We start from the raw sequence: 57671 nt of genomic DNA, 5'->3' as shown, positions 1-57671 counted from the left end.
AGCTTCGTCCGTCATGTGGAATTCCCAGCCTAGCTCACCCGCATATGACATACGGAAGGCCCAGACCTTGTGCCCGGCGACAGTGATTTCCTGCGCCGACAACCACCGGAAACCGGCATTGGACAGGTCGGCGTCTGTGCATTTGGCCAGCACCTCGCGGGATTTTGGCCCGTTCAGGGACAAAGCCGACCAATCTTCGGAGAGCGTTTTGACGGAGACGGTCTCTCCCGCGAGGTTCTGGTTCAGGTGATCCACAAGGCGTTGCTCGAAGAACGCGGCGCAGACCAGATAGTAGCGATCTTCGGCCATGCGCACGATCGTGGTCTCAAGCTCGATCCGCCCTCTGCGGTTCAAGAAATGAGTCAGCGTGATCGAACCGTCTTTCTGAGGCATCTTGTTCGCGGTCAGGCGATCCAGCAGCGCATAGGCATCCGGCCCCGAGACCTCAACCTTGGTGAAGGCGGTCACGTCCATGATCCCCACGCGCTCACGCACGGCCTGACATTCCAGCGCAACCATGTCGAAGACCTCGTTGCGGCGGAACGAGTAGTGGTCGCGCTGTTCCACGCCATTACGGGCAAACCAACGGGGGCGTTCGTGGCCGAAGACCTCCTCATAAACCGCGCCTTTTTCCTTGAGGATCTCATATAGCGGAGACGGTTTGATCGGGCGCCCCTCAAGACGGTTGAAATGCGGAAAGGGGATCTCGTGGCGCAGCTTATAGTCTTCATGCGCCTTGACGACCTGCCAGTCTTTCTTGGCGTAGCTGCCAAAGCGGCGCGGGTCATAGTCGCGCATGTTGATATCGGCGGCCCCGTGAACCATCCATTTCGCCAGTTCGCGGGTCAAACCCGGACCCCAGCCAATGCCGATCTGCGTGCCGCAGCAGCACCAGTAATTCTTAACGCCCGGTGCAGGACCAACCATCGGGTTGCCATCGGGCGGATGGCTGATCGCGCCATGCACCTCACGAGTGATACCCAGTTCGGCAAAGATCGGCATCCGTTCCAGCGAGTTCTCCAGCCACGGCATCACGCGGTCATAGTCGGCCTCAAACAGCCAGTTCTCGTACTCCCAAGGACATTCATCATGCCAGACAGAATTCGAGTTTTCTTTCTCATAAATCCCGATCAGGCCCTTTTTCTGCTCCATCCGGATATAGCCCGACACCATCTTGTCATCGCGGATCACCGGCAGTTCTGTTTCCAGATCCTGAAATTCGGGCACATTCTCGGTGACAAAATAGTGGTGTGTCATCGAGGTCATGGGCAGCTGCAGATCGGACCATTCGCCCATCTGCCGCGCATAGGTTCCGCCTGCGTTGACCACATGTTCGCAGGTGATCGAGCCCTGTTCGGTCTCGACCACCCATTCGCCTGTATCGTTCTGCGTGATGTTGGTCGCGCGGCAATGGCGGAAGATCTTCACGCCTTTCTGCCGCGCACCCGCCGCCATGGCCATGGTCACGTTCGAAGGGTCAACATGGCCATCATCGGGCGTGTACAGCGCGCCTAAGACACCGTCGAGATTGTAGAACGGGTGCTTTTCGGCAATGAACTCGGGGCCCACCAGCTCGATATTGAAGCCAAGGGCGCGACCGACGGACAGCGTGTGGCGCAGCCAGTCCATCTCATCCTCGGTATAGGCCAGCCGGAACGAGCCGCAACCGTGCCACGTGACGGCCTGACCGGTCTCTTCTTCCAGCATTTTCGAATAGAGGCCGATATTGTAGTCGACCATCTTGCCCAGCCCATAAGAGCTTGTGGAATGAGTGATCTGGCCCGCTGCGTGCCAGGTCGAGCCGCTGGTCAGCTCGGCCTTTTCCAGTAGGATGGTCTCCTCTCCCCATCCTTCGTGGCCAAGGTGGTAGGCCAGGCCACAGCCCATGACCCCGCCGCCAACAATGACGACCTTTGCGCGTTCGGGCAGTTCTTTCTTGGACATCGCAGGATTCCTGTTCCAGAGTCGCAGATTTCTGTGGATTTGATAATCAAACAAATGTACCACGGTCAACACATAACGACACAAATGAACGCTACCCAAGGCAAGCCCCTCGGTTTCCAAGTTGAGGATCCATCATGACCAAGCCGCTCACCCACTCGCTTGAGGCCCGCTACTACACCGATCCCGCCATCTTCGAAGATGAGATGAACGGGCTGCTGGCGCGGACGTGGCAATTCGCAGGACACGCGGCTGATATCCCGAATGTAGGCGACTATTTTGCCTTTCAGATTGCCGGGCAGAACCTGTTTGCCATTCGCGGCAGGGATGAGGTGGTGCGCACCTTCTACAACGTGTGCCAACACCGCGCGCATGAGATGGTGACCGGAACCGGCAACACTCGCGTTGTGGTTTGCCCCTATCATCAATGGACGTATGAGCTGACGGGCGGGCTGCGCGCAGGGCCCAACATAAAATCGGTCCCGGGCTTTGAACGGGAAAAAATCTGCCTGACCGAAGTTCGGACCGAGATTTTTCTGGGGTTCATCTTCGTCAATCTCGACAAAAATGCCGCCTCGATGGACGACTGGTACCCTGGCGTGCGCGAAGAGATTGCCGAATTCGTACCCCATATAGATGACCTCGCGCCGCTGGAATGGGTCGAGATTCCGGAGGATTGCAACTGGAAGGTCTCGGTCGAGAACTATTCGGAATGCTATCACTGCCCATCGAACCATCCGACCTTTGCCGAGGGCGTGGTGAAGCCGGAAACCTATGACATCCGGCCTGACGAACAAGGGGGCTACGTGCTGCGCCACACGACCGAGTGTCAAGCGCTGGACAAGATGACCTATCCGATCGACCTGTCGGTGCCCCATGCTGGCGACTATCAATCGTGGTTCCTGTGGCCCATGTTCTCATTCCAGTGCTATCCGGGGAATGTGCTAAACACCTATCACTGGCGGGCCGAAACCGTCGACACATGTACCGTCTGGCGGGGCTGGTATACGGAAGGCGGCCATGAAAGCGATGTGATCCGCGGGCTGGCCGTTCAGGATCGCGAGACCACCGTGGCCGAGGATATTCGCTTGGTCGAATCCGTGTATCGCGGCCTCAAGTCCAAGGGTTATGTGCCCGGCCCACTGGTTCTGGACCCCAAATGCGGCGTGATGAGCGAACATTCCATCGCCCGGCTGCAACAGTGGATGCGGGACGGCGTAGACACACCCGCCTGACCTGAAACGCTTTTGGATTCCGTACGGTAGAACCTGCCAATGCGCTGGTTGACCTGCGACTCATTGCTTTTGAATTTGGATATAAAGGCAAGTCCCATCTGGCAGGAGACCCGTCTGCCAGATTGGCTGACCAATAGTCAACGGGTCGCAAAATCACGAGGAAGACCTATGGATGACACCCTGTTCGAAACCGGGCTAAAGCAACGCAAATCGACCCTGGGCGCAGAATATGTGGAAAAGAACCTTGCGGCGGCGGATGACTTTACCCGCCCGTTTCAGGAGGCCATGACCGCCTGGTGCTGGGGCTTTGGTTGGGGCGATGACACAATTGACGCCAAGACGCGCTCGATGATGAACCTCGCCATGCTGGGTGCGTTGGGCAAGATGCATGAATGGGAGATCCACTGTAACGGAGCGCTAAACAACGGCGTCACCAAGGAGGAAATCCAGTCGATCATTCACGTGGTCGGCATCTATTGCGGTGTTCCCCAATCGCTGGAGTGTTTCCGTGTGGCGCGCAAGGTGTTGGAGGAACGGGATCTACTATGACGCCCGCTTTCGAACAGCGTTCAGAGATGTCGATTCCGGCGACAGGCACCAGCGCAATCCCGCTTGGCCAGACGTCTTTGACTCAACTGTGCTTGGGGACGGTTCAACATGAGACCATGTTGAAAACGAACAGCAATTCCCGGCAGAGCCGCCAAATGGATTTTGCGCGCCTTCGCGCCCAATTTCGCAGCTCTGCCCCCGGTTTATACAGCGCCGCAGCACAATTTGTTTCGCTGTTTCACCATCTTGGGTCTATTGTCTCAGGTATCGGTCAGACAAAAAGTCGGGCCATATAAAAAAATGATCATCACAACAGGGAGAACATAAACCAATGATCAAAAAGTATCTGCTCTCAACGGCCTGCGCCGGTCTTGCCGCCTTCTCGGCATCACAAGCAACGGCTGCGGATGAAATCACCGTTGCCTATTTCCTCGAATGGCCGATGCCGTTCCAATACGCCAAAGCCAATGGCACCTATGAAGAAGAGATGGGCGTCAAGATCAACTGGGTGTCCTTCGACACCGGGACTGCGATGTCGGCTGCTATGGCATCCGGCGACGTTCAGATCGCTGTAAGCCAAGGCGTTCCGCCGTTCGTTGTGGCCACATCAGCTGGTCAGGACCTGCAGGCCGTCGATGTTGCGGTTAGCTATTCGGACAATGACAACTGCGTCGTGGCCGAAGCGCTGGAAATCGACAAAACCAACGCCGGAGAGTTGAACGGCAAGAAAGTCGGTGTGCCGATCGGCACGGCCGCGCACTATGGGTTCCTGTCGCAGATGGCCCATTTCGGTGTGGATACCAGCTCGCTCGAGATCGTCGACATGGCACCCGCCGACGGCGCGGCAGCCTTTGCTCAGGGTAATCTGGACATGGTCTGCGGCTGGGGTGGCGCTCTGCGTCGTATGACTGAACATGGCAACGTATTGCTGACCGGCGCTGAGAAGGAAGAGCTTGGCATTCTGGTGTTCGACGTCACAAGCGCACCAACCGCGTTCATCGAGGAAGAGCCGGAACTGCTGTCCAAGTTCCTCAAAGTGACTGCTGACGCAAACGCGCAGTGGAACGCGGGTGAGTCCAAGGACGAGATGCTGGCCGTGATCGCAAAGGATGCAGGTATGGACCTGGCCGATGCCGAGGCAACCATCGCGACCTTCACCTTCCCCTCCGCCGAAGAGCAGCTGTCTGAAAAATGGCTGGGTGGTGGCGCGCATGAGTTCATGGGCGGCGTCGCCAATGTCTTTGTGGATGCAGGCAGCATCGACTCGGCGCTGGACTCCTATGAGGGCGCTGTAAACAGCGCGCCGCTGGCGGCCGCGTCCAACTAATACAACATACATATTCCGGGGGCCGGTCATCCGACTGGCCTTCGGAAACAACAGCAGGAAGGAAACGGAATGCCTGAACTGGACATCATTGATTTGTCCATGCGCTTTGACTTGCCCAACGGCACCTCGGTACAGGCCCTTCAGGACGTCACGCTCAGCCTTAAAGAAGGTGAGTTGGTCTCGGTCCTCGGGCCCTCAGGATGCGGCAAGACAACGTTGCTGAACATCGTCGCGGGCTTCCTTGCGCCCACCTCGGGCCGGGTCGAGCTAAATGGCCACGTGGTCGAAGGGCCAGACGCGGAACGCGGCATGGTGTTTCAGAAAGGCGCCTTGTTCGAATGGATGAACGTGCGCGAAAACGTGGAATTCGGCCCGCGCATGAAGGGCATGCCCAAGGAAGAGCGCGATAAGATCTCGGACCATCTTCTTGAGGTCGTCGGCCTTCAGGACTTCAAGGAAAAGGCCGTCTATGAGCTGTCGGGCGGTATGCAGCAGCGCGTGGCCCTGGCACGGTGTCTGGCGAATGAGCCTGACGTCATCCTGATGGATGAACCTTTGGGCGCGTTGGACGCGCTAACCCGGGAAAAGATGCAGGGGCTGGTCCTGAAACTCTGGAAAGAGACCGGCAAGACCATCATCCTGATCACCCACTCGGTCGAGGAGGCCCTGTTGCTAGGCGAGCGCCTGATCGTGATGGCCCCGCGTCCGGGGCGAATTCACAAGGAATACAATCTGCCTTTCGCGGAACGCGGCGTGAACGCCGACCTTCGCGATGTCAAAAAATCCGAAGGTTTCGCCGAAACCCGAGATGAAATCCTGTCGATGATCTGGGAAATGGAAGAAGAAATCATGGGCCGGACGGAGCAAGCATCATGATCGTACTTCTGTTTTATATCGGCCTGTTCGGCGGCGCGTTTCTGATCGTTCACCTGTTGCGCAAGGGCCTGCAAAGCCGTCAGGACTTTACCAGCCTGAAAACCGTGACCTTTGGCGATGAAAGCGCTGTGCGCGCGGATCGCGCAGCCTCGATCATCTCGATTCTGGTAATCTTCGTGATCTGGGCGGCATTCACAGGATCAAAACTGATCCCCCTGCACGTTCCGGGGCCGTTTGTGGGGGAAACCCAATTTACTTACACCGTCGAGAATGCAGACGGCACGACTGATGACGCCACCGTCTTCATCCGCGTCCCACCCTTCGGAGAAGACGCCGAAGATTTCGAGGTTGATCCCGGTACGGGCTTCGCCAAAGACGATGCATTTGCTGCGCCAACCGGGCGGTCTTCGACCATCTTGTTTGACAAGAACGACGACGCCAAACGCGCAGATGGCGCAAAGATTATCGCGATCAATGGCAATCCGATCGGTTCTGACGCAAAAGTCAATGTTGGCGACGGCACTGTATCGCTGACCGGCAAGGGCGCTATCAGCTTTACCCCAGCACAGGGTTTGCAAATGAACCCGATCTGGCTTCCTGCACCGGAAACGGTCGTTGCGCGTTTCTTCGAGATCGCCAACGAAGGCTATCAGAACTTTTCGCTCTGGCAGCATTTGGGTTGGTCGTTGCTGCGGGTCATCGCAGGCTTCATCGCCGGGGCTATCGTAGGTATTCCGCTAGGCTATGCGATGGGCTTGTCGGGCTGGTTCCGCGGTTGGTTCGACCCGATTGTCGAGTTCATGCGACCTGTCCCTCCGCTGGCGCTGATCCCGCTGGTCATCATCTGGTTCGGGATCTGGGAGACTGGCAAGATCGTTCTGCTGTTCCTTGCCGCCCTTTGGATCATGACCATTGCCGCCCGTGCGGGAGTTTCGGGTGTGAATATCTCCAAGATCCACGCGGCCTATTCGCTGGGTGCATCCAAATGGCAGATCATGCGTCATGTGATCGTCCCGAACTCTCTGCCCGAGATCTTCACGGGTGCGCGGGTCGCGATGGGCGTCTGCTGGGGCACGGTTGTTGCGGCGGAACTGGTCGCGGCGCAAAAAGGGGCTGGTATGATGATCATCGCGGCCTCGAAATTCCAGCTGACCGACATCGTGATCATGGGCATCGTGCTGATTGGCATCATCGGCTACGGCATCGATATCCTGATGCGCAAGGCTGAGAACGTGCTGGTTCCATGGAAAGGTCGTAGCTGACCGAAGATACCAAAAAAACCGGCAGATTGACCCGCTCGTCAATCTGCCGGTTTTTCTGTCCAAGCGTTTCTCTCGCCAACTACACAAGTTAGCGCGCAGATTGAAACCAACTGGCAACTGACGGTTGCAGCCCCTAGACTTGACCTCGAACCTGACTGTCCGCATCGCAGCGCCAGTCACTGTAGGTCGCCGTGGAGCTTCAATGCGTGTCACCGTTGGGATCGCTGTGTCAATGCTCGTCGCTTTATCCATCGGCGTGTCGACCTTCATCGTGCATTCCCTGTGGTGGTCTACGGCGCGGGACAACAGTCAGATGCTGGCAGCCGAGATCAACAGCCAGATATCGAACACCGTCCGGATCGAGGTTGGCCTGACCCTCAGATCCGCCGAGGCTGCCTGGGCCGCTGTCCGGACGATCTTCATTCAAAACGTGATCGAGACACGTCAGGCCGACAAGCGGGAATTTGTGTTTCTGTCTCAGCTGCAATCTCAGCCAAATATCTCATGGATCACATTCGGCTGGCCCGATGGTAATTTCTTTGCAGCCCACCGGCTGGGGGATAGCGGGCTTGAAATGATCGAGATCGACGAGAACATTCACGACAGGAAGCTGCGCCGGGACCGCTATATCTTCATCCCCGGCGACATCCAGTTCGAAGAACGCAGCTTTTCCGAGACAGATTACGACCCACGCGAACACCCATGGTATGACAACTTCATCGACCGCGACACACCGGATTGGATCGAAGTGCGTGATCTGCCAAACAGCGACAAGACGGTGTTTGCCTATTCCGGCCCAATCGACGTTCGCCGCCAGCGGCAAGGCGTGCTGTCGGTTGCCATTGATACCGACCGCCTGTCCCGCTTTCTGGGATCCCTGCGCCCCGGCGAGTTCGGCGCGGCCTTTATCCTTAGCGCTGACGGCAAGGTCATTGCCGTGCCCGATCCCAACGCGGACGAAATCACCCCCGCCCGCATGGGCGAGGGAGAGCTGTACGAAGTGGCGAAACTCTCGGGCCAGAAACTGCTGGCCGAGGCAGACGAGGTCGTTGCGGGCACCCTAACAAAACGGGTCGTGTACGACGACGTGGCTTATGCAGTCGCTTTGACACCGCTGGGGTTCTATGGCTGGCGTGTGGCGACGGTCATCCCTGAATCGGCCTTTCTGTCAGGTATCGACCGGACGCTGATAAATCTGGTTTACATCCTTCTGGGTGTGGTGGCCTTGGCGACCATCGCCGCGATCTGGCTGGTGCGCCGGGTCGTCGCCAACCCGCTGTCACGCGTCGCCGAAGACCTCAGCCGGATTGAGCGGTTCGATGTCGAACAAGTCTCACGGCGTCCTTCGCGTTTGGTAGAACTTGAAAATCTATCGGCCGCGACGGCGAGCATGGCGGCAGGGCTTTCGGCCTTTCGGAAATATGTGCCGACCGATCTGGTGAAAATGCTGGTCGCCGCAGGTGTGAAATCGCAACCCGGTGGCGAGACCAAACAAATCTCGGTCCTGTTCTGCGACGTGTCTGGCTTCACCGGCCTGGCTGAGAAACACGGCCCAAAGGTCGTGGAACTGATGGAGCCGTTCTTTAACGCGGCCTCCTCAACGATTGAACGCCATGACGGGACGCTCGACAAGTTCATCGGCGACGCAGTGATGGCCTTCTGGGGTGCGCCAAGGCAGAATCCGAACCACGCGGAACACGCCTGCCGTGCCGCGTTGGAACTTGTTGAAGACATTGAAAACTCAGCCTTGCAAAGCCAGTCGGACGAGGCTCTACATGTTCGCATCGGGCTGAATAGCGGAGAAGCGCTTGTTGGCAATATCGGGTCCGAGCATCGCCTGAACTACACCGCCATTGGCGACGTTGTGAACGTGGCCAGCCGGTTGGAGGGAGTCAACAAAGCCTACGGCACCGCAATCCTGATCGGCCCCGAAACCCGGCGCGAAGCGGGCGACGCGATCATTGCCCGTGAATTGGACACGATGGAGATCGTGGGCCGCACCGAGGAATTGGTCGTGTTTGAACTGATCGCAATAGCCGGCGACACGCCTGAACCGCCTGCCTGGATCGCGACCTACGAATCTGGCCTGACGCATTTCCGGGCCGGGCGATTTTCCCAAGCCATCGACGCGTTCAGAACCGCCGACACCCTACGCGGTGGCGACCCGGCATCAGTGGTGATGATCGAACGGGCGCAGGCCGCGCTTTAAGAAACTGCATCACGAGGCCTGTCGTTTCAGATCCTGAATGACGAGCCCGCAGGATTGAATTAGCTTGTCCAACTCAGCGCTATAATTCTCGGCGCCGCTTCGCAAAAGCCCCTCGACCGATTGTGCCTTGGCGGCCAATTCCGTTTCACCAAAACTGGACACACTGCCATAGACCCGGTGAACGAGGAACTCGATCCGGTCCCTGTCGCCTTGGCCTTGGGCTTTCTTAAGCTCGACATAGCAGTCTTCGAGCGATTCTCGGAATGTCAGGAAAACCTGCTCCAACTCTTCATTGCTCAGGAATTTCCTCAGGCGTTCTTTGGTGTCATCGGTGTTTGGAATATAGGATATCTCGGACGACGGCAGCCCGAGTGAGGCCCGCATGGCACCATATAGCACCCGCTCATCCAGAGGTTTGGAGACCACCGCGTCAAAGCCAGCATTTGTGTATTCATCCAGATCTTCGGGCATCACGTTGGCCGTCACGGCGATGGTCGTGATCGATTTGTCTAGTCCCGCTTCCTTGGCAATCTGTTTCAGGTTACGTGCCAATTGAACGCCGGTCGTGTCGGGCAGGCGGATATCGGTCAGAATGCAATCTGTGTCATCTGGACGGAAGCGGGCAATCGCCTCTTTGCCGTTGGCCGCTGCTGTGACCGTGTGACCATCTCTCTCCAACAGGCTTTTGAGGATCTCCATGCTGGTCGGGTCGTCCTCGATGATCAGAACGTTTTGCTTCGTCCCGACCGTGGCTGCAAAACCCGCCATTTCGGATTGCGGGCTCGGGGCCGGGGCCGCGTGGAAAGGCACTTCGACCCGGAACACTGTCCCCTCGCCCAGATTGCTTTTGACTGACACCTGCCCATTCAGCGTTGAGACAAGCCCGCGCACAATCGAAAGTCCCAACCCGGTTCCGCCTGTTTTGCGCGAGTCGATGTTCGAGGCCTGCGTGAAGGGTTCAAAGATATCCTTGACTTGGTCCTCGGGCACACCGATCCCGGTATCGCTGACTGTAAAGGCCACCGACTGCTTTGATTGCTCAAATGACAACGTGACCGAGCCTTCATTGGTGAACTTCACCGCATTGCCCAGAAGGTTCAGCAGGATGTGCCTCAGGTGGCCACTGTTGCCACTGAGATAAACGCCATCGTCAAACTGCGGGATGATCAACTGTACGTTCTTCGACCGTGCCAGTGGGCGCAAGACGGCCTCGAGGTCTTGCAGAACCTCGGACAGGTTGAAGGTGCGGAACTCGCGATCTTCGGGCTTTTCCTCAAGACGCGCGATGTTGAGGACATCGTCGATGAGATTGCGCATCGCAAGGCTGGAGCGTTCAATCTCATCCAGTCTCTGGTCCAGAGACTCAGGGTCCTGCGGGGTCAATTTGATCAGGCGGATATTGCCGACGATGCCATTCAGCGGCGTGCGCAGCTCATGACTTGCGGTTGCCAGAAACTGGGATTTCGCCTCATTCGCCTTTTCCGCATCGTTGCGCGCCTTTTCCAGATAGACGCTCTGCACGAAATTGGCCCGCAGCGTGCGTTCGGAAAAAAACTTGGCATAAAGACCAATCAAAACAGTGGAAGCCAGAACGAAGGAGGGGCCGATCCAGGTGTCCATCCCGCTGCTCAGGCTCGTTTTGTCGAACACCAGATAGTATGAGACCGGCACGAACAGCAAAAGTTGCAACGCTGCCGAGTGGGAAAAGACAAAGGGCAGAAACACGGTGCCCGCAAGGCTGATCAGCGCAAAGCGATACAGAAAATCCTTGGATTCATGGTCCCCGGAAAAGGCGAAGGCGGCCCAGATGGCCAGATACATCATCGACCAGCCGGTCGAGATGATCACGGGCAAAGTACGCGCGGGAAGTTTGTGAGAGAAAAAGAACAGCCCAAAGATAAACGAGATGATGAACAGCCGCGCACCCCAAACGGCCAGATCCTGACCCGAGAAGCTGCGGGAATGGAGAACAAAAACTTCAAGAAAAGCAAAGACGACGTAGAAAGACGCTCCAAACAGCAGCGCAGTGCGGAATTGCCCACGTGTGGATTCGAAGTACCAATCGCGGTATTGGGCCTCAAACTTCTTGTCCAGAAAGTTCTGGGTGACCGCGTTGATCGGTTCATCATATATGAACGCCCGGGGTTTCACTGTCGCGTCACCCCGAGACGATAGCCGACCCCGTGAACCGTCACGATAATCTTGGGACCATCGCCGCCGTCCGACAGCTTCCTGCGGATTTTGGCAACCAGAGCGTCAATCGTGCGCTCTCCGGCGTCATGATCCGGCGACAGGGCGACCGCATCCAGCAACACCGACCGGGACAGCACCCGACCGTTCGCGTTTACGATAGCCATCAGCACGTCGAACTCGGCCCGTGTGACGGGTATGACCTCGTGCTGGGCATTCCAGACCTGTCGACTGTCCAGATCAATCTCGATCTCTCCCAGCCGGACTTTGCTATCCTGCCGGGGCATCTGAGCCTGGGGGTTTGTGCGTCTGAGCACTGCGTTGATCCGGGACAAAAGCTCATCCGGGTCAAAGGGCTTGGTCAGATAGTCGTCACCCCCGATGTCCAACCCGCTGATCTTATCACTCGCGCTATTGCGGGACGACACGAAGATGATCGGTGGATGCGCTGATTTCGCCCGCATCGATCGCGCCAGTACCAGACCGTCCTCATCCGGCAACCCGAGGTCCAGCAGGGCGATATCCACCGATTGAGACGCCAGCGTCGCACGCGCATCCGCAACATTGGACGCTTGAAGAACATTGTAATGCGGTCGAAGGAGCGCGGACGTCAGAGCAAGCAATGACGGATCGTCCTCTACCAACAATACGTTCAGCTTCTTCAACTCTGCGGTCCTACCTGTCTGTTTCTAAACACAGCTTGGCACGTGTGAGTGTTTTCGTCCAAACCATCCCCACACTCTTTTTGGAATATGTTCAGCCACGGACACAAGCCTAGCGTGCGTAAGAACCGGGCCTGTTAACATCTGGTTAACATCTGCATCGCGGTTTGGTGACAATTTGATTTTAATCTCTGTCTCAACGTCCCGATTTGTTGGTGCAGTTATGTTGAATACATCTTTTGAAATTATTGAACCCATCGACGATCCCGAACTGTCTGAACTTCCGGCGCCATGCAGCAAGCATAGCACTCTGGAAGTCGTTGATATGGAGAGCAACGAACCGGCGGTCGTGAAGACCTTTCCGGTTCGCCCGACGATCATCCACCCTCAGCCGAGCGCATTGATCGACCAAACGTTCGAGGACAATATCGCCGAATACGAGGCTGATGGTGAAAACAAAAGCCTGTTGGTCACAATCATGATGACCGATGTGGTAAACTCGACCGAGATCGTCGCGCGTCTAGGCGATGCCGAGTGGCGCGATATCATGGACACTCTGGATACGGCAGCGCTTGAGACTGTCGCAGAACACGAAGGCACACTTGTGAAACTGATGGGTGACGGCATGCTGGCGATCTTTCCTCGCCCCAGTGCCGCCATCGCTTGCGCCAAGGCCTTTCGGGCCACGGCAGACGCGCTCGGCCTAAAGCTTCGGGCCGGTATTCATTGTGGAGAGTGTCTGCGCACCACCAACGATGTGACCGGCATCGCGATCGCAATCGCGGCCCGTGTTCTTAGCCTGACACCGGGAGGGCAGACATGGGTTTCCAGCACCGTGCGCGATCTGGTTTTGGGTCTGGGACTGGAGTTTCAGGAAATTGGCCCCAAACAGCTGAAAGGCCTGCGTGACGATTGGGTTCTGTATCAACTGGAGGATGACGCCGAGACGTAGTCGTGCCTCCATAGAGTTTCTTGCCTCCCACCGGCTTGAGGGGGAACCGGGTCTCCGACCAGATCGGAACTGCGGTTCGCAGGTTAGGCACGAGGTAAAGAAAGTGATGCGCGGGTGAACGGTTTGTTAGGGTATTAGAGTGGTTTTTTATTGGTCCCGTTCACCCAGCGCAGCACAGTCCACAAAGGCCATGATCTTGCTTGCAGCGCCGATTTGAGCGGCGTGAACACGATCATCATGACAATGCCCAGCGAGAACAGACACCAGATCGCAGGCATTTCCGTAGGGCTATCGGTTGAGGCCAAGGCCAGCGTGGGCCCGATAAGCAGTTGAAACCCCGCGACTTTCCATGCGCCCAGAGCGGCGGGCAGCAGAAACATCACCGTAAAATAGACCGGGAAGTTCAGATCATATTGCTGCCCAAGAATCCTTGCAGGCAGGCTTTCACCCAGATCATTCAGTGGCAAATGCCACCCTATGTGCCAGCTTTCCGCCTTCACACACAGATGATCGCTGCACAAAAGACGACCCGGTCGGCACGGGCCTGCCCACTCGAACGGATAAATTTGCAGCAACAGATACGCTCCAGTAACTGCGCCAAGACCTAAGACCACGGGAGCTATCATACCGCGCACATCCTTTGGGATGAAATACAACGCGAGAATGCCGGTAAACAGCGGCTGAAAGGCGATATGTATATAGGCCAGCAACGCGGCGACCTGATTTTGGGGCAATGCGCATTGCCCTTCGACGGAATAGGAATAGCCCTGCAGCACCTCAATCGCGGTGAAATACACCAGCGGAGACCAGAGCAACGGGCTCTCGCCTTGTCGTATGGCCTTGACGGTAGCGATCACCCCGACGGCAGCGATGGTATAGGACGCTGGCCCGCTCCAACACATTGTTATATCAATCCTTCAAACCACTCGTCTTGGGATCAGTATGCATTCGGTCAGCCCTCAAGAAAGCCTTTTTTCGGTCGACGACATTCTTGAGGATTTCGCGCGGTTCGACTTTCCCCTGAAAGACATCTGGCTCAGCGCGGCACGGTTTCATTTCCAGAATCTCAACCCTGAAATCTGCGCACTACCACCCGGCGCGCGGGCGTTAGAGATCGGCTGCGGGGCAGGTATCCTACTAACCATGCTGCGCCAACGGAACCCAAACATCGCACTGGACGCCATCGAGCCTTTCGCCGAAGGCTTCGCACCGATGGAGCATGTTCTGGATCACGCCGCCAAACTGGGTGGAGATATCCAACGCAGCACCTATGAGGCCTACACGCCCTCGCAACCCTATGACCTGATCTACATGGTCAACGTGCTGGAGCATTTGCCGGATTGGCGGCATTTCCTGGATACTCTGCCGCGTTTTCTGGTCCCACAGGGCCGCTGCCTGATCCTGTGCCCCAATTACGGCTTCCCGTATGAGCCGCATTTCAACATCCCCGCGCTTCGCTCAAAGACCCTGACACGGCGATTGTTTCGAAAGCGGATCACATGGGTTGAGGACACCTACGAAGTTCATGGGTTGTGGAACAGCCTCAACTTCGTTCGTCTTGCCCAGATCAAACGCCACCTAAAAGGGTCAAGCCTGCGCCTGCGCGTGCGGTCTGAGATCACCGACCGCATGATCGACAGATTCAACGATGATCCGGTATTTCAGGAACATATTGGAGTGTTCAACACGATCGGGCGCGGGGCACAGAAACTGGGCCTGACGCAGGTGGTCCGCGTTTGGCCATTCGAGAACATACAGCCCTATATGTTTCTGGAGCTGTCCCGAACCGACGCCTGAGCCGGGAACCGCAACGCATTTGGCGGAAATCCAAAGCCGTGCTAACGATTGGGGACGCTAAGCGTTTTTATAGTCTCAATCATTTTCAGTGACGGTAATGAGTTCGATCAAGGTTCCGAGGGAATTCACAAAACCAGAAGACAGGATGGCCTTCAAAGCGCTGGCGATCAGCGCGGGCGTCGTCGCTGCAGGGCTTGCTATCCCTGCCCTTTTTCCCGGAGCATGGCTTTCCCTGACCTTAGGTTCGTTTCTGTTTGGAGCCGGTATACTTAGGCTCTACTCCATTCAGCATGATTGTGGGCACTACAGCTTTTTCACAAACCGCACGTGGAATGATCTCCTTGGGAACCTCCTGTGCCTCTTTTCCGGGATCGCGCATAGCGTTCTGAGGTATAATCACAACCTGCATCACCAACACTTGGGCAATCTGGATCACCGGGACGCCCACGAGGTCTATGTTATGACCCGGCGCGAGTACGAAGCCGCGCCCCTGTCCAAGAAACTGTTCTACCGCGCCTATCGGCACCCCATCACATTGTTCCTCATCGGCCCGGTCCTGATCTACTTCGTCCAATACCGCTGGCCCCGAAACACGCTGAAAGTCAGCGTCCGGGATGTACTGCTGCAGAATATCGCGATGTTCACCTTCTGGGGCCTGATCATTACATTTCTTGGCTGGTGGAGTTTTTACGCCCTGATCCTTGGGAGCCTTCTTGCAGGCAGTTTCGGAATATTTGTCGTCTATGTCGGGCACAACTTCGAAGAAACCTATTGGCGGCAGTCGGGCGACAAAACTGCCCATGCAGCCGCTCTGCTCGGTGCGAGTTCGCTCCGACTAGGACCGGTTGTGGATTTTGTTCTGCTGAATTTCGGTTTCCATGACCTGCATCACCTGAACGCCAAGATCCCCTGTTATCACCTCAAGACCTGCAACGCCTCAATCGCGCAGGACTGGAACAACGCGGCGATCGACATCCGAGGCGCGCTCAGTTGCCTGAAATGGAGGTTGTGGGACGAGGATACCAATCGGATGATCCCCTTCCCACATAGTCTGCGCCATGATCTCAATCTGGACTGGCGCGGCCCGGCACCTTCGGCGAAGCTTTAGACCTGGCGCTACTGTGACGGCAGGCCGGTGTCGGGCATGGTGAAATCGTCCGGCAGGATCACGATATCCTTGGGGTCGACTGACAGCCTCATGGACGTGGGCGAGGTCACCTCGACCACATTGTGGAAATGGGCGTCATAGTCATCAGGCAGAAGCATGCGATCGTCCCGGTCCCTCGGGTCCGCGCGCAGCCAGGTATCGAACCCGGTCAAATCGTCGAATTCATCTGCGAAATAGTCATGCAGGCGCCGGAAGAGCTTGGGCCAGATTGCCAGATCCTGATAATTCGCAGGGGTTACTTCGAAGTCTTGACCGGGGGCCGACGCATCATCGGGATACAGGCCATTTCCAGTCGCGCGGGCCTGATCCGCAATCCCTCCAAGATGCTGCGCAAGTGAGATCGGCAGCGTCAGGTAGAACAGCGGATAGGACTGACCCGCCTCCAGGCTGCGCGCGTTGAAGCTCTGATCCACGCGCTCTGGCATCAGTTTGAATACCTCACCGTCCGGTTCAGGTGCATCACCCGAGTAGACAAAGGCCACAATCCGGCCGTGGCCGTCCAGACCATTGGTCAGGATGTAACCGCGAACCGGGTTATTTTCGACTTGCTTCACCTTGTTGGGCTTGTCATCCCAGAACACCACGTCTCCGAACCCGGCCCAATCCAACAGAAAATCGCGCGACGCCTCCGCAAGGGGTTTGTTCTGATGCGCGCTGCGGAAATGGGTTTCGAGCGCATCCAGCCCTTCAAACCGCAGATTGATCATCCCACGCCCATTGAAGCCGGGCCGGGGCTGACCCGAACGCCAAAGGTCCTGAACAAGCGACGGGTCATCTGGCTTGAATTTCAGAGTATCTCCGTCAGGTTCCGGGCCCTGTTTTGGAATGTCTGGGTAAAAAATATGAAACTCGCCCTTAATCAGCTTATAGGCCATTGCGCCCTCCGTAATTCATCAATCAACAATGATCGGATGGTGACGGCTGAGCGTAACAGTTTCAAGTCAAAGCAACCCCAGAGCGTCGGTGCCTTAACGGCGCGGCAGGGCCATCACCTTGTCACGTGCCAGTGTACTCGCCTCGGCCCGATTCAGCGATAGCAACGTTTCTTCCGGTGTAAGACCTTTGGCCAGCGCTTTGACCCAAATCCTGCGCGCCGAGACGGGCGACCATGGCAGTGCCGCTTCAGACAACCACTGCCGCAACGGCGCGGGCAAGCTATCAAAGACGGCCATGGGATCGCCCGCGCGCTTCCTGCGCCGCAAGCTGCTTTGCCCCAGATTTCCGGTCATGCAGCCTCTTCCGGGTCGGTGATCGGATCCAATACCAGTACGAGCCGGGTCTCGCCGGTGCCTTCGATCGGAGGGGAACGGTGCAAAAGGCCCGACCGCGGTGTTTCCGGCCAGCGTGTCCCGCGCAACAGGATCGGAGACCCGGTTTGCACCGTAAAGACACGTTGAGGCTCAGCGCCATCACGCGAAATGCCGTATTGCGTGCCGGTACCGCGATAGGTGCAAACCAGTCGCGCCGCGATGGCATCGATATGGAACTTACGGCAGGCGTTGGTTGTGACAACATCCAGCCGCAACCGCAAATATCGGACCGAGACCAGATCTGAGAACACCTCTGCAAGCAAGGCGATGTCTGCCTCCAGCCAATCCCGCTCGGGGCATGCTGGCAAGCCGGACATGTCACAGAGATGGCCGACCGTTTCGGCCACCTTGCCCAACGGGAGGATCACCCGCCCCTTGGGCAGGTCCTCGGGGTCAAGATCATTTAGCCAGCTTTGAACATCCGGCGGAGTTTGACGCCGCCAAAGTGCTGCGGCGCAGCCTGGGTTGAGAAAGGCGCTCAGCGCCTCGGGCGTATCCGCAACGCCAACCCCAACGGCCGCACCGATCACGGTTTGGCGCACAACGCTCATGCTGCTGCCTCAGCCCGACGCCAGATCGGGAACGGGTCGGGATAGTCCGGCAAATTGTCGGGACCCAAACCCGCAACGGCGGGCACAAGACAGGCATCCAATCGCGCCCTGAGGGTCGGCCAGTCGATCCCTGCCCCGATGAACACGATCTCTTGCCGGCGGTCTCCCCATGGTTCTTGCCAATGGGCCTGCATATAGGCGCGGGCGCTGTCATGGGTCGGTCGGCGTTCTTCCGGAACCGAAGCCCACCAAGTGCCCAAAGGCTGCACGCTAGAGAGCGCCCCGGCTAGCGAAAACTCAGCCACCCAATCGGGACGCGTAGAAATCCAGAAATGCCCCTTGGCCCGGATCACACCCGGCAGATCGCCGTTCAGAACCTCAAGGATACGCTCGGGCACGAAGGGCAGACGCGCCCGGTAGACATAAGACGCAACACCATATTCTTCAGTCTCCGGCACGTGGTCGGCAAAGCCATACAACTCCTTGGCCCACATGGGATGCTCATGGGCTTTTTCGAAGTCAAACAGGCCAGTATCGAGGATTTTCTCAGCCGCCACGGCGGAGTGATTGACCTCGACGATCTCGGCATCCGCATTGAGGCTGCGGATGATCTTGCGGGCCGCGTCGACCTTTTCCGGCCCGGCATCGTCAACCTTGTTCAGGATCACGACATCGGCGAACTCGATCTGATCGGTCAGCAAATGGACGAGGGTGCGTTCGTCTTCCTCGCCCATGGTCTCACCGCGATCCTGCAGGAAGTCATGCGAGGAGAAATCCCCAAGCAGGTTTACCGCATCGACAACCGTCACCATCGTGTCCAGACGCGCCACATCGGACAGGCTTTCGCCATACTCATCGCGGAAATCAAAGGTCGCGGCCACCGGCAGAGGTTCGGAAATACCCGTTGATTCAATGAGCAGATAGTCAAAGCGCCCCTCGGCCGCCAGTCGGCGGACCTCATCCAAAAGGTCATCACGAAGGGTGCAGCAGATACAGCCATTAGACATTTCAACCAGCGTCTCGTCCGTGCGGCTCAGCTCGGTATCGGCGCGCACGAGGTCGGCGTCGATATTCACCTCGGACATATCGTTCACGATCACCGCGACACGGCGACCTTCGCGGTTGTTGAGAACCCGGTTCAGCAAAGTGGTCTTGCCAGCCCCAAGAAATCCGGAAAGCACCGTGACGGGAAGGCGCGTATCTGACATATGAGTCTCCATAGCTCTGGATGCGGTTTTTGTAACTTTCATAGTTACTAGATTAATGCAACAGCCAAAGTTACGTTACCAGCAGGTTAGGAGAACCCCGCCCTATGAAGCGCAATAGCCGCCTGTCACTTGCCCTGCATACGCTCAGCCACATGGCCGGAGAGCCGGACCGTGTGCGCACCTCAACCGAAATTGCGGACCATGCTGGAACCAACCCGGTTGTTGTGCGTCGCGTTTTGGGAAAATTGCGTGCCGCCGGTCTGCTGACGTCCGAGAAAGGTCATGCAGGCGGATGGCGTCTGGCCCGCGTGCCGAGCGAAATCACGCTGGCCGATGTATACCTTGCGCTGGACGAGCGCCTTGTCGCAAGCGGCAGTGAAGATGAGGCGCCAACCTGTTCCGTTGAACACGCCTTGCAAAAACGCGTGCGCGGCGTTTTGGAAGAGATTGAGCAAAGCCTGGTGGAAAGACTGTCAGAGACGTCGATCAAAGAGGTTTGAGACTGGCCTCTGCCGGGGAGTCAACCGAAGTTTACAGCCACCTACGGCAGCAGAACGGCACCTGTGTCGGGACCTCTCTCCCTCTTACTGCAAAATCGGGTGAGAGGCGGTGTGAAGAACACCAACATCCAACATGTCGCCGACGAACCCTTCGCGATTTCAGGCACCTCGGGCCGTATCAGCGTCAATGGGTACCGCGCGGGACAAAGAAGGGTTCGATCAGAAGGGTCTCACTGGCCTTAGCCGGTTCAGCCAGACGTTTTTCCAGCAAGGTGATCACGTGTTCGACCGACAGGTCGATCGGATTGTTGATCGTGCTGAGATTGAAAGCGGGCCACCCGGCCATTTCAATATCATCAAAGCCTACAATTGAGAGTGTTTCGGGCACGTCCACGCCCAACTCCCGTGCCGCGGTCAACGCTCCGATGGCGCTGGCATCGTTGGCACAGATCAGCGCATCGAGACTGTTTTCCCGCAGCAGTTTTTGCGCAGCGTCGTATCCAGCCCCAACCGTGAAATCTCCGACCTCTTCCGCGATCAGGGACAATCCTGCCGCCGCCAAAGTGTTGACCACACCGGCCCTGCGATCATCTGACGATCCGAACTCGGCAGCGCCTGCAATGAACCCAAACCGTGTGCGGCCCTTGTCCAACAGAACACGGGTCGCGAGCTCCATCCCATCAGCATTTTTACAGCACACATTGTCGATCCCCGCCGCATCCACGATGCGCCCGGATGAGATCATGGGGACCCCGAATTTGCTGCATTGCTCCACAAGCGCGCCGGGCATGCTACCCCCGCGCAGAATCAAAGCATCCAGCGGATAGCGCAAAACGTGATCCATGGCTGATTCCGCGCTCTCGCCGCTGCCATCAATCAGAATCGGCCACTTGTTCAGAGTGTTCAACTGCCCGACCAACCGGTTCACGAACTCCGAGTCGTAGGTGCTCCGCTTGTTGCCCACAAAGACCGCTACGAGGTGCGATCGCCCCCCCTTCAACCCCGCCGCCAACGCGTTGGGTTGATACCCCATACGATCGGCCATACGCATGATTTTTATACGTTTTTCTGCATCAAGATAGGCGCCGGGCGTAAACGCGCGGGACACGGCCGAGCGAGACACGCCGGCCGCATCGGCAACCGCCTGCGCCGTAACGCGGCGCGGTCTGTCCAGATGTTTTTTGCTGTCATCAACCACGCCTAAGCTGTCCATCTTTTTTGACGAATTTGTCAATATTGCTAGAAATCTTTCATCGAACTGTCATACGTTAACAGTATGTGGTCACGTGTGCAGTTTGCGGACGTGTTCCACTGATGCGGGTCGGAGGCTGCGCGCGAAAAACGCCGCAGGGGAGCCTGCATGAAAACTGGCACATAATGCCAACGGTCTTTTTGCTGCAAAGGGCCGACACCGAACCGGAGGATCGAAATGAACAATCTGAAGTTTTGCGCAACAGCTGCCGCGCTCGCATTGACCGCGACCGCAGCTTTTGCAGAAACCGAAATCACTTGGTGGCATGCCCATGGCGGGCAGCTGGGTGAAACCGTCAACAAGGTTGCCGAGAAATTCAACGCGTCGCAGGACGAATACACAATCACTCCGATCTACAAGGGCAGCTACGAAGAAACGCTGACCGCCGGGATCGCTGCCTTCCGCGCGGGCGAGCAGCCCAACATCATGCAGGTGTTTGACGCAGGTGCCGCCACCGTGATCGCGGCCAAAGGCGCGACCGTTCCGGTTCAGGACCTGCTGGCTGAAAACGGCGTCGAATTCGACATCAATGACTACATTGCCGGTGTGCGTTATTTCTATGCCGACAGCGATGGCAAGATGATCGGTATGCCGTTCAACTCGTCGACCCCGATCCTGTATTACAATGTCGACGCTCTGGAAGCTGCAGGCGTGACCCCGCCGAAGACATGGGAAGAGTTCCAGTCGACCACCGCTCCGGCGCTGAAAGAGGCAGGCTACATCCCGCTCAGCCAGTCACACCTGCCCTGGATCTTTACCGAGAACTTCATGTCGCGTCACAACCTGCCGTTTGCGACCAACAACAACGGCTATGACGGCATGGACACCGAGATCTTGGTCAACAACGACGCGATCAAGGCACACTTCACCGCCGTGACCGAGTGGAAAGACAACGGCATGTTCGAATGGTATGGCACCGGTTGGGGTGACAACGCAAAACCGTTCGAAGAAGGTAAAGTTGCGATGTGGCTGGGTTCGTCGGGTTCCTTCGGCGGGTTGCTGCAGAAAGACCTGGGCTTTGAATTCAGCGCGGTTGAGCTGCCCTATTGGGAAGCCGTCACAGCTGAACCGACCCAAACCTTCATCGGTGGCGCAGCGCTGTTCGCGATGTCGGGTAAATCGGACGAGGAAAACAAGGCAACTGCCGAGTTCTTCCGCTTCCTGACCGCGCCTGAGACCCAGTATTTCTGGCACCAGGAAACCGGTTATGTCCCGATCACCGAGGCCGCTTATGAAGCCGCCAAGGCAGACGGCCACTATGAGCGCTATCCTGCCGCCGAAGTTGGCGTAAACCAGCTGCAAGCCAAGGCCGGTGACAACACCAAGGGCTACCGCATGGGCTTCTACGTTCAGATCCGCGACATCATGAACCGCGAGTATGGCCGTATCCTGACCGGTGAGACCGACGTGGAAAGCGCGTTCCAGAACATCGAAGCCGAAGCCAACGAATTGCTGGCGCGCTTCGCAAAGACTCAGGGCTAAGGTTCTGGGATCACCCCCAAGATGGTCGCGCCTTTGGGCGCGGCCATCCCCCATTTTGCAACTGGACTAACAATGAAACGCGCGGGCTTCGACACTATCTGGCTTCCTGTGGCGCTGCTGCTGCCGCAGCTCATGATCATCGCCATCTTCTTCTACTGGCCCGCTGGATGGGCGCTGCAATCGTCGTTCTTTCTGCAGGACCCGTTCGGGTTCGGCTCGACCTTTGTGGGGGCGGACAACTACACCTCATTGCTGGGCAATGATCAGTACAAACGCATAGCGTGGTTTACGGTTGTCTTTTCCATTCTGGTCACCTTCTTTTCGCTGGCCATAGCGCTGTTGCTGGCCGTCAAGGCCGACAAGGTGATCCGAGGGGCGAGATCCTATCGCACCCTGCTGATGTGGGTCTACGCGATCGCACCCCCGGTAGCAGGCTTCCTTGGCATTTTGTTCTTTGATCAAAGTACCGGCCCCATGACCAAGTTCTTCGGACTGTTCGGCTGGGAGTTCAAGCTGGGCGTTGACTACAATGCCACCGCAACGGCAATGATCATCGTCGCGGTGTGGAAACAGATCCCGGTCAATTTCATATTCTTCCTGTCGGGCCTGCAATCCATCCCTCGTTCAGTCCGCGAGGCGGCCATGATCGACAACCGCTCATCCACGCGGCGGTTCTGGGACGTGACCTTTCCTCTGCTGGCCCCGACCGCGTTTTTCCTGCTGATCATCAACATCACCTATGCCCTGTTCGACACATTCGGCATCATCGACGCACTGATGAAGGGTGAGCCGGGCAACAACCCGATGACCCTTGTCTACAAGGTGTATCTGGATGGCTTCCGCGGCAACGACCTTGGCGGATCATCTGCGCAATCCGTTGTGTTGATGGCCCTTGTTCTGGTCCTGACCGTCTTCCAGTTCCGGCTGGTGGAACGCCGGATTCACTATACCTGAGGGAGGATATCATGGCCGACACCACACTCGACACACCCGCCGTGACCCGCAAACCCCGCAGAATCCGCTGGGAAACGATCGGAGATCACTTTGTCCTCATCCTTGGGTCCTTGCTGATGATCCTGCCGCCTCTGCTGGCGCTGACGACAGCCAGCCACGATGCGGTCACCATCCACCGCGAAGGCATCCAACTGGGCCTAGGCGACGACCTGGGCAAGAACTTCAACGCCGCCATGTTTGAAAAAGGCGGATTCACGCAGACCGTTGACGGCACCTTGATGCTAATGAACTCGTTCATTCTGGGCATAGGCTTTGCCGTGGGCAAGATCATCATCTCGATGATGGCCGCCTATGCTATCGTTTATTTCCGTCTGCGCTTTGCAACGCTGGCCTTCTGGGTGATCTTCACCACCTTGTTGCTGCCGCTCGAGGTGCGCATCCTGCCCTCCTACGAGGCGATCCAGAAACTGGGCCTGACCAACACCTATACCGGTCTGATCGTTCCCCTGATCGCATCTGCCACAGGCACGTTCTTCTTCCGGCAGTTCTTCATGTCCGTCCCCGAAGAACTGGCCGAGGCGGCCCGGATCGACGGCGCAGGGCCGTGGAAGTTCTTTATCGACATCCTCGTCCCGCTCAGCCGCACGATGATTGCCGCGATCTTCATCATCATGTTCGTCTTTGGCTGGAACCAGTACCTGTGGCCAACGCTGATCACGACGGATGAAAGCTTCTTCACGCTGGTCCGTGGGATCAAGCAGATCGTGCTGACCTACACCGACAGTCAGATCCCCGAGCATGGACAAGCGTTGGCGCTGGCCATTGTTGCGATGATCCCGCCGGTGGCGATCGTCATCTTCTTCCAGAATTGGTTCGTCAAGGGCCTCACAGAATCCGACAAATAAGGAATACGCGCATGGCTCAGGTATCATTAGAGGGCATCCGCAAGGTCTATCCTAACGGCTTCAAGGCCGTTCAGACCACCAGCTTCACCATTCAGGACGGCGAGTTTGTCGTTCTGGTTGGCCCTTCGGGCTGCGGCAAATCCACGTTGCTGCGCATGATCGCGGGGCTCGAGGATATCACCGAAGGCACGCTGAAAATCGGCGATCGGGTGGTCAACGATGTGGACCCTGCGGATCGGGACATTGCAATGGTGTTCCAGAACTACGCGCTCTACCCGCATATGACGGTGCGCAAGAACATCGGGTATGGCCTGAAGAACCGCGGCACGCCCGCGACCGAGATCGCAGCCAAGGTCGAAGACGCGGCCAAAATGCTGAACCTGACTGAATATCTGGACCGCAAACCGGCGCAATTGTCTGGTGGTCAACGCCAGCGCGTCGCCATGGGGCGTGCCGTGGTGCGCGACCCTGCCTTGTTCCTCTTTGATGAACCCCTTTCAAACCTCGATGCGAAGCTGCGCAACCAGATGCGGATCGAGATCAAAGCCCTACAGCGTCGTCTTGGCACGACGGCAGTTTACGTAACCCATGACCAGGTCGAGGCGATGACGATGGCCGACAGGATCATCGTTTTGAACGCAGGCCGGATTGAGCAGATCGGTACCCCCTCCGAGATCTACCACAATCCGGCTTCTACCTTCGTCGCCTCGTTCATGGGTGCCCCACCCATGAACCTGATCGAGGCCGAAGCGTCAGACGGACAGGTCCGCCTCAACGGCTATGACGGGCTGATGCCCGCGCCACAGGCCGTCAGCGGCCCGGTGACCATGGGTGTACGTCCCGAGGATGTCGAACTGGATGAGAACGGATCCGTCTCGTTCCAGGTCGACATCCTCGAAGAACTTGGCGCGCATCGTTTGCTGCACGGAACGCTTGCGGACCAGCCCTTTACGGTCATGGTCGGCAAGGACCATAGCGTGCACACGGGCGAGACCCGCATCACCCTGAAACACGACGCCCTACGCCTGTTCGACGTGGAAACGGGAAAAGTCCTTTGATCACAAATACTGTCGCTACTTTGCCCGAGGTCACATCAGACCAACGGGCTGAAATCATGGCCGCCCCGCGCACAACGCAGGCGCATCGCTCGCTAATGGCGTCCTTGCCGGCGATGAACACGCTGCAATTGGGCGGCGAGGCCAAAACGGCCCAACTGCCGGCGCAGATCACCGTCGCCGCCTGGAATGTTGAACGCTGCCTGTTTCCCGAAGAAACCGCAGCGCATCTGGACCCGATTGCACCAGATATCGTTCTGCTCTCCGAGGTCGATTGCGGCATGGCCCGCACCGCGCAACGCCACACCACCGAAGAGGTTGCCCGCGTCCTGGGCATGACATACGCCTTTGGCGTCGAGTTTCACGAGCTTGACCTGGGCGGCCCGACCGAGCGCGCCTTTTGCACCGATGATCTCAACACGACCGGCTGGCACGGCAACGCCGTTCTATCCTCAGTCCCGTTTGAGCGCACGGCGTTGATCCGATTGGACGACCACGGCCATTGGTTCACCCCCGAAAGCGGGGCAGCAGACCCTGAACAACCCCGGGTCGGCGGGCGCATGGCTATTGCCGCCGTTGTGCCAACCGAAAGGGGGCCTATCTGCGTGGTCTCCACCCATCTGGAAAGCAATTCCGCCGCTGAACACCGGCAAGTTCAGTTCGAACTTCTGCTACGGGAGGTTGACGCCTTCGCCCCCGACATGCCCGTTCTGATCGGCGGAGATCTGAACACCGGCAACCACCTTCCTCCCGATTTCGACTGGCGCCGCGAAACCTTGTTCGCACTGGCCGAAGATCAGGGCTATTCGTGGGAGTTTACGGCCGAGGGCGACACGACCCGCCCCAGTCTGATCACGCCACACCCGGACCGAAAGATGAAACTGGATTGGCTGGCCGGGCGGGGTTTCACGCCCGCAGACAAAGGCGTGCTGAGTTCAATCTCGGCCACTGGCACACCGCTTTCTGACCATGACTGCGTGTGGACAAAGGCCGATATCTCCGCACGTTCTGACACATGATCCAATTCCGGTCGCAGTCTGGCGCGCGTCTAAGCGTTTTGAAGACATGAGGGGCGCTTAGCCCCTCAACCCTCTGCGCGAGCGATGGGTTTTGGCGGATGCCTTCAAATGGTTTGCGACAATTCAAGCTGCCACACTGTGCAGGCGTCATACAATTTGAAAAACCGGATTGACGTGGCGCGACGCTTGAGGGAAGCCAAGGGGGCCATGACACTGCCCGCCCAACACCTCTCTTCCCTGGAAACGCGCTCCGATGAGTTCCTGATGGACGTGGTGGCCATGGACATCGGGTCTGCGACAGCGACTGCTGTGATCGCGAGGTTTGATCAATCTCGTTTTGAAGATGGCCTTTTCACGACGTTGGACGTCGACCGCCCGGATCGTTTGGACAGGGCCGTTGAAAAGAGAAAGGCCGAGTATCTGGCAGGCCGTGCCGTAGCCATGGCCGCTTTGGCGTCAACGGGGCATGTGTCGACGCAGATCGCCACAGGTCCCAACCGTGAGCCGATCTGGCCCGCAGGTGTGGCAGGCTCGATCACGCATTCAAAGGGGCGTTGTGCGGCGATTGTCACCGATCAGCCCGGCACTTTAGCCGGCGTCGATATAGAGGACATCGCTGAAGGATTCTCACTGGATGCGATTTTCAAGGTCGCTTTGCAGCCCGAGGAAACCCGGCTGATCCGGGAAAGCGACGCGCAGGCGTTGAAGGCAACGCTTGTATTCTCGGCCAAAGAAACTCTCTACAAGGCCCTGTTCCCTGCGGTTCAACAGTTCTTTGGTTTTGACCATGCCGAACTCTACGGCGCGCCCAGTGAAACCGTCCTGAGGCTGCGGTTGACCAAATCGTTGAATAATACGGTCACGGCAGGGGCGGTCTTCGACGTTGGCTACCGACAACTGGACCGCAGCGTTATTACCTGGCTTATCACACCCACGCCTGCAGACTGAGCCTCGGCAGTCCGGCCAAGGCCTTGTCCTTCTAGTTCTTTGTCGCCGGATTGCACCTGCGACACACCCTCCGTTATTGGCCATGGCTCAAGCATATGCTGATCTCGACTGCGCAAAACCGACGGTCCTTACATTAAGCCGTAAACTCCAGCTTCAACCCCGGACGAGGCCATCTGGCCTTGTAGATTTTGCCCGTGCTGGAGGCGGTGATCCATATGTCCTGCATGTCCTCTCCGCCAAAACACATATTGGTCGTGAAGAGGTCGGGAATGGCGACATGTTCGGTCGACCCGTCAGGGCTGAACACTGTGATCCCGCCGTTGAAAATTGTCGCCACGCAGACCCGTCCGTCGGCCTCGACCTTGAGACTGTCGAGCCATTGATACCCCGGCAAGGTTTGCACCACCTGCCCCGGCATCCCCGGAATCGGACCGGGCTCGACTTGGCCCTTGCCGGTGATCTTCATTGCCCAAAGCCGCCCAAACACCGTGTCCGAGACATAGACGGTGCCGCCATCCGGCGACAGCCCGACCCCGTTGGGCATCGGAATCGTGGCAGCTTTGATCAGGGTCTTGCCGTCGATCGTGGCATAGTACAGCCCGCCATAACGCGTAGACTCTGCGTCCTCGATCCCGGTATCGGTGAACCAGAACCCGCCCTCCTGGTCGAAAACCAGATCGTCAGGCGCGATCAGCCGTTTCCCCTCATAGGAATCGAACAGCATCGTGACCTCTCCGGTCTCAAGATCGACCCGATGCACGGACCCACCCTTATAATGCGGGCGAATGGGGGCGGGAACAGTGATATCGTCGGGTCCGTAGGGCACGAAACTGTAGACACCGCCATTGTTGCAGACATAGGCAGCGCCATCCGGTCCAATTGCCACGCCATTCGGGCCGCCGGGGATTTCGGCCACCACACTGACGGTGCCATCGACGGTCAGGCGCACGAGGGTCTGCTCTTTGATATCCACGAACAGGACCGAGCCATCATTCATCGCAACCGGACCTTCTGGAAAGCCCAGCCCGCTGCACATCTCATGTAGTTCCAACGCCATAGCCTCAAACTCCCTGATTGCGCCGTGGCCCCGGTGGGGTCGGCCATTGCGGGCCAAGCCCGTCCTTTTCGCGGCGAACTGTGCTGACAAATACAGGTTTTCGCAAGGCTTTTTCCAATTTGCTATGCGGGATAAGCCTCAACGGGTCGCAAAACGGCTGGCTTTTCCCAGCCCAGTTATCCTAAAACCTCCTACAACTAAAAAGCGATGAGGCGCATCGAATGGCATTCAAACTTGTGTCCTGCGATGGCGGGGGGATCAGGGGCTACCTGACCTGCTTGATCCTGCAAAGCTTGCAGGAGGAGACCGGCGTTCTGGACAAGGCGGACGGGTTCGCCGGCACCTCGACCGGTGGGCTGATCGCCGTGGCGCTGGCGGATGGCCGGACGCAGGGCAAGGATATGGGCCGGCTGATCGGCGACCTTGCCGCGCATTACCGCGAAGATGCCGACAAGATCTTCCGCGAAAACGAACACAGCTTTCTGGACAAGGCGCTGGATGAGGTGCTGCGGCGGTTCAAACTAGGCGGCGGCCCGGGCATCACCGCCTCGCAATACAATGCGACCGGGCTCGAGGAGATCGGGCGCAGTCTAGTTGGAGACCGCAAAGTCAACTCTCTGTCCCCGGATCTGGTTCTCGCGGTCAACACCGTGTGCCTGCATCGCAGCGACAAGGTAGGGTGGTCCCCGTTCACCATCACCAACCAGACGCTGGGCTACGAGAAATGGTTGGATATGAGCGATGTCGGCCTGCTGGACGTCGCCATGGCAAGCTCGGCCGCGCCATCCTATTTCCCGCCGCATCAGATCATCTCGGACGGGGTGGACTATGGCTATTTCGCTGATGGCGGGGCCTTTGCCAACAACCCGGTGATGAACGGCATCAACGTGGCCATCGCGGCTGGTCGCGCCGAAGGGCTGGCGCATATCGAGGCTCTGTCGATCGGCACTGGCCAACAACCCACAGATATCTCGGAGGAAATGATCAAGAACCCCGACGATTGGGGCCTGTTGAAATGGTTTGGGATCACTTCGGGCGCACCTCGCGGGGCTTTGATCGAACTGCTGCTAACCACATCGGCTGAGAACCAGTATTGGATGGCCCATCTTGTGTTGAAAGAGCGGATGGTACGTCTGAACCCTCCGCTACCCAAGGTTGTGGGGTTGGCGACACACCGACCTGAATCCTATGATCTGATGGAGAAGGCATTCTACACCTGCCGGCAAAGTGAATACTGGACCCATGCCAAAGATATGCTGAACAAATGGTAGCCGACCTCAGTTTTGTGTGATCAAACAGTGGCTTCGCTGGGTTTAATGCATTCTTTCTGTTGCCTTTGCCCGACCAGTGTCTATGGTTAACGCCAAATTTTTGGGGTAACTTCAGTTAACAGGTGGTGAAGTCATGAGCGATCCCGGCCTTGCCGAGAAGCTGGTAGAAGTTCTGCATCGTCCTGATGGTGATCTGGCCCTGCGCCCCGTTCACACAATCGGGATCAGCGCGACCGGCTATTTCAAGCCCACGCCCATCGCCCGGAATTTCTGTACCGCGGATCACTTCACCACAGAAAAGACGGATGTGATTGTTCGGTTCTCGAACGGGTCCGGCTGCGCCGTGGTGCATGACGGCTGGTCCGATGTCCGGGGGCTGGCGGTTCGGTTTCACCTATCTGACGGGTCCGATACCGACCTGATCGCGATGAACCTGCCCGAGTTCTTCACCCCGACGCCCGAGACGTTTCTGGATTTCGCCGAGGCCGCCAAGCCCAAGCTCTACAACGGTCAGACCCCCTGGCAGAAAATCTGGAGCTACCTTCAACTGATGCTGCCTGAACGCGACCCCTATCCTGGCGAGACGATCAGCCCGGACGAAGGCGCCATCGGGTTTGCCGACCGGAACGCTTATTCTCAACTTGGTGTATTGCAGGCCGCCCAGATCGGCGCGCCAACAAGCTACGCGCGGGCGGCCTATCACGCCTGCCATACATTCATCGTAACCGGAGCAGAGGGCGTACGCCGCTGGGTGCGGTTTTCGTGGCAACCCATCGCAGGCGTGCTTAACACCGACCCGGATGAGACCCCCGTGGATGACTATCTGCAGGCTGAACTTAGGGAGCGTCTTGCTAAAGAACCTGCGCGGTTCTCTCTGATGATGACAATCGGTGAGGTCGGAGACGATTTCAACAACTCCTCGCGCCCCTGGCCACCTCATCGCAAACGGATCATGATGGGCGTTCTCACGCTAAACGCTGTGCCTGAGGACCAGATAGAACAGTCTGAGAAGCTCAGCTTCAATCCTGGTTTGCTGACCCCCGGGATTGAGGCCTCGGATGATCCTGTACTGAAAATGCGCATCGACTCGTACAAAATCTCAAGCGCTTGGCGCGGCGGGTCCCCCTGCCCGTTTTCGAAGGGGTAAGACCATGACTCGTCAGAACAGCTGGTTCAACCGCTACGTCAACACCCTGCCGGATCGGGGATGGTTCAAGTTCCTGTCACGCTACATCGTTGTGCCCTATTGGCACTGGCGCGACCCCAAGCCGAAACTGCCCGGCGGCCCGCGCCCCTCGCCACAACCCAGCGAGAACGTGCAGCGCATGATGAACCTGATCATGCCGCTGAAAGACCCCTCGCCCGCTGGACGTGCCCATGCCGCGCTGGCGATCGCGCAGAACGTCGAAGAGATCTTTGCAGGGCTCGACAATGTCGGAACGGTGCATTTCGCCCGGTTTCTGCTGATCGACGACAAGATCTGCATGATTTCGGTCTATGACGGCGATTTCAGCAACTACATTCGGGATTTCATCACCACCATCGGCAGTGTGTTCAACGACGTCATCTCACTTGTGGACGGGGCGGAACACCTGATCCCAACCGAGCACAACGTCGAAGAGTTCATCGACTGGGTCCATGAGCACGACCTGTTTCAGGCCCCCGATTTCCCGACCGACCTGTTCGGCCTTCAGGATGAGGCCAAAGGGCTGCCGCCGAACCAGCCGCCGCATCGGCTGGAAACCCTCCCGCGTGCGTTTGTTCTGCAACTCTACGCGAACCCTAACCTGTCGCTGGGGGGCGGTTATCGCGCCTATCCGGGCGTTTCCGCCGCGCAAGTGCGCCAAAAATTTGGACAAGGCTGGTGACTGCAAAACTCGATCTCGCCGACATTCAGGGCAACATCCTGCGCGGTTATCGCCGCGATCTGGTGCGCCATCTGTTTCTCGAAGTCACCGACCGCGCCGCGGCCCGTCAGTTTCTGGCAACCGCCGTCGATGGCGGCAGTGACGTAGTCCCCGAAATCACCCGAGGGGTGTTGTGGGATGTCAAGCCGCCCTTCTGTTTCAACATCGGCCTCACCTATGCCGGGCTGCGCGCGCTTGGCACCGCGTCCGAGGATCTGAAAACCTTCCCCAGCGAATTCGTGCAGGGCATGACGAAACGCGCGATGAAACTGGGCGATTTCGGCACCAGCGCACCGGATCACTGGCCGGCTCCGTTTGATCAACCTGACCGGGTTCACATCATGGCGTCGGTCTATTCCGACGTTCAGGATCACCTAGACCTGGTAGAGAAACAGGTTGGCGCGGCCTTCACCATTCTGGGTAAACGCGACGGCCGCAATCTGGCCGATAGCAAGGTGTTTTTCGGCTATGTCGATGGCATTTCCCAGCCCCGGTTCGAGCAGGTCTATGACCCCGAGCAAGCCGGTGTCGATGAACCGATTGACCCGCTGGGCACCGCCCTGCTGGGTTATCCCACACGCCAAGAGGGCGTGGTGTTCCGCGTCCCCTCGCCCAATGCGCTTGGTTTCAACGGGTCGTTCAATGCGTTCCGAGTTCTGGCGCAGGATGCGGCCGGTTTCGAGGCCTATCTGGACAAAGCCGCCGATTATCTGATGGATCACCCGGATCGCGACAAATTAGTCGATCCGAACAATCTGGATCGCATCGGAGAAGGCCTAGACATCCACGGCGCGCTGCGTGAGGTCGTCGCAGCACAGATGTGCGGGCGCTGGCGCAACGGCGTTCCTTATGAGTTGTCACCGGATGCGCAATGGCCCGAGCAAGAGGTCTCACTGACCAATTTCAACTACAACGCCCATTCCCGCTGTCCCGCCGGGTCACATCTGCGACGCGGCAACCCGCGCGGCGGTCGGATCGTGCAACGCATCGCCAACTACACGCGACGTTTGGTACGGCGCGGCATGTCCTATGGACCGGATTTCGACCCCCAAAACCCGGACACCGCCGAACGCGGCCTGCTAGGCAGCTTTATCGGCGCCAATATCGGCGCGCAGTTCGAAGCGGTGATGTGTGACTGGATCAACCTTGGCCTGCACGACCCGACGATCACGGGTGCCAATGATCCTCTGCTGGGGGCGAACACGCCGGAAACCAGCTGGTTCGACCTCAGCCTGCCCGATGGGGGCACGATCCGACTGCACGGCTTTCCCCGACTGATCCATACTCGCGGTGGCGCGTACACGTTCCTGCCGAGCCTGACGGCGATCAAGTACCTGTCCGGATTGACGAACTAGGCTAGGGCGAGCCGGAACCAGACAAAGCCGAACATCTCGACCAAAACCGCTATTGAGGCAGAGTCACAACCCTGCCTCCTGCGGCATCGGCATCGGCAATGTCATGGGTCACCAACAAAACTGGCAGCCGCGCCGCGCCGGCTCGGGTAAAGACGAGGTCCCGCATTCTGTCCCGGAGACCGACATCGAGACGCGAGAAAGGCTCATCCAAAAGCAAGGCATCGGGCTCCGCCAGAAGCATCCGCATCAGGGCCACTCGGGCGCGCTGGCCTCCGGAAAGGGTCTCGGGATCGCGGGCTTCAAACCCGTCCAGCCCGATCTCGGACAGGGCGGCCTGAATGCGCGCGGCCCGGTCCGGGGTACGGGGCGGCAGACCAAAGCCGACATTCTGACCAACAGACAGGTGTGGGAACAACAGGTGGTCCTGAAACAGGATCCCCACGCGCCGCTTCTGAGACGGCAGGGCATTCAGAACCCGCCCATTCAACGCTATGCGCCCTTCAAGACGAAAGGCGGGCGACAAAGTTCCGGTGATCGCTGCAAGAATGGTGGATTTCCCAACCCCGGACGGCCCCATCAGGCTCAGAACCTCTCCGGGCGCAATGTCAGCTGATAGCTGCACCAGTCCTCTGCCATCGGCATGAGAGATCGAAAGCTGATCCAGTGAGAGGCCCTGTTCAATCATGGCGTAGTCCGCTTTTGTTGCGATAGACAATTCTGGGGATCATCAAGGCCAGCAGAAACGGCAGCCATGCCGTGAACGCCAGCGCGATGGTCCAGACCCCTATCGCACGGCGATCACCGCCTGAAAACAGGGCCAGAGCCTCAGTCGTCAACGTGTTCAACCGCCCGCCCGAGGCCAGAAGAGTGGCCAAATATTGGCCGACTGACACCGCCATCCCCACCGCAAGAGCCGTCAAGATCGGAGCCAGCAACATTGGCAGCCGGATACGCCAAAGCACTCCGACCGGTCCCAGCCCCATAGCGGCCCCAATCGTAGCATAGCGGCGGTCGAGCGCGCGGTAGGGGCCTGCCAAGGCCAGAAATACGTAGGGCAGAACAAAGACCAAGTGGGTCAAGATCACGGGAAGGATGCCCTGCGCCGCTCCGATCTGGATCATCAGGATCTGCAGGCCCGGCAAGAAAGCGATCTGAGGCAGGATGAGCGGTAGGTACAGGATCACCATACCTGTCTTGTTCATTTTGCGCCGGGTGCGGAGTTCTGCGTTCAGGCAGCCGATCACCAGAACCAGAGCGATCAGTGCGGTGGAAAACGCCAATGCCAAGGTGAGCAGGGTGACCTCAACCGCGTCCAGGCCGTGGCGCTCCCAGGACATCAGGCTGAAGCTGCTCGGTAGCGCGTCGGGAAACCTCCAACGCCCGGCGAAGGACCAGATGAACTGACTGATCAAACCCCCGAAAACCGCGATGCCCGCCGTGAGTGACATTACGAGGCCAATGGTTCTGAGGGCGGTGTCGCGCAAGCCCGTGCCGCGCGTTCCGCTTTCAACACCCCGGTTGATCAGCGCGGCCACGGCCCTTTCTCCACCCCGCCAGACCATGATGGCTGCGGCCACCAGCCCCAACTGAACCAACGCAGCTGCCGCAGCGGGCGCGCGCAAGGCCAGATCGGGGTCCGTCATCCAGCGCAGGATGAACATGGACAGAGTCGGCGGGCGCGACGGTCCCAATACCATTGTGACATCCACATTCGACATCGCGTAAGCCAAGACCGCATAGATCGGCAGACGGATCTGCGTATACAGCGCGGGCATCACGGCCAGAAACCACCCTCGGACCCTGCCGTAGCCGAGCACCTGCGTCACACGCATCCGTTCGGCCGATTTGATCTGAGGCAGCGCGGCCAGCGACATCAGCAGCAGAAATGGCAGTTCTTTAATCATAAGTCCCGCAATCAAGGACCACCCGCCCGGGTCTTGTAGGATCAGCACGTCAGGAGGGCGGGTCCATCCCGTCAGACCGGGCGAGATGAGCCGCGCAATCCAGCCAGACGGCGCAATCAGGAACGCCAGCCCCAACGCGGCCGCCGCATGGGGTACGGACAAAAGGGGCGACAGCAGCGTCTCAATCCGCGAAAACGCGCGTGTGCCCTGCCAACCTGCGATCAGCAGAAAACACCCGATCAGCGCCCCAAGCGTCGAAAGGAAACCGGTTTTGAACGACAGCCAGAGGGCTTGGCCCACGCCGGGCTCGGCCCAGAGGCGCGTCCATGGATCAAATGAGAACCCGTTTTGCCCGTCCGGGCGCATGCCTCCGAAGGCCGGAAGGATCGTTCCCAAAAGCCCGGCAGCGATGGGACCCAGCAACAACGCTATGGTTAGCGTCGGTGCCAGCCCCCATGGTTTGCCGGGGCTTAGGTCAGTTGCCAACGCCGTAACGCTCAGCCCAATCCGCTTCGATCCGGGTCATCCAGCTGGGATGCGGTTCGGGCAGGGCTTGGCCAAGTTCGGCGGGCGAAAGCGTTGCCACGCCCAGCTCCAACGCGTCGAACCCAGCGCGGTCCTCCGCCGAAAGGGCGGCCATGTCCAGCACGGTGCTAAAGCCCAATACGTCCGGGTCTTGCGCGCGCAGTTGCGCCTCGGGGCTCATCAGGAAATCAGCAACGACCATGGCACCCACCTTGGCCGAGGCATTGTAGGGGATCGCCACAAAGCTGGCATTGCCCAGTGTTCCATCATCCAGAACGAAAGTCCGCGCGCTTTCCGGCAGCTGCTGGTTGGCAATGGCCGTTGTCGCCTCACCCGGAGAGAAACTGATCGCCATGTCGACCTCTCCATCATTGATCAGCTGCAGTTGGCTTGGCCCGGTTTGCGGATAGGCGCGACCTGCACGCCAGAGGTCCGGAGTTACATCCTGCAGCCAGTCCCACAATGGCGCCGTCACCTGCGCATAGTCGTCGCCGGCGGGCTGTTGCAGGACGGCCGGGTCCTCGACCAATTCGATTAGCATCTGTTTCAGGAAGGTCGTTCCCAGAAAGTCAGGGGGCTGAGGGAACGTGAACCGACCCGGGTTCGCCGCCGCCCATTCGCGAATTGCCTCGGCGGATTTGGGAGGCTCAGGCAGTACCTCGCTATCATAGATGAACACGACCTGCGCCATGGCCCAAGGGCTTTCAAACCCTTCGGTCGGGACGGTGAAATCTGTGGTTACGGTCTTGCCGTCCACATCTACGAACCGCCAATTGGGCAGAGCCTCAGCAAAGGGGCCGAACAAAAGATCGGCCTCTTTCATGGCACTGAAATTGGCTCCGTTGATCCAGATCAGATCAATCGCTCCGTCCGTGTCCTGACCGGCGGATTTCTCGGCAATCACCCGGCTGACCGCATCGGCCGTATCGGTGAGTTTCACATGCTCGACCTTGACGCCATGTTCCTCTTCGACGCGGGTTCCGACCCATTCGATGAAATCGTTGATCGTGGTCGAGCCACCCCATGCATTCCAATAGACGGTCTGGCCGTTGGCCTCATCCAGAACGTCCTGCCAGTTTGCGGGATCAGGTTCAGCCCATGCTGTTCCGGCCAGCGCCGCGCAGAGGGCAGCAAATAGATGTTTCATGGGTTTTCCTTGCGTTTATTCCGAGTGAGTGAAGACCTGCCGCGCCAACAGGATGCGCGAAATGGCGGTGACAAAGCAAACCGCGCCAAACGCCCATGCCATCGGGCTGAACCAGTTGGGCAGCAGGCAGATTGCGATGAAGAAGGCAATGGTTTCAGTGCCTTCCAGAAGACCGCCGGTAAAGTAGAGCGACTTGGCACCGTGTTTCTGCGACTCCAACCCGCGTTTTTCGGCGAGGATCGCATAGCCCAGGAAGGTCGCGCCGTTGAAGTAGAAGCTGACCAGCAACCACGCTCCGGCCAGGGCATTTGCCGACGGGTCCGCCCAGACAAACGCCATGGGGATCGCACCGTAGAACAAAAAGTCACAAGTGATATCGAGATAGCCGCCAAAGTCGGTCTTACGCCCAGCGCGCGCGATTGCCCCATCCAGACCATCCGCCAGACGCGACAACAGGATGAACAGGACGGCCAGAACCTGTAAACCTAGAACGATCGCGCCAGCCGCCATCAGGCCGAACCCCAGACCCACCAGAGTCACAAGATCAGCCGAGACACCACGCGCCGCCAACCCCCGCCCAATCGCGTTCAGCGGCGGATCGATCAGTGGGCGGATGCGGGCATCAAGCATGGTTGGCCTCCGCGCAGTCTACTGATGGCACAGAGACGCAGCTTTCACACGCCGTGGCATTGGGTAGAATTAAAAAGAGAAGGCCGTTTTCCAACCTGAGTTGCCTCACTACCGGTTTGCACGACATCCACAGGATCGTGCTATTTTGCTTGGGTACGATTAAAGAACGAAGCGGTGAAAGAAAAAAGGAATACCGCATCTTCACGCTGTTGTGTCATCTGCAACACGAGAAGATAGTGGCGTTCCGGTCGGCAGGTGCGGCTTTTCGTTGATTTGATAATTTACCAACAATAGTTTCAATTCATAAAACCTATTTCACGCCTAGTTCGCGCAGAGGAAACATGCCCCGCCCTAACGCCAACAAGGACCTTAACCTCAAAGGCTTGGAGTTGTTTCAGATCTGCGCCCAGAAAGGATCGCTTCAGGCCGCAGCCGAAGAAACCGGCCTGACCATCAGCACCGTCTCGCATCATCTGCGCAATCTAGAAGACCACCTTGGGGTTGAACTTTTCAACCACGCGCGTAGGCCGATGGTCCTGACGCCAAAAGGGCAGGTCTTTCTGCGCAATATCAGTGACGCGCTCTATGCCATCCGCAAAGCCAAGGCCGAAGCATCTGCCGGAAATATTGCCGAGGCGAGTTACCTCAGGATTGGCACGATCGAGGATTTCGACCGCGATATCATCCCTGAACTGGCCGTCTTTCTTTCGGGCCACATGCCGAGCTGCGATTTCATGTATCACACTGATTCCAGTCACGCGATCGTCGAGATGCTGCGCAACCGGCATCTTGATCTAGGGATCACGACCACCCCAGAGGACCGGCTGCGGGACCTGCAGGATCGCCCATTGTTACGAGACCCGTTTGTGGTGGTCCTCCCTCGGTTCAGCGAGAAATCCCTTTCCGACATTGTCGAAGGGCGCACCAAACTGCCGTTCTTGCGGTTTTCCAGCAATTTGATCATCGCCCGGCAGATCGAATCTCAATTGCGGCGGCTAGGGCTTTCACCGCAGTCCAATTTCGAATGCAGCAACAACCAGACTTTGATGGCTATGGTCGCCGCAGGTGCGGGCTGGACCATCACTACCCCTTTGCTGTTCTCGCGTGCCAAAAGGTTTCACCAAAATCTCAGCATGCACAAGTTTCCGGGCAAAAGCTTTGCCCGCACGCTTGCGATTGTCTCTACACCCGATTGTTCGCGGTCCGTTTTGGACCTGATAGATGGCAAGCTGCGCGCACTGATCCGAGATCGCGCTTTGACTGCGCAATATGAGAAAACGCCGTGGCTGGCGGATAGCTTCAAACTGGTGGAATGATCAGATCAGAATTTTGAACCGAGACCGGATGGCCTCCTCCTGATCAGGCGTGAGGTACGAGGGGTTGTGTTCGCGAAGAATCTCGCCCGCGCGGGCCCTTGCCCTACCCCATGCATCTTGCGCGCCATTTTCGGCCCATGTGCGCGGCTCAGCTCGATCAGCAAGTGTGGGGTAGAAGTAATCCCGTTCCATCGCCGCATGAGTATGCTGGCCCCCCAAGAAATGCCCATCACCCAGAACGGCATCACAAATCGCATCGAACCCGAGGTTCTCATCCGTCACCTCGACCCCGCGCAAGGCGCGATAGGTGTTGGAGTGCATCTCATCATCCAGCACGAAAGCCTCAAAACTGGCCCCCAACAACGATGCGGTCATGCCGGAGCTTTCGTAGATCAAGTTCCCACCCGCCAAGGCCGCTGCCATGGAGGTTATGCCTTTCTCCATCCCATATTGCGCGTCTATCGCCTTGGCGTCGGTCATCGAACAGGCCACGCCAGACGGCAAACCAAGCCAGTTGGACAGCTGGGCGGACGCGGCATTCAAAACCGCTGTCTCTCCGCTGCCACCGGAAAATGCCCCGGTGCGCAGGTCGATGACCAGAGGCCAGTTCGAGAACACCATCGGAAAACCAGGTTGGATTGCGTGGACCATCAATAGGGCCGCCAAGGTTTCCGCCAGAGATTGCGCCAGAAACCCCGCCAAGGTCGCAGGCGCCGTCGCTCCGGCCTGCGCCGCCGTGATGCACGAGATCGGAATATTGTGTTTGATGCATGCGTAAGTGACATCCACCGCATCTTCGCCATAACGCATGGGCGATATCATCGGGCTGATATGCGCCTTCATGAACGGGCGTTTGGCAAACTCTCCGGGCCCTCCTGCGGCGATGTCCAGCATCTCGACTATCGGAGCGACATATTCGGCCAGCGTGAAGGACGTCGCCGTCGGTTTGGTGGTGTTCTTGAGCAGCGCGAAAACGGTGTTAACATCCAGATCATAGTTGTCCGGCACATCGGTCGCCACGCAGCAACGTGTGAACCAGCTGATATTCGCCAGCGTGTCCTGTAGCCGCGTAAAGGCATGCAGGTCCTTCAGGGTCGAAGGCCGATAGAGCGCACTTTCCATATCAAGCGTCTGCACCGCAGCGCCGCCGGTTCCGAAATACACTTTGTTGCCACCAACTTCGATCGACCTCTTGGGATCGCGGCCATGCAAGGTGAAGGTCTTTGCGGCTTGATCAATCGCCTCTTCGGCGAGCTCAGGCGGGAAAAGAACGCGTCCTCTACCGTTGTCCACGGCACCCACGGCCAACAGATCGTTGTGCAGTCTCTCCGGCACCTCACCGATACCCAGTTTCTCAAGCAAGTCGAGGGCAGTATCATAGATGCGGCGCAGGTCGGCTTCGCTGAGCGGCTTATACATCCCGCCGATCTGACCGGGCGGGCATGGATCAAACATGGGCTTGGCTGCTCGTTGTGCCAGACGCCCTTCGCGCCCACCTCGCTTGCTACGCTGTCCAGCCATTCCCAGTCCTTTGAAACAGGGGGTTTGTGACATCAAGCAAGAGGAATTGTTGCCCGTGGCGCAAGATCATCTCTTTTATTTCGAAAAATTAGATTTCTAATTTTGATAACGTCTCAATATATCACTCTATAATTGCACATGGTGACAAACGGACTTCGTATGCAGGGCAAGCGAACTCCGGAGGCTCAACCGTCATGAAATCCCGTACCAAAGTTGTTGTCATCGGCGGCGGCATTGCTGGTTGCTCGACGCTCTACCACCTGACGCAGGAAGGCTGGAGCGACGTGGTTCTGGTCGAGCGGAACGAGCTGACCAGCGGTACCACATGGCATTCGGCAGCACAGGTGACGAATTTCGGCATGAACCAGACCATGGTCGGGCTAAAGACGCATTCGATCAACCTGTACAAAGAACTCTCCGAAAACCCCGAATATCCGATCAACTACCACCACGCCGATGGCGGCATCCGACTGGCCAATACCGAAGCGCAGATGCAGGGCTATCGCCACTTCGCCTCGATGGCGCGTGGGATGGGGGTGCATTTTGAGGTGATCGACGCCGAGGAATGCGCCCGCCGCCACCCTCTGATTTCAACCACCAACTTGTTGGGTGGATTGTGGGACCCTCTGGACGGTGACATCGACCCGGCCCAGCTGTGTCAGGCGCTGGCCTATCATGCTCGCAAAGCTGGCGCCGAGGTCTATCGCAATACGCCGGTCACCGCGCTGACCCAACACAAGGATGACACTTGGACCGTGCATACGGAGCATGGCGACATTGATTGTGACATCGTCGTCAATGCCTGTGGCTACCGCGTGAACGAAGTGGGCGCGATGATGGGGGTTCACCATCCCGTCGCCTCGATGGAGCATCAGTATTTCCTGACCGAGGATATCCCTGGTATTGCCGAAGCCGGTCACCGGATGCCTTTGCTGCGCTGCCCAATCAGCGATTATTACTGCCGGCAGGAAAAGGGCGGGCTGCTGGTCGGGTTCTATGAACAGGACTGCAAAACCTGGGGCATGGACGGGATTGATCCGAATTTTGTGAATGCCCTCTGCCCCGATGATCTGGAACGCGTCATGGACGTTCTAGCCGGAGCGTTTGAGCGGATGCCAGCATTGGAAGAAACCGGCATTCGGTCCATCGTGAACGGACCAATCACCTATACCATCGACGGAGCCCCGCTGGTCGGGCCGATCCCCGGTAAACGCAACGCCTTCTGCATCATCGGCCTGCGCGCGGGCCTTGGCGAAGGTGGCGGCCATGGCTGGCTGCTGGCGCAACAGATCGTGCATGGTGAGGCGTGCTATGACACATGGTGCCTCGATCCGCGCCGGTTCACCGGGCATACGAATGTGGAATTGACCTCACTGAAGGCTATCGAAGACTATCAGAACGAATTCCGGTTCCACTTCCCGCATGAACATCGCCCCGCCGGACGACCGGCCAAGACAACCCCGCTGACGCCCATCTTGGCGGCAGAAGGGGCCGAGTTTACCGTCGTGAACGGGTGGGAGCGGATGGACTACATCAAGCCATCACCCGATTTTCACCTGACACTCACCTTCAACTTCGATGAGGCGTTCGACATCGTCGCTGCCGACGTAAAGAACGTGCAGGAAAATGTTGGCCTGTGCGAAGTCAACGGCTTTAACCGGTTTGAGATCACCGGAACCGATCGCCACAGTTTCCTCGATCGAATGATCTGCGGCACGGTCACCAAGCGCGATGGACGCGTTGGTCTGGGCTATCTGCTGAACCACCACGGCATGGTCAAGGCCGAAGCGACCGTGGCAAACCTGCCAGCCTCGGATCGGGGGCCAGAGCGTGTGTGGTACGGCTCGGCTGCGGCCAGCGAATATCACGACATGGACTGGCTGACCCAGCACATTAGCAAAGATGAGGATGTTCAGATCCGATCCCTTACCAATGACCAGACCATTCTGGTTCTGGCTGGCCCCAAAGCGCGCGCCGTGCTGTCGGCCTGTGCGCGCGGTGACTGGTCGAAAGAGGCCTTCCCATGGCTGTCGGTGCGCGAATGCTTCATCGGCTTTGCCCCGGCCACCGTGATGGGCGTCAGCTTCTCGGGCGAGTTGGCTTATGAAATCCACGTGCCGAACGCCTCGCTCTATGCCGCCTATCTGGCGCTACGGGCCGCCGGTGAGGCGCATGGGCTGAAGCTGTTCGGGGCCCGCGCGGTGGAATCCATGCGGATGGAAAAGGGCTTTCTGCATTGGAAATCCGACATCCTCACGGAATTCGACCCATATGAGACCGGCTTGGATCGGTTCGTAAACCTGAATAAAGGTGAGTTCATCGGCAAGGAGGCCCTGTTGGAACGCCGCGCCAGCGGCAAGCGCAAGCAACTCGTGACGCTGCAGATCGACGCAACACACGCACCCGCCCATGGCGGGGCTTCGTTGATGCATGGCGACACTGTGGTTGGCACCGTCACCTCGGGCGATTGGGGTCATCGGGTCGGGCAGAACCTGGCCTATGCGTTCATTGATCCCGCGCTGGCGGGCGAAGGCACCAGTGTGCTGATCGATATGTACGGCGATTTGGTCGACGCGCAGGTCATCCCTGCCTCACCCTATGATCCTGCACACGTACGGATGCGCGCCTAGGCCGTTTCCACCCCAGCCAACAATTCACGAGCGAGGCGCATCTCAACTGTTTGGTCCCCGCCCGAGATCGCCTCAGCCGCCGCCTGAAGTGCTGTGTTTGCAATCGCCGCGCAGTGAAACCGCTCGCATGTCCGGGCGAAATCTATGGCCGTGTGCAGGGCAAACATCCGCGCTTTTTGGTCCTGTGCGCGGGAAAAAGCCTGCCGGAATTCCGCCTCGGCGGGACTGGTCGAGGATTTCGCCAGCGCATAAACCCGGTCGGTTTCTGCCTGCGCCCACCCCTCGTTGGTCAAACGCTGATGTTCACGCGCTTCCGCCAATGCGGTCAGAGCACCTTCGCGGTCGCCCATGGAAAGCGTGACTTCGGCAATCAGTGTCATGAAGAACGGTTTGTGATTTCCCGCTCCGCTGGCCCACCATGCATCCGTCGCCCTTTTGAGGTCCTTGATGGTGTCCGGGCCAGGGGATGCGTAGGCCTTGACCCAGCTTCTCCAGACATTGGCCGTCAGGGTCATGAAGGTGAATGCGTGCTTGTTCGACAGCTCTTCCAGTTGCTCCATCTCTCGGGTCACAGCGCCTGGATCGCGGCGCAGAAGATGCAGCATACACAGGTAAGTCAGAGCCTGCGCCACGCTATGGGCATGATCTAGGTCGCGGGCAGCCTCAACCGCCTGAGTCTGTATTTCCAGCGCCTTGTCCGGCTCACCGCGCATCCAGGTGGCGAGGCTCAGGAAGCAAGAAGTTATGGCCGCGTGGTCGGATCCATAGACATAGGCCAGATGCGCATCGCGTTCGGGGCGGTAAAGGGCCAGCGCCTGTTCGAGATGCGTGTGGGCCGGGTCCAGCTCTCCGATATGAAACAGCACCGCGCCCATCGCCCGATGGGCCACCATTTGATGTTGCGTTTCGCCTGATGTGTCCGCCAAGTCCAGAAGTTGCCGCGCCACAACCCGCGCCAAATCATACTCACCCCGAACCAAGTGAAAGGAATACAGGCCGTTGAGGACCGGGAACAGGTTCTCTGTCTCATCCATGCGTTCGCACAAGTCCCGTATCCGGGCATAGGTCGAACCGGTCTCATCCGCGGCGATACCTGCCGTCGAGCGCAGAACCCCTGCGCGCAGCGTCTGTATCTCGATCTCTCGCTTGTCACGCTCAACACTGGTCGTTTGGTCGCCCAGCAGATCAAGCGCCAAGGACAGCTGCGTATTCGCCTCGGTATTGGCCGAGCGTTTGACAGCGCGCTGACCGGCCAGATAGCGACAGTCGATCGCCTCATCCACCATCCCAGCAAGGGTGTAGTGATGGGCCAGAACTTCGGGGCCTGCATCCTCGACCGCCGAGGTTTTCTGGTCCAGCGTCTTGGCAACCCGTTCGTGCAGAACCCGGCGTTCGGTTTTCAGAAGACTGTTGTAGGCGGTGTCCCGGATCAGGGCGTGGCGATAGCTGAAGATCTGGAGCGCGTCATCGCCCGAGGTCGTGACGATGCCAGCCTCAACCAACAAGTCCAAGCCTGACCGCAGCACAGTATCGCTAAAACGCGACACTTTCGAGATCAACGGGTACGAGAATTGAGGCCCTATCACAGCCCCGATCTGCGCCACTTCCTTGGCCGAGCTCAAGCGATCCAAACGTGCCATCAACGCATCATGCAGCGCACTGGGAACCGAGCTTGCAGCAGAGGCCCCTCCGCTGGCGCGGGCAATTGGAGCATCGGGCATATCGCCGGATTCCAGTAGATCCTTCGTCACCTCTTCCACGTAAAGCGGCACACCATCGGATCGGGCCGCCACCAGTTCGTACATGGCGTCGGGGATGTCCTGCCCTAGCGCGACCTCATTTGCGATGCGCTTAACATCCTGAAAATCAAGCTGCCTGAGGACCACTTTGGTCAGATTGGATTGCAACGCCCAACCTGGGTCAAATTCCGGCCGGAAGGTCATCACGACCATCACCGGAAGATCCCTAAGACGGTCCACCAGCCGATCCATCAGCGCCTTTGTCGTCGGATCGAGCCAATGCGCGTCCTCAAACAACAGCAAAACCGGCTTTTCCGACGCCCGGGCAAGAAGGTGATCTAGCAACATCTCATGCGTCTGATCCATGATCTGCTGCGGCGTCAGGGTCAGCGACCCCAACCGATCTTCGAACGGGACCGACAATAGGGACGCTGCCAATCGCAGAACCTGATCCGGGGGGTCTTTCAGAACCGATGATATCTTCTCCAGTTTTGCCTCATCCGTGTCATCGGATCGCAGGTCGGCAACGTGGTGAAGCCGCCGGATGATCGGATAAAACGAACTGGCAAAATGGTACGGCGAACACTGCAGTCGGATTTGCTCATGCGCGCCTTGGGGGGCTTTCTGCCGCAACTCCTCAATCAGGCGCGATTTCCCGATCCCCGGCTCTCCGGACACCAGAACGATTTGACCTTCGCCCTCACTGGCCAGCTTCCACTTGTCGCTGAGCGTCTCATATTCCGTGATGCGACCGATCAGAGGGCCGAGGGCGGCACCCTCAACACGTCTGAAACGGCTGTCCGTATCGCGCGCGCCGATCACCTGCCAGGCCTCAACTTCTTTCGTGAAACCTTTCAGCTTGAAGGACCCTTGCCGCACATAGTCGAAGGCCCCACCCGCCAACTGATGCGTCCGAGGTGACACGATCATGGTGCCGGGTTCCGCCATCGCCTGAAGACGGGCGGCCAGATTGGGTGTCTCACCCATCGCGGTGCCGTCTTCGAACATCTTCTCACCGCGCAAATCGCCAACCACGACCAGACCGGTGGCGATCCCGATCCGCACTTGGAGTTTTGCGTGAGTGCGGATCTCAGGCACTTCACGGATGATACGCAACCCGGCGCGGATGGCACGCTCGGGGTCTTCTTCATGGGCCAGCGGAAACCCGAAGAACACCATGATCCCGTCGCCGTAATAGCTTGCAATCTGACCATCGAAATCAGCGACGGACGCCGCGCAGGTCTCTTTGAAAAGCCGCAGAACCTCGGCCAGATCCTCGGGATCGACCCGCTGCGAAATCTCGGTCGAGCCGACCAGATCAATGAACATGACCGTCAGCTGACGGCGTTCGGCCACAATCGACGCGCCCAGCGCCGTGTTTTGCGGCCGGGCGTTGCCATCAGTGGTTGCGCGTACCGCCTTCATGAACCGCCGCCGTGGTCCAAGAGGCAGGCCAATGGTCACAAGGTCTTCGTCGGTCAGCTCTGTCAGGTCGCCCAGCTCAATCTCATTGTCGGCGAAGGCGCTGGCGTATTTGGCCAGTCCGTGCTTGCTCAGCCAACGTTCGATTTCGGCCATACCATCCCTTCCACGGCTGCGGGCGTCACCTTAGTGCAGTGAGGGTCGCCCAGCGCTCGACCCTACGAAAACAAGGGGCAAGGGATTGGTCAAGGGTCTAGGCACCTGAAGGCATAGCCGTCACGCCCCGGCGTTGCAGATCAAGTCATCGCTCGCCAGATGGTCGATCAACGCGCGGACCCGCGTGGTCAGGCGCCGGTTTTGCGGGAAAAGTGCGGCCACGACGTAAGGCGTGACGCGATGTTCGGCGAACAGCTCGACCAATTCCCCGGACCTGAGCGCATCCGCCACCGTGTAGGCCGGGCATCTGGCAACGGCCACTCCGGCGGCGGCTAGCCGCGCCGAAGCCGCGGGCGCATTGGCCTGTAGGCGACCATTGACGTGCACCGCCACCTCGTTGCCATCGACGGCAAACCGCCAGACTGCAGGGTCGCTCATGTTGCCGTCCAGAATGCACTCATGGGTGACAAGGGCACTTGGATGCGCGGGCACACCTGCACGTTCAAGATAGTCCGGAGACGCACACACAATCAGCGGCATCGGCCCCAACCGGCGCATCTTTAGGGAACTGTCTCGTGTCGGCCCGATCCGGATCGCCAAATCCAAACCTTCTTCGATGATCGACACCCGACGGTCTGAAAGGTTGAGATCAATCTCGACCTCAGTGTGCTCTTCGGCAAAAGCCGCCAGCGACGGGGCCAGCCGTAGTGAGCCGAACCCTGTCGGCGCGGAAATCCGTATCACACCGCGCAAAGAGGTCTGCGCATTGCGCACCGCCTCTTCCATTTCGTCAAACCCGTCCAAAAGCGGTTCGCACATCGCCAAGTAGGTCGTCCCCGCATCCGTCAGGGATACGCTGCGGGTGGTTCGGTTCAGAAGCTGAACGCCCAGCGCCTCCTCCAAATCGGCCACGTATTTGCTGACCAAACGGGGCGACCGCCCTAGCCGCTGGGCCGCCAATGTGAAAGAGGCATTCTGCGCCACCAGCGCAAAGGCGCGCATTCGGTCGATCTTGTCCATGTATATTCCGCCCTCCTAGGGCTTAATGATCCCCTAAAACTGCGCATTATCGCCCATGATGGCAAGCTGTATCTATAGCCGCAGAAGCAAAACCCCGCATGACAGGAGCTGAAAAATGCCGAACGCAGTACGTATCCACCACTTTCCGAAATCTGGCCACGCGCACCGCGCTCTGGTCTTTGCCAAGCTGGCCGGTATCGCCCATGAGGCCGTTTTCGTCGATCTGGCCGCAGGCGCACATAAATCGCCCGAGTTTCTGGAGATGAACCCCAACGGGCAAGTCCCGGTGCTTGAGGATGGCGATGTTGTGGTCTCGGACTCCAACGCGATCCTTGTGTACCTGGCCCGCCAATACGCCCCCGACTGGATGCCGACCGATGCGGTGGGCGAAGCAGCAGTGCAGCGCTGGCTTACCCTCGCCGCGGGTGAGATCGCATTCGGATCCGCGGCGGCGCGGTTGATCACGGTGTTTGGTGCACCTCTGGACGTCGATTTCGCCGCCGTAACCGCAGCCAAGGCGATGCAAAAGCTTGAAAAGGGATTGGAAGGCCGCGATTGGCTGGTTGGCGACCGACCGACCATCGCAGATGTCGCCGCCTACTCCTACACCGCGCACGCGCCTGAGGGGAATGTCTCGCTCGACCCCTATCCGAATGTGCGGGCATGGATCGCCCGGTTCGAGGCGCTGGACGGGTTTGAGCCGATGCCAGCCACGGCCGTGGGCCTCGTCGCCTGAACGTCTGCGCCAAACACCCCATCGGAGACTTGCAATGACACCCGAAGAACCTCGCCACCCTCTGCCGCCCTTCACCCGGAAAACCGCGATTGAAAAAGTCCGTCTCGCAGAGGACGGCTGGAATGGCCTTAGCCCGGCCAAGGTCGCGCTGGCCTACACACCGGATAGCCAATGGCGCAACCGGGCCGAGTTCCCCGTTGGCCGCACAGAGATCGAGGCGTTTCTGACCCGCAAATGGAACAAGGAACTGGACTATCGCCTGATCAAGGAGCTCTGGGCCCATGACGGCAACCGCATCGCGGTGCGATACGCCTATGAATACCGTGATGACAGCGGGCACTGGTTCCGGGCCTACGGCAACGAGAATTGGGAATTCGACGAGAATGGCTACATGGCCAACCGGTTTGCCAGCATCAACGAATTACCGATCACAGAAGATGATCGCAAGTTCCACTGGCCTCTGGGCCGTCGCCCGGACGACCATCCGGGGCTGAGCGATCTGGGCCTTTGAACACACACCAAGGAGGTATGACGATGTCTGGCACGGATACTCCGTTTCACGCGGGCGAACTAGCGGCGCAGGTGCGGGCTGGTGCGGGCGACATAGCCCGTAGGGCCGCTCCGTACATTCGCGACCATTTGCCGGACCAGCATCGTGCCTTCTATCAGGCGCAGCCGTTTCTGGTGGCTGCGTCCAGCGATGCAGAGGGCCGCGTATGGGCGACAATCATTGAAGGCGAAGACGGGTTCGTTCATTCGCCTGATCCCCGCAAATTGACCGTAGATACCGTGATCGACCAGCGTGATCCGTTGGCAGAAAGCCTGAGAAAAGGGGCTGATATCGGCGTTGTCGGCATCGAGCTGGCGACGCGCCGACGCAATAGGTTCAGCGGTCGGACCCGCCCAACCGACACTGGTTTTGCAATCGACATCCGCCAGAGCTTCGGCAACTGCCCTCAGTATATCAATGAACGCGACTGGCGGCGGGTGGCCAGCAATAAACCGGCAGAGGCGGTGGTATCTGACCACCTCGACCCCGAACAGATCGCACGTATAAGCGCCTCGGATACCTTGTTCATCGGGTCCGGTCGACATGGTTCGCAACAGGCGGCGTCGAACGGGTTTGATGCCTCTCATCGCGGAGGGACACCCGGCTTTGTCCGCGTGGTCGGCCCAAACCGTCTGCGTATTCCCGACTATTCCGGCAACAACTTCTTCAACACGATTGGCAACCTGTTGGAGAACCCCCGCATCGGGCTGCTATTCGTCGATTTCGCGACCGGAGGGTTGCTGCATCTGTCCGGGCGGGCCGAGATCGACTGGACTCCGGCCGAGGCGCGTGACCCCAATATTCTGCGCATGATTGACGTACAGGTCGACGCCGTGATTGACCGACCAAACGCGCTGTCGCTGAGATGGTCGGCTGAACCGACCCCATCGAGACAGCTGGTAGTTACGGACAAGATTGCCGAGGCCGAGGGGATCACCTCATTTCAACTTCGACCCGCAAATGGTGGGCCACTTGCCGCGTTTGAGGCAGGGCAGCACCTGCCGATTGTGCTCAGCGTCCCGACGCATGACACCAAGCTGCGGCGGACATATACCCTGTCCGGCAACCCGTCCGAGGACCACTACAGGATCACTGTGAAACGCGAACCGAATGGTGCTGCATCCCGCTTTCTGCACGACAAGGTGCAATTGGGCGACGTGATCGAGGCCAAACCGCCAGCCGGGGATTTCCTGATCCCGTCAGTAGACACGCCCCTTGTCCTCGTCAGCGCCGGCGTTGGCGTGACCCCGATGATCGCAATGCTGCATCAGACTGTGGCACAGCACCCTGACCGTCCGGTCTGGTTCATACATGCCGCGCGCAACGGACGGTTTCACGCGCTGCGCGGCGAAGTTGACGACCTGATTGCCACCAGCCCGATCGCACGGAAACGGATCTACTACAGCGCGTCCGAGGCCCAGGATGTGGCGGGGCAGGATTTTGACATCAAAGGCCGGATCACGGCACAGGAGTTGATCGCATTGAACGCCGGTCCCAACGCTCAGTATTTGCTCTGCGGTCCGTTGGATTTCATGACCAACCTGAAATCCGGCCTTGAAGCGTTAGGGGTCGGGGAAAACCAGATCCATTTCGAGGTCTTTACCACCTGAGCGCGTCAGCGCCCACACTCTGATCCGACCATCCTGCAAGGCGTATTGATCGTTCTCACTGCCACGATTATCTATCTTAGATGATTGATAAAAACGGTAAACGTGTTGTTTTTTCGCGGTTCAAGGTATTGGCGCTGTTCATTGCGGCGCTTTGGGCGATTCAGGTCCTCAACTGGGCGATAGGGTACCGCCTGAACCTCGCGTTCGGGCTGATCCCAAGGCAGATCGCCGGGTTGGACGGGATCGTGGGCATGCCATTTCTGCATGCCAGCTTTCCGCATCTCATTTCTAACACGCCTCCGCTGATCCTGATGGGGGCCTTGCTGGCGGCGACGGCAACACGGGCATTGTTGGTCGTGAACGCCGTCATCATCGCTTTGGGCGGAGCGTTGGTCTGGCTGTTCGGAAACACAGCCATCCATATCGGCGCATCCGGGCTGGTATTTGGGTGGTTCGGCTTTCTGGTCGCGCGCGGCGTGGTCGATCGGTCGCCCGTGACCCTTGCCGTGGCCATGGTGGTTGGGGTGCTTTACGGATCAATCCTTTGGGGCGTGCTGCCCGGCCAGCCCGGCATCTCATGGGAGGCGCATCTGTTCGGCGCAATCGCAGGCGTTGCCGCGGCCTTACTCGTCCGAACCCATGTGCACGCCCCGCGGATTTTGAACGTGGATCAACCGTAGCCAGTATTACGAGGCAAGGGGTCGATTGCGGATCGCTGAAACAACCTTGGCGCTGGGAATTGCCCGATGCTGATCGCCGTATCCTCGCCCACAGCGTTGGTTGGCGGAACAAGCGGGTATGTTGCTGGTCGCCAATGCCAAACAGCACGCCTTTGAGGTGTTTGAGCACGGGCATTGTATCTTGACGCATTCAGAAGCGCGTGACGCCGAGAATTAAACACACGTCGCTGGATTGCGCCGGACTGTGCGGCACTCGATCATAGTTCCTGCTATCGCAGCGCTGGAAAAAACCGCGGGCGATCCTTGCGCCCGCGGAACAGGTCATCCAGACCTACTGAGTCTTTGTCATCGCCGCACGCAGCAATTCCGGGCGATCCGATTGTGATGGCAGGAACACGGCCTGAGATCCGGCATCCAGCGCGGACAGGCTTGCGTCATACCATTGCATCGCCAGATCGCGACGCTCTTGCACGCCAAAACCTTCGCGCAGGTGGTGGCCAATCAGTTCTCCATATGCTGGTTCACCCATGGCAACCAGCATCAAGGCAGAGCCTACGGCGCTGTCCATGTTGTCCTGACGGTAGCCCATCGCCAGACAGACCTTGCTGGTCGCGGCAAGGTCTTCGGGGCTGAGGCCGGAATCCAGAGCCAGCTTGCGCATCTGCGTTTCGGCATCGGCTTTCGACGTCAACGACAGCGAGACGACCTGTGGCGCTAGCATCTCACCATAGGACTCGCATTGCGCCGCTACTTGATCCGGTGTCAGGCCCTGAATGTCCTGCATCAGATCCTCACCCCGCGCCATTGCGTAGCTGCGCGCAAGACAGAACTGTTCGCTCAGGGCAAAATCGGGGTCCGACATGTTCGCCAGCGTCGTGTAGCCGCCATTGGTCGAAGTTTGCAGCATCACCGCACTACAACGATTGGCCAGCGAGGGGCCACCAGTGCCACCTGCAAACAGGCTCGGCAGGGCTGCAGTGGCCGTTTCGGTCACTTCAGGCTCAGGCGCCGGTTCGGCAGGGGCCGCCGTTGCAGTCACAGGTGCCACAGGTTGCGGTGCGGGCACCGGAGCGGCGGCCACAGCTGTGCCCGTTTGGACTTGCCGACGATAGGCCATCAACAAAGGCTGTCCGGAGAGCTGAGTGCTGGCCTGACCACCACTCGTACCCCAGTAATAGGCCTGCATCAGGAAATCGCGCTGATACGGTTGGAAATCATACCCGTTGACTGGGTATCCCATGGACGCCTGATACCGTTGGATTGCAGCCCGCGTGCCGCCACCCACCTGACCATCTACCCGTCCGGCATTGTAGCCGAAATAGTTGAGCGCCGTTTGCGTCTGCGCCCCTTCCGAAGTAGATGGAATGCTTGGCCGATATGTCCGGGTGGTCGAGCGCTGCGCTTTCTTCTTTTGCTGATCTTTGCCGATTGCGTAGCCAACCACGCCTCCGACAACAGCGCCGCCAATGAAATCACCCGCATCTGCCCTGGCAATCTGGGGATTCGCGGTAGACAAAGCGAAGGTCAAACAAAGTGCTGCCACTAAACGAAAAATCATAATTTACCTCCAAAACACAACAACAATTGGAGGAAATTATAACACAACGCCGCCGGGCTTGCGGAAAAAAGGCGGATCAGGATCCTTTCAGATCGACCCGCCAGTAGATGCCGCCTCTGGATTCATTAAACCAGAGGCAGCACGCGTTGGTATCAGCCGCGTTGCCCTACATGGCGGCCCGCCCCTTGAGGGGCCGGCAGCCTGGCGTGATCTTCGGCAAAAGCGGTCAGTTTCGCGGCCACTCCCTCGGTCGGCAGAGAGGTTTTGCGCGCGTTCAGATCCATATGCAGCAACAGGGTTTCGACGGTGGCCGCGACCTCTCCATCCGGGCCGTGCAGACGGTGGAACAGGTGCATTTTCTTGCCTTCGCCCCGCAGAACCTGCGTTGTGACGGTCAGACGATCCCCCGCATGCAATTCCGCGTGGTACTGCACGAAATTCTCGACCGTGAAATAGCTGTTGCCCGCCGCGATATAATCTGCATCCGCGTCGATCATCAGCATGAAATTGTCCGTCGCCTGGGCCGAGACCTCGATATAGTGGGCTTCATTCATGTGGCCGTTATAGTCTGTCCAGCTTTGCGGGATGACACGATCCACGGTGATCGGCAGATCATCACCTTCGGGGTCAGGCAACATCGCTTCGTGCGCGTTCAGAACGCCGCCCGCCCCGCTGCCGGTTTTCTTCAGCGCTCGCATCATCCCGATCAGGTTATCATCGCGCAGACGTTCAAGCTCACGGATCGACATATGGCCGGATTGCGCATCCGATTGACCGGCGATCAGGTCGACCAGTTCATCGGTAAATTCAGGCACATCCATGAGTTTGGTCCAAGGCCATTGCAGTGCCGGGCCGAATTGCGCCATGAAGTGTTTCATCCCCGCTTCGCCACCCGCGACACGGTAGGTTTCGAACAGACCCATCTGCGCCCAGCGGATACCAAACCCCATACGGATCGCTTCGTCGATTTCTTCAGTCGTGGCGACGCCATCCTTGACCAGCCAGAGCGCCTCGCGCCAGACGGCCTCGAGGAAACGGTCGGCGATATGCGCATCAATCTCTTTGCGCACAGTCAGCGGATACATCCCAATGGACCGCAGGATATCCGACGCCTTGGCACATGTGTCGGCATCCCCCACCAACTCGACCAGCGGCAGCAGGTAGACGGGATTGAACGGGTGCGCGACGACGACGCGACCGCCGTGTTCGTTCAGTTCAGAGGGTTTGAACCCCGAGGTCGAAGACCCGATCACCGCATCCGCAGGCGACAGTTCGTCGATCTGCGCGTGGATCTTGTGCTTGAGGTCCAAACGCTCGGGCACGCTTTCCTGAACCCATACGGCACCGGCCAAGGCCTCGCCCATATCATCATGAAAGGTCAGAATACCCTCGGATGGCAGCGCCTTATCATAAAGGGCGGGCAAGGCACGGCGGGCATTGGCCAGCACTTCGCCGATTTTGCGCTCGGCTTCCGGATCCGGATCAAAGACCGATACGTCCCAGCCGTTCAGCAGAAAGCGGGCAACCCAGCCCCCGCCGATCACGCCACCGCCGACGATGGTTGCTTTTTGTGTCATGGCGCGAGTGTCTCCGTATGGCCATCAATGGACAGAACCTGCCCCGAAATTTTGGTTCCCGCCTCTGAGGCAAGGAAATGTATGCTGTTCGCCACGTCCTGCGCCGTGACCCATGTTTTCATGGACACGCCAGTCACATAAGCGGCGCGCATGGTCTCAATGCTCTGACCATGGGCTGCGGCTTCGTTGGCCAGCACACGCTCCATCCGGTCGCCTTCAACAGCACCGGGGCAGATCGCGTTGACGCGGATGCCAAAGGGGCCAAGCTCCATCGCCAAGGTTTTGGTCAGACCGATCAGGGCCCATTTCGCTGCCGCATATGGGGACCGCATCGGATAGCCCATGATCCCAGCGGTGGACGAGGTCATGACGATCAGGCCACTTTTTTGCGCCTTCATGACCCGCGCCGCCCAGCGGCAGGTCAGATATGCACCGTGCACGTTGGTGGCGAGGCATTGCTGCCACGCGTCATAGGCCAGATCTTCGATTGGCCCGGCGGGGCCACCGGTACCGGCATTGGCGCAGACCACATCAATGCCGCCCCATTCGTCCTCAACCGAACTTAGGAAAGCGTCCATGGCGGATTCCGAGGTGACATCGGCCACCACAGCGATACTGCCGGGATGCGCGTCGGCAAAACTCCGAACGGCTACGGGATCTGAATCGCAGACCGCGACCCGTGATCCATCTTGAATGAATTGCTCCGCAATGACGCGGCCGATGCCAGCCGCGCCTGCGGTTACAAGAACGCGCCTGTTCATTTCGCGACGGGAGCTCGCTTGGTCAGGCCCAGTTTCTCGCGCACGGCGTCCGGGCCGATGATCTTGGCGCCCATGTTCTCGATCACCGTCACGGCACGTTCGACCAGTTGTGCATTGGTGGCTAGAACGCCTTTTTCCAGAAACAGGTTGTCCTCAAGCCCGACGCGAACATTGCCGCCCGCCAGAACCGATTGCGCAACGTAGGGCATCTGATCGCGACCCAGCGAGAAGGCCGACCATGTCCAATCAGACGGCACCGCATTGACCATCGCCATGAAGGTGTTGATGTCGTTGGGGGCACCCCACGGGACACCCATACACAGTTGGACCAGAGCGTTGGGCTCCAGAATACCCTCTTTCACCAATTGCTTGGCGAACCATAGGTGGCCGGTGTCGAAGGCTTCGATCTCTGGTTTCACGCCAAGATCAGTCATCATCTGACCCATCGCCCGCAGCATGCCCGGCGTGTTGGTCATCACATAGTCTGCCTCGGCAAAATTCATTGTGCCGCAGTCGAGCGTGCAGATCTCGGGCAGGCATTCCGCGATATGCGCCATCCGCTCCGTTGCGCCGATCATGTCAGTGGCCGCTTCATTGACTGGAAACGGGCTTTCGGTCGGGCCGAACACAATATCACCACCCATACCAGCCGTCAGGTTCAGCACCACGTCGACCTCAGCATCGCGAATGCGGTCTGTCACCTCGCGGTACAGGCCCAGATCGCGCGACGGCACACCAGTTTCCGGGTCGCGCACGTGGCAATGCACAACGGCTGCCCCCGCCTTGGCTGCATCAATCGCCGAATTGGCAATCTGCTCGGGCGAGCGCGGCACATGCGGAGACTTGTCCTGCGTCCCACCCGATCCAGTGATGGCACAGGTGATGAAAACTTCGCGGTTCATGGCAAGGGGCATATCTTTGTCCTTCGATCAGCAGGAATCGCGCCTTGGCAGGCGACTGAATGCGGCAACGCTACTTTCAAAACTCCGGAACAAACGATACATTTCTCGTCAGGAGGAATACTTTTGTCGTCATCCCCTCATGAGCATTTCGAGTTCCTATTGCTGGACGGGTTTTCCAACATGGTTCTGGCCAGCGCGCTGGAGCCGTTGCGGGACGTCAAGATGCGCGCGCTCTACGACAGTCCGGGTTGGGAGATCACCAGCCTGAACAGCGAACCCGTGGAAAGCTCGAGCGAAATACAAGTTTCTCCCAATCGGGTCTTCGACCCAGCAAAATCGACCGGAACGCTGGTCATTGTGGCCGGTTACCGCGTCCGGCAGCAAATCAATAGAGAGCTTCTAGTTGCGATCCGACAGGCTGTTCGGACTGCCAAGCGCGTTCTGGCCCTGGATACCGCGGCTTGGATTTTAGCCGAAGCCGGAGTTCTGGACGGGCACCAAGCCACGATCCACTGGCAAGAGTTTGATGCCTTTCGCGAAAGCTTTCCCAAAGTGAACGTGTCCAGCGCCCGGTTTGTCCATTCCGGACCGTTTCTGACCTGCGGAGGGGCCAGCACGGCGCTGGAACTTACGCTCGACCTGATCCAGAACCTGTTTGGCCCCGCCGCCGCGTTTGATGCATCGAACATGTTCATCTACGACCCTGCCCGCCAATCCGAGCTGAAGCGCGGTTCTCAACAATTGCAGGATCGTGGGTCGCCGAAACTGCTGGACGCGCTGAATGTCATTGCCGAAAACGTTGAGACTCCGCTGACAACCTTTGAACTTGCCGAACGCGTCTCGCTCTCCGAGCGCAGCCTCAGCCGCGCATTTGCAGATGAGCTGGGGATGACGACTGGCAAATACTACAAGCTCTATCGTCTGCAACATGCGCGCTATCTGGCGCAGGAAACACGCCTGAGTGTCGAACAGATTGCCCTAAGATGCGGGTTTTCTTGTGCGTCGGCCTTGGGGCGGTCGTTCAACCGTGAATTCGGCCGTCCGATCAGCGCCTTTCGCCCGCAAAACCGAAACGGGCCGTCCGATGGGACAGCCCGCACCGTCTAACGTTTGGCAGATCACGCGGCAGCGATCTGACCTGCCTTTTCAACCAGCACCTCCGCCTGCCGGATCGAGGCATAGTCGATCAGGCGACCGTCCAGCGAGACAGCGCCTTTGCCTGCCGCTTCGGCATCGGCCATCGCGACAAGGATCCGCTTGGCCTTGTCCACCTCGGCCTCCGAAGGCGACATGACCTCGTTGGCCAGCGCGATCTGGCTGGGGTGAATGGCCCACTTGCCTTCACAACCCAGAACCGCCGCGCGCTTTGCTGCCGCGCGATAGCCAGCGGGATCTTGAAAGTCGCCGAACGGGCCGTCGATCGGGCGCAACCCGTTCGCACGCGCCGCAACCACCATACGCGCCAACGCGTAGTGCCACATATCGCCCCAATGGGTCATGCGGCCGCCCTCAGGATCGGCATCGGTCAGCACTGAGTAATCCGGGTTCACACCGCCAATGATGGTTGTCCGCGCACGGGTCGAGGCCGCATAGTCGGCAACCCCGAAATGCAGACTTTCGTTGCGTTTCGACGCGGCAGCAATCTCGCTGACATTCTGCATGCCGAGCGCCGTTTCGATGATATGCTCGAACCCGATCCGCTTTTTGTAGCCCTTGGCGTCCTCAATCTGGGTGACCAGCATGTCGACGGCATAGACATCGGCGGCAGTGCCGACCTTGGGGATCATGATTAGATCCAGACGCTGACCGGCCTGTTCGACCACATCCACCACGTCACGATACATGTAATGAGTATCCAGCCCGTTGATCCGAACCGACATGGTCTTGTTGCCCCAGTCGATGTCATTCAGGGCCTCGATGATGTTCGTTCTGGCCTGTTCCTTTTCGTCGGGCGCGACGGCGTCTTCCAGATCCAGGAAGATCACATCCACATCCGACTTGGCCGCTTTTTCAAACATGCCGGGCTGGCTGCCCGGAACAGCCAGTTCGCTGCGGTTCAGACGGGCCGGAGCCTGTTCGATTGGGTGAAAGCTCATGGTTAAGAATCCTTGGTTTTACAGGTTCGGATAGATAGGGAAACGGGCGCAGAGGTCGGCGACTTCTGCTTTGACCTTGGCCTCGACCTCGGCATTGCCGTCTTCGCCATTGGCGGCGAGACCGTCGACCACTTCAATGATCCAATCCGCGATCTGGTGGAACTCGACCTCGCCAAAGCCGCGTGTGGTTCCGGCGGGCGAGCCCAGACGGATGCCCGAAGTGATGGTCGGCTTCTCCGGGTCAAACGG

General features: G+C 58.6%; 49 protein-coding genes and 1 pseudogene (1 of these 50 running past the window's edge). 27 read left to right on the top strand and 23 right to left on the bottom strand.

The features are described 5' to 3' along the window. Nucleotides 1–1944 carry the 5' portion of an FAD-dependent oxidoreductase gene (locus ACR0I8_RS09835; protein ID WP_170690199.1) on the bottom strand. It extends 534 nt beyond the left edge of the window, so the window shows 1944 of its 2478 coding nt (coding positions 1–1944); it begins with the start codon at nucleotides 1942–1944; its stop codon lies beyond the left edge, outside the window. A 134-nt stretch (nucleotides 1945–2078) separates the two neighbouring features. Here ACR0I8_RS09835 and ACR0I8_RS09830 point away from each other — a divergent pair, with 134 nt between their 5' ends. The 6 genes from ACR0I8_RS09830 to ACR0I8_RS09805 all read left to right on the top strand — a co-directional run bounded on the left by ACR0I8_RS09830 (nucleotide 2079) and on the right by ACR0I8_RS09805 (nucleotide 9399). After that, entirely contained in the window at nucleotides 2079–3176 is a 1098-nt protein-coding gene (locus tag ACR0I8_RS09830; RefSeq protein ID WP_170690197.1) for an aromatic ring-hydroxylating oxygenase subunit alpha, read from the top strand. 168 nt (nucleotides 3177–3344) lie between these two features. Then, nucleotides 3345–3725, top strand: a complete 381-nt coding sequence (locus ACR0I8_RS09825) for a carboxymuconolactone decarboxylase family protein (protein WP_170376962.1) — start codon at nucleotides 3345–3347, stop codon at nucleotides 3723–3725. Nucleotides 3726–4056: 331 nt separating this feature from the next. Beyond that, nucleotides 4057–5052 carry an ABC transporter substrate-binding protein gene (locus ACR0I8_RS09820; RefSeq protein ID WP_170690195.1) on the top strand — a complete coding sequence of 332 codons (996 nt, stop codon included), beginning with the start codon at nucleotides 4057–4059 and terminating at the stop codon, nucleotides 5050–5052. 69 nt (nucleotides 5053–5121) lie between these two features. Beyond that, on the top strand, nucleotides 5122–5928 hold the full coding sequence (locus ACR0I8_RS09815; RefSeq protein WP_170376956.1) for a taurine ABC transporter ATP-binding protein: 807 nt from the start codon (nucleotides 5122–5124) through the stop codon (nucleotides 5926–5928). Further along, on the top strand, nucleotides 5925–7190 hold the full coding sequence (locus ACR0I8_RS09810; protein WP_170690193.1) for an ABC transporter permease subunit: 1266 nt from the start codon (nucleotides 5925–5927) through the stop codon (nucleotides 7188–7190). The genes ACR0I8_RS09815 and ACR0I8_RS09810 overlap by 4 nt, the downstream gene beginning before the upstream one ends. 202 nt (nucleotides 7191–7392) lie before the next feature. Continuing rightward, nucleotides 7393–9399 (top strand): adenylate/guanylate cyclase domain-containing protein, encoded by a 2007-nt coding sequence (locus ACR0I8_RS09805; protein WP_480703097.1) that lies wholly within the window; start codon nucleotides 7393–7395, stop codon nucleotides 9397–9399. A 9-nt stretch (nucleotides 9400–9408) separates the two neighbouring features. On the opposite strand, the gene ACR0I8_RS09800 is transcribed toward ACR0I8_RS09805, so the two are convergent. Continuing rightward, a complete protein-coding gene (locus tag ACR0I8_RS09800) occupies nucleotides 9409–11550 on the bottom strand; it encodes an ATP-binding protein (protein ID WP_170690192.1) in 2142 nt (713 codons plus the stop codon). Then, on the bottom strand, nucleotides 11547–12254 hold the full coding sequence (locus ACR0I8_RS09795; protein ID WP_170376948.1) for a response regulator transcription factor: 708 nt from the start codon (nucleotides 12252–12254) through the stop codon (nucleotides 11547–11549). The genes ACR0I8_RS09800 and ACR0I8_RS09795 overlap by 4 nt, the downstream gene beginning before the upstream one ends. Nucleotides 12255–12576: 322 nt before the next feature. Here ACR0I8_RS09795 and ACR0I8_RS09790 point away from each other — a divergent pair, with 322 nt between their 5' ends. Continuing rightward, nucleotides 12577–13203 carry an adenylate/guanylate cyclase domain-containing protein gene (locus tag ACR0I8_RS09790; RefSeq protein WP_170376947.1) on the top strand — a complete coding sequence of 209 codons (627 nt, stop codon included), beginning with the start codon at nucleotides 12577–12579 and terminating at the stop codon, nucleotides 13201–13203. Nucleotides 13204–13337: 134 nt separating this feature from the next. Here the strand turns inward: ACR0I8_RS09790 and ACR0I8_RS09785 are convergent, their stop codons facing one another. Next, the gene (locus ACR0I8_RS09785; RefSeq protein WP_170666963.1) at nucleotides 13338–14105 is read right to left on the bottom strand and encodes a DUF5765 domain-containing protein; all 768 of its coding nucleotides are present in this window, start codon (nucleotides 14103–14105) and stop codon (nucleotides 13338–13340) included. A gap of 40 nt (nucleotides 14106–14145) precedes the next feature. Between ACR0I8_RS09785 and ACR0I8_RS09780 the strand changes: the two genes are divergently transcribed. Then, nucleotides 14146–15000 (top strand): class I SAM-dependent methyltransferase, encoded by an 855-nt coding sequence (locus ACR0I8_RS09780; protein WP_170690188.1) that lies wholly within the window; start codon nucleotides 14146–14148, stop codon nucleotides 14998–15000. Nucleotides 15001–15097: 97 nt separating this feature from the next. Beyond that, entirely contained in the window at nucleotides 15098–16108 is a 1011-nt protein-coding gene (locus ACR0I8_RS09775; protein WP_170690187.1) for a fatty acid desaturase, read from the top strand. Nucleotides 16109–16116: 8 nt separating this feature from the next. On the opposite strand, the gene ACR0I8_RS09770 is transcribed toward ACR0I8_RS09775, so the two are convergent. The 4 genes from ACR0I8_RS09770 to ACR0I8_RS09755 form a co-directional block, all read right to left on the bottom strand. Further along, entirely contained in the window at nucleotides 16117–17043 is a 927-nt protein-coding gene (locus ACR0I8_RS09770; RefSeq protein ID WP_170640312.1) for a hypothetical protein, read from the bottom strand. A 93-nt stretch (nucleotides 17044–17136) separates the two neighbouring features. Next, complete coding sequence (locus ACR0I8_RS09765) at nucleotides 17137–17397, bottom strand: DUF6525 family protein (RefSeq protein ID WP_170554861.1); 261 nt, start codon at nucleotides 17395–17397, stop codon at nucleotides 17137–17139. Continuing rightward, nucleotides 17394–18029 (bottom strand): DUF1826 domain-containing protein, encoded by a 636-nt coding sequence (locus tag ACR0I8_RS09760; RefSeq protein ID WP_170690185.1) that lies wholly within the window; start codon nucleotides 18027–18029, stop codon nucleotides 17394–17396. The genes ACR0I8_RS09765 and ACR0I8_RS09760 overlap by 4 nt, the downstream gene beginning before the upstream one ends. Next, the gene (locus ACR0I8_RS09755; RefSeq protein WP_170472348.1) at nucleotides 18026–19237 is read right to left on the bottom strand and encodes a CobW family GTP-binding protein; all 1212 of its coding nucleotides are present in this window, start codon (nucleotides 19235–19237) and stop codon (nucleotides 18026–18028) included. Before ACR0I8_RS09755 ends, ACR0I8_RS09760 begins: the two co-directional genes overlap by 4 nt. A 104-nt stretch (nucleotides 19238–19341) precedes the next feature. Between ACR0I8_RS09755 and ACR0I8_RS09750 the strand changes: the two genes are divergently transcribed. After that, nucleotides 19342–19737 (top strand): RrF2 family transcriptional regulator, encoded by a 396-nt coding sequence (locus ACR0I8_RS09750; RefSeq protein WP_170376931.1) that lies wholly within the window; start codon nucleotides 19342–19344, stop codon nucleotides 19735–19737. A 184-nt stretch (nucleotides 19738–19921) separates the two neighbouring features. On the opposite strand, the gene ACR0I8_RS09745 is transcribed toward ACR0I8_RS09750, so the two are convergent. Continuing rightward, complete coding sequence (locus ACR0I8_RS09745) at nucleotides 19922–20935, bottom strand: LacI family DNA-binding transcriptional regulator (protein WP_480703093.1); 1014 nt, start codon at nucleotides 20933–20935, stop codon at nucleotides 19922–19924. A 231-nt stretch (nucleotides 20936–21166) separates the two neighbouring features. Between ACR0I8_RS09745 and ACR0I8_RS09740 the strand changes: the two genes are divergently transcribed. The 6 genes from ACR0I8_RS09740 to ACR0I8_RS09715 all read left to right on the top strand — a co-directional run bounded on the left by ACR0I8_RS09740 (nucleotide 21167) and on the right by ACR0I8_RS09715 (nucleotide 27352). Then, the gene (locus ACR0I8_RS09740) at nucleotides 21167–22471 is read left to right on the top strand and encodes an extracellular solute-binding protein (RefSeq protein WP_170690184.1); all 1305 of its coding nucleotides are present in this window, start codon (nucleotides 21167–21169) and stop codon (nucleotides 22469–22471) included. Between the two features lie 72 nt (nucleotides 22472–22543). Beyond that, entirely contained in the window at nucleotides 22544–23425 is an 882-nt protein-coding gene (locus ACR0I8_RS09735) for an ABC transporter permease subunit (RefSeq protein ID WP_170690182.1), read from the top strand. 11 nt (nucleotides 23426–23436) lie between these two features. Continuing rightward, complete coding sequence (locus ACR0I8_RS09730; protein WP_170376923.1) at nucleotides 23437–24330, top strand: ABC transporter permease subunit; 894 nt, start codon at nucleotides 23437–23439, stop codon at nucleotides 24328–24330. Nucleotides 24331–24341: 11 nt separating this feature from the next. Beyond that, complete coding sequence (locus tag ACR0I8_RS09725) at nucleotides 24342–25388, top strand: sn-glycerol-3-phosphate ABC transporter ATP-binding protein UgpC (protein WP_170481540.1); 1047 nt, start codon at nucleotides 24342–24344, stop codon at nucleotides 25386–25388. Then, nucleotides 25385–26404: an endonuclease/exonuclease/phosphatase family protein gene (locus ACR0I8_RS09720; RefSeq protein WP_480703091.1), complete on the top strand. Its 1020-nt coding sequence runs from the start codon at nucleotides 25385–25387 to the stop codon at nucleotides 26402–26404. The genes ACR0I8_RS09725 and ACR0I8_RS09720 overlap by 4 nt, the downstream gene beginning before the upstream one ends. A gap of 207 nt (nucleotides 26405–26611) precedes the next feature. Then, on the top strand, nucleotides 26612–27352 hold the full coding sequence (locus ACR0I8_RS09715; RefSeq protein WP_170690180.1) for a 4'-phosphopantetheinyl transferase superfamily protein: 741 nt from the start codon (nucleotides 26612–26614) through the stop codon (nucleotides 27350–27352). A 133-nt stretch (nucleotides 27353–27485) separates the two neighbouring features. On the opposite strand, the gene ACR0I8_RS09710 is transcribed toward ACR0I8_RS09715, so the two are convergent. Then, nucleotides 27486–28409: an SMP-30/gluconolactonase/LRE family protein gene (locus tag ACR0I8_RS09710; RefSeq protein WP_170690178.1), complete on the bottom strand. Its 924-nt coding sequence runs from the start codon at nucleotides 28407–28409 to the stop codon at nucleotides 27486–27488. 221 nt (nucleotides 28410–28630) lie between these two features. On the opposite strand from ACR0I8_RS09710, the gene ACR0I8_RS09705 reads away from it, so the two are divergent. The 4 genes from ACR0I8_RS09705 to ACR0I8_RS09690 all read left to right on the top strand — a co-directional run bounded on the left by ACR0I8_RS09705 (nucleotide 28631) and on the right by ACR0I8_RS09690 (nucleotide 32942). After that, nucleotides 28631–29680 (top strand): patatin-like phospholipase family protein, encoded by a 1050-nt coding sequence (locus tag ACR0I8_RS09705; protein WP_170690176.1) that lies wholly within the window; start codon nucleotides 28631–28633, stop codon nucleotides 29678–29680. A 133-nt stretch (nucleotides 29681–29813) separates the two neighbouring features. Beyond that, the gene (locus tag ACR0I8_RS09700) at nucleotides 29814–30827 is read left to right on the top strand and encodes a catalase (protein WP_170690174.1); all 1014 of its coding nucleotides are present in this window, start codon (nucleotides 29814–29816) and stop codon (nucleotides 30825–30827) included. Nucleotides 30828–30831: 4 nt separating this feature from the next. Next, complete coding sequence (locus ACR0I8_RS09695) at nucleotides 30832–31548, top strand: hypothetical protein (RefSeq protein ID WP_170376913.1); 717 nt, start codon at nucleotides 30832–30834, stop codon at nucleotides 31546–31548. Further along, complete coding sequence (locus ACR0I8_RS09690) at nucleotides 31545–32942, top strand: Dyp-type peroxidase (RefSeq protein WP_170690173.1); 1398 nt, start codon at nucleotides 31545–31547, stop codon at nucleotides 32940–32942. The genes ACR0I8_RS09695 and ACR0I8_RS09690 overlap by 4 nt, the downstream gene beginning before the upstream one ends. A 49-nt stretch (nucleotides 32943–32991) precedes the next feature. On the opposite strand, the gene ACR0I8_RS09685 is transcribed toward ACR0I8_RS09690, so the two are convergent. Genes ACR0I8_RS09685 through ACR0I8_RS09670 form a run of 4 tightly spaced genes read right to left on the bottom strand, consistent with a single transcriptional unit; the run spans nucleotide 32992 to nucleotide 37148 of the window. Then, entirely contained in the window at nucleotides 32992–33624 is a 633-nt protein-coding gene (locus tag ACR0I8_RS09685) for an ATP-binding cassette domain-containing protein (protein ID WP_170377480.1), read from the bottom strand. Beyond that, entirely contained in the window at nucleotides 33620–35332 is a 1713-nt protein-coding gene (locus ACR0I8_RS09680; RefSeq protein ID WP_480703089.1) for an ABC transporter permease, read from the bottom strand. Before ACR0I8_RS09680 ends, ACR0I8_RS09685 begins: the two co-directional genes overlap by 5 nt. Continuing rightward, complete coding sequence (locus ACR0I8_RS09675; protein ID WP_170690171.1) at nucleotides 35322–36518, bottom strand: ABC transporter substrate-binding protein; 1197 nt, start codon at nucleotides 36516–36518, stop codon at nucleotides 35322–35324. Before ACR0I8_RS09675 ends, ACR0I8_RS09680 begins: the two co-directional genes overlap by 11 nt. A gap of 15 nt (nucleotides 36519–36533) precedes the next feature. Beyond that, nucleotides 36534–37148 (bottom strand): CDP-alcohol phosphatidyltransferase family protein, encoded by a 615-nt coding sequence (locus tag ACR0I8_RS09670; protein WP_170376907.1) that lies wholly within the window; start codon nucleotides 37146–37148, stop codon nucleotides 36534–36536. A gap of 341 nt (nucleotides 37149–37489) precedes the next feature. On the opposite strand from ACR0I8_RS09670, the gene ACR0I8_RS09665 reads away from it, so the two are divergent. Continuing rightward, nucleotides 37490–38464 carry a LysR family transcriptional regulator gene (locus ACR0I8_RS09665; protein WP_170690169.1) on the top strand — a complete coding sequence of 325 codons (975 nt, stop codon included), beginning with the start codon at nucleotides 37490–37492 and terminating at the stop codon, nucleotides 38462–38464. On the opposite strand, the gene ACR0I8_RS09660 is transcribed toward ACR0I8_RS09665, so the two are convergent. Next, nucleotides 38465–39985 carry a trimethylamine methyltransferase family protein gene (locus ACR0I8_RS09660; protein ID WP_170690168.1) on the bottom strand — a complete coding sequence of 507 codons (1521 nt, stop codon included), beginning with the start codon at nucleotides 39983–39985 and terminating at the stop codon, nucleotides 38465–38467. A 194-nt stretch (nucleotides 39986–40179) separates the two neighbouring features. On the opposite strand from ACR0I8_RS09660, the gene ACR0I8_RS09655 reads away from it, so the two are divergent. After that, nucleotides 40180–42615 (top strand): GcvT family protein, encoded by a 2436-nt coding sequence (locus ACR0I8_RS09655; protein WP_170690166.1) that lies wholly within the window; start codon nucleotides 40180–40182, stop codon nucleotides 42613–42615. On the opposite strand, the gene ACR0I8_RS09650 is transcribed toward ACR0I8_RS09655, so the two are convergent. Both ACR0I8_RS09650 and ACR0I8_RS09645 read right to left on the bottom strand, forming a co-directional pair. Further along, nucleotides 42612–45932, bottom strand: a complete 3321-nt coding sequence (locus tag ACR0I8_RS09650; protein WP_170690164.1) for an AAA family ATPase — start codon at nucleotides 45930–45932, stop codon at nucleotides 42612–42614. The two genes, ACR0I8_RS09655 and ACR0I8_RS09650, sit on opposite strands and share 4 nt — an antisense overlap. A gap of 120 nt (nucleotides 45933–46052) precedes the next feature. Next, nucleotides 46053–46952 (bottom strand): LysR family transcriptional regulator, encoded by a 900-nt coding sequence (locus ACR0I8_RS09645; RefSeq protein WP_170690163.1) that lies wholly within the window; start codon nucleotides 46950–46952, stop codon nucleotides 46053–46055. A 115-nt stretch (nucleotides 46953–47067) separates the two neighbouring features. Here ACR0I8_RS09645 and ACR0I8_RS09640 point away from each other — a divergent pair, with 115 nt between their 5' ends. From ACR0I8_RS09640 to ACR0I8_RS09625, 4 genes are all read left to right on the top strand, one after another. Then, nucleotides 47068–47688, top strand: a complete 621-nt coding sequence (locus tag ACR0I8_RS09640; protein WP_480703087.1) for a glutathione S-transferase family protein — start codon at nucleotides 47068–47070, stop codon at nucleotides 47686–47688. Between the two features lie 34 nt (nucleotides 47689–47722). Next, the gene (locus ACR0I8_RS09635) at nucleotides 47723–48199 is read left to right on the top strand and encodes a nuclear transport factor 2 family protein (protein WP_170690160.1); all 477 of its coding nucleotides are present in this window, start codon (nucleotides 47723–47725) and stop codon (nucleotides 48197–48199) included. Between the two features lie 23 nt (nucleotides 48200–48222). Beyond that, nucleotides 48223–49848, top strand: coding sequence for an FAD-binding oxidoreductase (locus ACR0I8_RS09630; RefSeq protein ID WP_170690158.1), 1626 nt, complete (start codon nucleotides 48223–48225; stop codon nucleotides 49846–49848). Between the two features lie 80 nt (nucleotides 49849–49928). Then, nucleotides 49929–50528, top strand: a complete 600-nt coding sequence (locus ACR0I8_RS09625; RefSeq protein WP_170690157.1) for a rhomboid family intramembrane serine protease — start codon at nucleotides 49929–49931, stop codon at nucleotides 50526–50528. Between the two features lie 331 nt (nucleotides 50529–50859). On the opposite strand, the gene ACR0I8_RS09620 is transcribed toward ACR0I8_RS09625, so the two are convergent. The 4 genes from ACR0I8_RS09620 to bcoG form a co-directional block, all read right to left on the bottom strand. Then, the gene (locus ACR0I8_RS09620) at nucleotides 50860–52086 is read right to left on the bottom strand and encodes a peptidoglycan-binding domain-containing protein (RefSeq protein WP_170690155.1); all 1227 of its coding nucleotides are present in this window, start codon (nucleotides 52084–52086) and stop codon (nucleotides 50860–50862) included. Between the two features lie 152 nt (nucleotides 52087–52238). Next, nucleotides 52239–53663, bottom strand: a complete 1425-nt coding sequence (locus tag ACR0I8_RS09615; RefSeq protein ID WP_480703084.1) for a carnitine 3-dehydrogenase — start codon at nucleotides 53661–53663, stop codon at nucleotides 52239–52241. Further along, entirely contained in the window at nucleotides 53660–54424 is a 765-nt protein-coding gene (locus ACR0I8_RS09610; RefSeq protein ID WP_170690151.1) for an SDR family oxidoreductase, read from the bottom strand. The genes ACR0I8_RS09615 and ACR0I8_RS09610 overlap by 4 nt, the downstream gene beginning before the upstream one ends. Further along, the gene (gene bcoG / locus ACR0I8_RS09605) at nucleotides 54421–55338 is read right to left on the bottom strand and encodes a 3-dehydrocarnitine:acetyl-CoA trimethylamine transferase BcoG (RefSeq protein ID WP_170679700.1); all 918 of its coding nucleotides are present in this window, start codon (nucleotides 55336–55338) and stop codon (nucleotides 54421–54423) included. Before bcoG ends, ACR0I8_RS09610 begins: the two co-directional genes overlap by 4 nt. A gap of 111 nt (nucleotides 55339–55449) precedes the next feature. Here bcoG and ACR0I8_RS09600 point away from each other — a divergent pair, with 111 nt between their 5' ends. After that, complete coding sequence (locus ACR0I8_RS09600; protein WP_170690149.1) at nucleotides 55450–56433, top strand: GlxA family transcriptional regulator; 984 nt, start codon at nucleotides 55450–55452, stop codon at nucleotides 56431–56433. Between the two features lie 11 nt (nucleotides 56434–56444). Here ACR0I8_RS09600 and ACR0I8_RS09595 read toward each other — a convergent pair whose 3' ends face one another. Both ACR0I8_RS09595 and glyA read right to left on the bottom strand, forming a co-directional pair. Beyond that, nucleotides 56445–57422 (bottom strand): HpcH/HpaI aldolase/citrate lyase family protein, encoded by a 978-nt coding sequence (locus ACR0I8_RS09595; RefSeq protein WP_170690147.1) that lies wholly within the window; start codon nucleotides 57420–57422, stop codon nucleotides 56445–56447. Nucleotides 57423–57440: 18 nt separating this feature from the next. Then, nucleotides 57441–57671: pseudogene (gene glyA, locus ACR0I8_RS09590) on the bottom strand (serine hydroxymethyltransferase); the annotation flags it as partial.

It is taken from the genome of Ruegeria sp. BG9 (assembly GCF_056538305.1).
The sequence above is the reverse complement of the archived record's forward strand: the minus strand, read 5'-3'. Positions and strand labels throughout refer to the sequence as shown.

What these genes read in the sequence shown, in the direction of transcription:
- ACR0I8_RS09830 (WP_170690197.1), top strand. Translation starts at nt 2,079, where the DNA reads ATGACCAAGCCGCTCACCCACTCGCTTGAGGCCCGCTACTACACCGAT.
- ACR0I8_RS09825 (WP_170376962.1), top strand. Translation starts at nt 3,345, where the DNA reads ATGGATGACACCCTGTTCGAAACCGGGCTAAAGCAACGCAAATCGACC.
- ACR0I8_RS09820 (WP_170690195.1), top strand. Translation starts at nt 4,057, where the DNA reads ATGATCAAAAAGTATCTGCTCTCAACGGCCTGCGCCGGTCTTGCCGCC.
- ACR0I8_RS09815 (WP_170376956.1), top strand. Translation starts at nt 5,122, where the DNA reads ATGCCTGAACTGGACATCATTGATTTGTCCATGCGCTTTGACTTGCCC.
- ACR0I8_RS09810 (WP_170690193.1), top strand. Translation starts at nt 5,925, where the DNA reads ATGATCGTACTTCTGTTTTATATCGGCCTGTTCGGCGGCGCGTTTCTG.
- ACR0I8_RS09805 (WP_480703097.1), top strand. Translation starts at nt 7,393, where the DNA reads ATGCGTGTCACCGTTGGGATCGCTGTGTCAATGCTCGTCGCTTTATCC.
- ACR0I8_RS09790 (WP_170376947.1), top strand. Translation starts at nt 12,577, where the DNA reads ATGGAGAGCAACGAACCGGCGGTCGTGAAGACCTTTCCGGTTCGCCCG.
- ACR0I8_RS09785 (WP_170666963.1), bottom strand. Translation starts at nt 14,105, where the DNA reads ATGTGTTGGAGCGGGCCAGCGTCCTATACCATCGCTGCCGTCGGGGTG.
- ACR0I8_RS09780 (WP_170690188.1), top strand. Translation starts at nt 14,146, where the DNA reads ATGCATTCGGTCAGCCCTCAAGAAAGCCTTTTTTCGGTCGACGACATT.
- ACR0I8_RS09775 (WP_170690187.1), top strand. Translation starts at nt 15,098, where the DNA reads ATGAGTTCGATCAAGGTTCCGAGGGAATTCACAAAACCAGAAGACAGG.
- ACR0I8_RS09770 (WP_170640312.1), bottom strand. Translation starts at nt 17,043, where the DNA reads ATGGCCTATAAGCTGATTAAGGGCGAGTTTCATATTTTTTACCCAGAC.
- ACR0I8_RS09765 (WP_170554861.1), bottom strand. Translation starts at nt 17,397, where the DNA reads ATGACCGGAAATCTGGGGCAAAGCAGCTTGCGGCGCAGGAAGCGCGCG.
- ACR0I8_RS09760 (WP_170690185.1), bottom strand. Translation starts at nt 18,029, where the DNA reads ATGAGCGTTGTGCGCCAAACCGTGATCGGTGCGGCCGTTGGGGTTGGC.
- ACR0I8_RS09755 (WP_170472348.1), bottom strand. Translation starts at nt 19,237, where the DNA reads ATGTCAGATACGCGCCTTCCCGTCACGGTGCTTTCCGGATTTCTTGGG.
- ACR0I8_RS09750 (WP_170376931.1), top strand. Translation starts at nt 19,342, where the DNA reads ATGAAGCGCAATAGCCGCCTGTCACTTGCCCTGCATACGCTCAGCCAC.
- ACR0I8_RS09740 (WP_170690184.1), top strand. Translation starts at nt 21,167, where the DNA reads ATGAACAATCTGAAGTTTTGCGCAACAGCTGCCGCGCTCGCATTGACC.
- ACR0I8_RS09735 (WP_170690182.1), top strand. Translation starts at nt 22,544, where the DNA reads ATGAAACGCGCGGGCTTCGACACTATCTGGCTTCCTGTGGCGCTGCTG.
- ACR0I8_RS09730 (WP_170376923.1), top strand. Translation starts at nt 23,437, where the DNA reads ATGGCCGACACCACACTCGACACACCCGCCGTGACCCGCAAACCCCGC.
- ACR0I8_RS09725 (WP_170481540.1), top strand. Translation starts at nt 24,342, where the DNA reads ATGGCTCAGGTATCATTAGAGGGCATCCGCAAGGTCTATCCTAACGGC.
- ACR0I8_RS09715 (WP_170690180.1), top strand. Translation starts at nt 26,612, where the DNA reads ATGACACTGCCCGCCCAACACCTCTCTTCCCTGGAAACGCGCTCCGAT.
- ACR0I8_RS09710 (WP_170690178.1), bottom strand. Translation starts at nt 28,409, where the DNA reads ATGGCGTTGGAACTACATGAGATGTGCAGCGGGCTGGGCTTTCCAGAA.
- ACR0I8_RS09705 (WP_170690176.1), top strand. Translation starts at nt 28,631, where the DNA reads ATGGCATTCAAACTTGTGTCCTGCGATGGCGGGGGGATCAGGGGCTAC.
- ACR0I8_RS09700 (WP_170690174.1), top strand. Translation starts at nt 29,814, where the DNA reads ATGAGCGATCCCGGCCTTGCCGAGAAGCTGGTAGAAGTTCTGCATCGT.
- ACR0I8_RS09695 (WP_170376913.1), top strand. Translation starts at nt 30,832, where the DNA reads ATGACTCGTCAGAACAGCTGGTTCAACCGCTACGTCAACACCCTGCCG.
- ACR0I8_RS09675 (WP_170690171.1), bottom strand. Translation starts at nt 36,518, where the DNA reads ATGAAACATCTATTTGCTGCCCTCTGCGCGGCGCTGGCCGGAACAGCA.
- ACR0I8_RS09670 (WP_170376907.1), bottom strand. Translation starts at nt 37,148, where the DNA reads ATGCTTGATGCCCGCATCCGCCCACTGATCGATCCGCCGCTGAACGCG.
- ACR0I8_RS09665 (WP_170690169.1), top strand. Translation starts at nt 37,490, where the DNA reads ATGCCCCGCCCTAACGCCAACAAGGACCTTAACCTCAAAGGCTTGGAG.
- ACR0I8_RS09660 (WP_170690168.1), bottom strand. Translation starts at nt 39,985, where the DNA reads ATGGCTGGACAGCGTAGCAAGCGAGGTGGGCGCGAAGGGCGTCTGGCA.
- ACR0I8_RS09655 (WP_170690166.1), top strand. Translation starts at nt 40,180, where the DNA reads ATGAAATCCCGTACCAAAGTTGTTGTCATCGGCGGCGGCATTGCTGGT.
- ACR0I8_RS09650 (WP_170690164.1), bottom strand. Translation starts at nt 45,932, where the DNA reads ATGGCCGAAATCGAACGTTGGCTGAGCAAGCACGGACTGGCCAAATAC.
- ACR0I8_RS09645 (WP_170690163.1), bottom strand. Translation starts at nt 46,952, where the DNA reads ATGGACAAGATCGACCGAATGCGCGCCTTTGCGCTGGTGGCGCAGAAT.
- ACR0I8_RS09640 (WP_480703087.1), top strand. Translation starts at nt 47,068, where the DNA reads ATGCCGAACGCAGTACGTATCCACCACTTTCCGAAATCTGGCCACGCG.
- ACR0I8_RS09635 (WP_170690160.1), top strand. Translation starts at nt 47,723, where the DNA reads ATGACACCCGAAGAACCTCGCCACCCTCTGCCGCCCTTCACCCGGAAA.
- ACR0I8_RS09630 (WP_170690158.1), top strand. Translation starts at nt 48,223, where the DNA reads ATGTCTGGCACGGATACTCCGTTTCACGCGGGCGAACTAGCGGCGCAG.
- ACR0I8_RS09625 (WP_170690157.1), top strand. Translation starts at nt 49,929, where the DNA reads ATGATTGATAAAAACGGTAAACGTGTTGTTTTTTCGCGGTTCAAGGTA.
- ACR0I8_RS09620 (WP_170690155.1), bottom strand. Translation starts at nt 52,086, where the DNA reads ATGATTTTTCGTTTAGTGGCAGCACTTTGTTTGACCTTCGCTTTGTCT.
- ACR0I8_RS09615 (WP_480703084.1), bottom strand. Translation starts at nt 53,663, where the DNA reads ATGACACAAAAAGCAACCATCGTCGGCGGTGGCGTGATCGGCGGGGGC.
- ACR0I8_RS09610 (WP_170690151.1), bottom strand. Translation starts at nt 54,424, where the DNA reads ATGAACAGGCGCGTTCTTGTAACCGCAGGCGCGGCTGGCATCGGCCGC.
- bcoG (WP_170679700.1), bottom strand. Translation starts at nt 55,338, where the DNA reads ATGCCCCTTGCCATGAACCGCGAAGTTTTCATCACCTGTGCCATCACT.
- ACR0I8_RS09595 (WP_170690147.1), bottom strand. Translation starts at nt 57,422, where the DNA reads ATGAGCTTTCACCCAATCGAACAGGCTCCGGCCCGTCTGAACCGCAGC.